59 protein-coding genes (1 of these 59 only partly in view) are annotated in these 57671 nt (G+C 43.3%); 2 read left to right on the forward strand and 57 right to left on the reverse strand.

The features are described 5' to 3' along the window. The 39 genes from fliF to HNR31_RS03945 form a co-directional block, all read right to left on the reverse strand. Positions 1-395, reverse strand: the 5' portion of a protein-coding gene (gene fliF, locus HNR31_RS03755) for a flagellar basal-body MS-ring/collar protein FliF (RefSeq protein WP_181554933.1). Its footprint begins 1198 nt before the window's first position; the window shows 395 of its 1593 coding nt (coding positions 1-395); its start codon is at positions 393-395; its stop codon lies off the left edge, out of view. A gap of 56 nt (positions 396-451) precedes the next feature. Next, complete coding sequence (fliE, locus tag HNR31_RS03760; RefSeq protein WP_228485689.1) at positions 452-703, reverse strand: flagellar hook-basal body complex protein FliE; 252 nt, start codon at positions 701-703, stop codon at positions 452-454. Positions 704-767: 64 nt separating this feature from the next. Continuing rightward, complete coding sequence (gene flgC, locus HNR31_RS03765; protein ID WP_181554935.1) at positions 768-1214, reverse strand: flagellar basal body rod protein FlgC; 447 nt, start codon at positions 1212-1214, stop codon at positions 768-770. Between the two features lie 3 nt (positions 1215-1217). Further along, on the reverse strand, positions 1218-1610 hold the full coding sequence (gene flgB / locus HNR31_RS03770; protein ID WP_181554936.1) for a flagellar basal body rod protein FlgB: 393 nt from the start codon (positions 1608-1610) through the stop codon (positions 1218-1220). A gap of 380 nt (positions 1611-1990) precedes the next feature. Next, positions 1991-2770 (reverse strand): GTP-sensing pleiotropic transcriptional regulator CodY, encoded by a 780-nt coding sequence (gene codY, locus HNR31_RS03775; protein WP_181554937.1) that lies wholly within the window; start codon positions 2768-2770, stop codon positions 1991-1993. 25 nt (positions 2771-2795) lie between these two features. Further along, entirely contained in the window at positions 2796-4193 is a 1398-nt protein-coding gene (gene hslU / locus HNR31_RS03780; protein WP_181554938.1) for an HslU--HslV peptidase ATPase subunit, read from the reverse strand. Between the two features lie 20 nt (positions 4194-4213). Next, on the reverse strand, positions 4214-4756 hold the full coding sequence (gene hslV / locus HNR31_RS03785) for an ATP-dependent protease subunit HslV (RefSeq protein WP_181554939.1): 543 nt from the start codon (positions 4754-4756) through the stop codon (positions 4214-4216). A 35-nt stretch (positions 4757-4791) separates the two neighbouring features. Further along, the gene (xerC, locus tag HNR31_RS03790; protein WP_181554940.1) at positions 4792-5694 is read right to left on the reverse strand and encodes a tyrosine recombinase XerC; all 903 of its coding nucleotides are present in this window, start codon (positions 5692-5694) and stop codon (positions 4792-4794) included. Positions 5695-5760: 66 nt separating this feature from the next. Continuing rightward, a complete protein-coding gene (gene trmFO / locus HNR31_RS03795) occupies positions 5761-7065 on the reverse strand; it encodes an FADH(2)-oxidizing methylenetetrahydrofolate--tRNA-(uracil(54)-C(5))-methyltransferase TrmFO (protein ID WP_181554941.1) in 1305 nt (434 codons plus the stop codon). A 60-nt stretch (positions 7066-7125) separates the two neighbouring features. Next, positions 7126-9201 (reverse strand): type I DNA topoisomerase, encoded by a 2076-nt coding sequence (gene topA, locus HNR31_RS03800; RefSeq protein WP_181554942.1) that lies wholly within the window; start codon positions 9199-9201, stop codon positions 7126-7128. 94 nt (positions 9202-9295) lie between these two features. Continuing rightward, entirely contained in the window at positions 9296-10186 is an 891-nt protein-coding gene (dprA, locus tag HNR31_RS03805; protein WP_181555237.1) for a DNA-processing protein DprA, read from the reverse strand. Between the two features lie 88 nt (positions 10187-10274). Beyond that, complete coding sequence (sucD, locus tag HNR31_RS03810) at positions 10275-11177, reverse strand: succinate--CoA ligase subunit alpha (protein ID WP_181554943.1); 903 nt, start codon at positions 11175-11177, stop codon at positions 10275-10277. 17 nt (positions 11178-11194) lie between these two features. Continuing rightward, complete coding sequence (sucC, locus tag HNR31_RS03815; RefSeq protein WP_181554944.1) at positions 11195-12355, reverse strand: ADP-forming succinate--CoA ligase subunit beta; 1161 nt, start codon at positions 12353-12355, stop codon at positions 11195-11197. A 149-nt stretch (positions 12356-12504) separates the two neighbouring features. After that, positions 12505-12780 (reverse strand): EscU/YscU/HrcU family type III secretion system export apparatus switch protein, encoded by a 276-nt coding sequence (locus HNR31_RS03820; RefSeq protein ID WP_181554945.1) that lies wholly within the window; start codon positions 12778-12780, stop codon positions 12505-12507. Then, positions 12777-14378, reverse strand: a complete 1602-nt coding sequence (locus HNR31_RS03825) for a hypothetical protein (RefSeq protein WP_181554946.1) — start codon at positions 14376-14378, stop codon at positions 12777-12779. The genes HNR31_RS03820 and HNR31_RS03825 overlap by 4 nt, the downstream gene beginning before the upstream one ends. Next, on the reverse strand, positions 14375-15163 hold the full coding sequence (locus HNR31_RS03830) for a ribonuclease HII (RefSeq protein WP_181554947.1): 789 nt from the start codon (positions 15161-15163) through the stop codon (positions 14375-14377). Before HNR31_RS03830 ends, HNR31_RS03825 begins: the two co-directional genes overlap by 4 nt. An 89-nt stretch (positions 15164-15252) precedes the next feature. After that, a complete protein-coding gene (gene ylqF / locus HNR31_RS03835) occupies positions 15253-16110 on the reverse strand; it encodes a ribosome biogenesis GTPase YlqF (RefSeq protein WP_181554948.1) in 858 nt (285 codons plus the stop codon). 18 nt (positions 16111-16128) lie between these two features. Next, positions 16129-16680: a signal peptidase I gene (gene lepB, locus HNR31_RS03840; protein WP_306465159.1), complete on the reverse strand. Its 552-nt coding sequence runs from the start codon at positions 16678-16680 to the stop codon at positions 16129-16131. Between the two features lie 98 nt (positions 16681-16778). Continuing rightward, complete coding sequence (gene rplS, locus HNR31_RS03845) at positions 16779-17126, reverse strand: 50S ribosomal protein L19 (RefSeq protein WP_181554949.1); 348 nt, start codon at positions 17124-17126, stop codon at positions 16779-16781. Positions 17127-17264: 138 nt separating this feature from the next. After that, a complete protein-coding gene (gene trmD, locus HNR31_RS03850) occupies positions 17265-17999 on the reverse strand; it encodes a tRNA (guanosine(37)-N1)-methyltransferase TrmD (protein WP_181554950.1) in 735 nt (244 codons plus the stop codon). Continuing rightward, positions 17999-18517 (reverse strand): ribosome maturation factor RimM, encoded by a 519-nt coding sequence (gene rimM / locus HNR31_RS03855; RefSeq protein ID WP_181554951.1) that lies wholly within the window; start codon positions 18515-18517, stop codon positions 17999-18001. The genes trmD and rimM overlap by 1 nt, the downstream gene beginning before the upstream one ends. Before the next feature lie 17 nt (positions 18518-18534). Beyond that, on the reverse strand, positions 18535-18921 hold the full coding sequence (locus HNR31_RS03860; RefSeq protein WP_181554952.1) for a YlqD family protein: 387 nt from the start codon (positions 18919-18921) through the stop codon (positions 18535-18537). A 49-nt stretch (positions 18922-18970) separates the two neighbouring features. Next, complete coding sequence (locus tag HNR31_RS03865; protein WP_181554953.1) at positions 18971-19216, reverse strand: KH domain-containing protein; 246 nt, start codon at positions 19214-19216, stop codon at positions 18971-18973. 14 nt (positions 19217-19230) lie between these two features. After that, a complete protein-coding gene (gene rpsP / locus HNR31_RS03870; RefSeq protein WP_181554954.1) occupies positions 19231-19503 on the reverse strand; it encodes a 30S ribosomal protein S16 in 273 nt (90 codons plus the stop codon). 93 nt (positions 19504-19596) lie between these two features. Beyond that, positions 19597-20937, reverse strand: a complete 1341-nt coding sequence (gene ffh, locus HNR31_RS03875; protein WP_181554955.1) for a signal recognition particle protein — start codon at positions 20935-20937, stop codon at positions 19597-19599. Between the two features lie 13 nt (positions 20938-20950). Then, positions 20951-21283, reverse strand: coding sequence for a putative DNA-binding protein (locus HNR31_RS03880; RefSeq protein ID WP_181554956.1), 333 nt, complete (start codon positions 21281-21283; stop codon positions 20951-20953). A gap of 128 nt (positions 21284-21411) precedes the next feature. Beyond that, positions 21412-22401 carry a signal recognition particle-docking protein FtsY gene (ftsY, locus tag HNR31_RS03885; RefSeq protein ID WP_181554957.1) on the reverse strand — a complete coding sequence of 330 codons (990 nt, stop codon included), beginning with the start codon at positions 22399-22401 and terminating at the stop codon, positions 21412-21414. A gap of 21 nt (positions 22402-22422) precedes the next feature. Next, positions 22423-25986, reverse strand: coding sequence for a chromosome segregation protein SMC (gene smc, locus HNR31_RS03890; RefSeq protein ID WP_181554958.1), 3564 nt, complete (start codon positions 25984-25986; stop codon positions 22423-22425). Between the two features lie 625 nt (positions 25987-26611). Beyond that, positions 26612-27355 (reverse strand): ribonuclease III, encoded by a 744-nt coding sequence (gene rnc, locus HNR31_RS03895; protein ID WP_181554959.1) that lies wholly within the window; start codon positions 27353-27355, stop codon positions 26612-26614. A 330-nt stretch (positions 27356-27685) separates the two neighbouring features. Continuing rightward, positions 27686-27919: an acyl carrier protein gene (locus HNR31_RS03900; protein WP_181554960.1), complete on the reverse strand. Its 234-nt coding sequence runs from the start codon at positions 27917-27919 to the stop codon at positions 27686-27688. A 78-nt stretch (positions 27920-27997) separates the two neighbouring features. After that, positions 27998-28738: a 3-oxoacyl-[acyl-carrier-protein] reductase gene (gene fabG, locus HNR31_RS03905; RefSeq protein ID WP_181554961.1), complete on the reverse strand. Its 741-nt coding sequence runs from the start codon at positions 28736-28738 to the stop codon at positions 27998-28000. Next, the gene (fabD, locus tag HNR31_RS03910) at positions 28738-29682 is read right to left on the reverse strand and encodes an ACP S-malonyltransferase (RefSeq protein ID WP_181554962.1); all 945 of its coding nucleotides are present in this window, start codon (positions 29680-29682) and stop codon (positions 28738-28740) included. The genes fabG and fabD overlap by 1 nt, the downstream gene beginning before the upstream one ends. A 13-nt stretch (positions 29683-29695) precedes the next feature. Next, entirely contained in the window at positions 29696-30685 is a 990-nt protein-coding gene (gene plsX / locus HNR31_RS03915; protein WP_181554963.1) for a phosphate acyltransferase PlsX, read from the reverse strand. After that, a complete protein-coding gene (gene fapR / locus HNR31_RS03920; RefSeq protein ID WP_181554964.1) occupies positions 30669-31265 on the reverse strand; it encodes a transcription factor FapR in 597 nt (198 codons plus the stop codon). The genes plsX and fapR overlap by 17 nt, the downstream gene beginning before the upstream one ends. Positions 31266-31364: 99 nt before the next feature. Continuing rightward, the gene (gene recG / locus HNR31_RS03925; RefSeq protein ID WP_181554965.1) at positions 31365-33413 is read right to left on the reverse strand and encodes an ATP-dependent DNA helicase RecG; all 2049 of its coding nucleotides are present in this window, start codon (positions 33411-33413) and stop codon (positions 31365-31367) included. Then, positions 33406-34293: an L-serine ammonia-lyase, iron-sulfur-dependent, subunit alpha gene (sdaAA, locus tag HNR31_RS03930; RefSeq protein ID WP_181554966.1), complete on the reverse strand. Its 888-nt coding sequence runs from the start codon at positions 34291-34293 to the stop codon at positions 33406-33408. Before sdaAA ends, recG begins: the two co-directional genes overlap by 8 nt. A gap of 47 nt (positions 34294-34340) precedes the next feature. Continuing rightward, positions 34341-35003 (reverse strand): L-serine ammonia-lyase, iron-sulfur-dependent subunit beta, encoded by a 663-nt coding sequence (gene sdaAB / locus HNR31_RS03935; RefSeq protein WP_181554967.1) that lies wholly within the window; start codon positions 35001-35003, stop codon positions 34341-34343. Positions 35004-35069: 66 nt separating this feature from the next. Further along, positions 35070-36746 carry a DAK2 domain-containing protein gene (locus HNR31_RS03940; protein WP_181554968.1) on the reverse strand — a complete coding sequence of 559 codons (1677 nt, stop codon included), beginning with the start codon at positions 36744-36746 and terminating at the stop codon, positions 35070-35072. Positions 36747-36763: 17 nt separating this feature from the next. Further along, on the reverse strand, positions 36764-37126 hold the full coding sequence (locus HNR31_RS03945; protein WP_181554969.1) for an Asp23/Gls24 family envelope stress response protein: 363 nt from the start codon (positions 37124-37126) through the stop codon (positions 36764-36766). Positions 37127-37375: 249 nt separating this feature from the next. Here HNR31_RS03945 and rpmB point away from each other — a divergent pair, with 249 nt between their 5' ends. Continuing rightward, on the forward strand, positions 37376-37561 hold the full coding sequence (gene rpmB / locus HNR31_RS03950; protein ID WP_181554970.1) for a 50S ribosomal protein L28: 186 nt from the start codon (positions 37376-37378) through the stop codon (positions 37559-37561). Positions 37562-37828: 267 nt separating this feature from the next. Here rpmB and spoVM read toward each other — a convergent pair whose 3' ends face one another. The 17 genes from spoVM to HNR31_RS04035 all read right to left on the reverse strand — a co-directional run bounded on the left by spoVM (position 37829) and on the right by HNR31_RS04035 (position 55573). Continuing rightward, the gene (gene spoVM / locus HNR31_RS03955; RefSeq protein ID WP_003394991.1) at positions 37829-37909 is read right to left on the reverse strand and encodes a stage V sporulation protein SpoVM; all 81 of its coding nucleotides are present in this window, start codon (positions 37907-37909) and stop codon (positions 37829-37831) included. A 79-nt stretch (positions 37910-37988) separates the two neighbouring features. After that, positions 37989-38636 carry a thiamine diphosphokinase gene (locus HNR31_RS03960; protein ID WP_181554971.1) on the reverse strand — a complete coding sequence of 216 codons (648 nt, stop codon included), beginning with the start codon at positions 38634-38636 and terminating at the stop codon, positions 37989-37991. A gap of 320 nt (positions 38637-38956) precedes the next feature. Next, a complete protein-coding gene (rpe, locus tag HNR31_RS03965) occupies positions 38957-39607 on the reverse strand; it encodes a ribulose-phosphate 3-epimerase (protein WP_181554972.1) in 651 nt (216 codons plus the stop codon). 2 nt (positions 39608-39609) lie between these two features. Further along, entirely contained in the window at positions 39610-40491 is an 882-nt protein-coding gene (gene rsgA, locus HNR31_RS03970) for a ribosome small subunit-dependent GTPase A (protein WP_181554973.1), read from the reverse strand. A 15-nt stretch (positions 40492-40506) separates the two neighbouring features. After that, positions 40507-42456, reverse strand: coding sequence for a Stk1 family PASTA domain-containing Ser/Thr kinase (gene pknB / locus HNR31_RS03975; RefSeq protein ID WP_181554974.1), 1950 nt, complete (start codon positions 42454-42456; stop codon positions 40507-40509). A 6-nt stretch (positions 42457-42462) separates the two neighbouring features. Beyond that, positions 42463-43212: a Stp1/IreP family PP2C-type Ser/Thr phosphatase gene (locus HNR31_RS03980; RefSeq protein ID WP_181554975.1), complete on the reverse strand. Its 750-nt coding sequence runs from the start codon at positions 43210-43212 to the stop codon at positions 42463-42465. Between the two features lie 4 nt (positions 43213-43216). Next, positions 43217-44215, reverse strand: coding sequence for a 23S rRNA (adenine(2503)-C(2))-methyltransferase RlmN (gene rlmN / locus HNR31_RS03985; protein WP_233414467.1), 999 nt, complete (start codon positions 44213-44215; stop codon positions 43217-43219). A gap of 101 nt (positions 44216-44316) precedes the next feature. Beyond that, positions 44317-45660 (reverse strand): 16S rRNA (cytosine(967)-C(5))-methyltransferase RsmB, encoded by a 1344-nt coding sequence (gene rsmB, locus HNR31_RS03990; protein ID WP_181554977.1) that lies wholly within the window; start codon positions 45658-45660, stop codon positions 44317-44319. Next, entirely contained in the window at positions 45650-46606 is a 957-nt protein-coding gene (gene fmt, locus HNR31_RS03995) for a methionyl-tRNA formyltransferase (protein WP_181554978.1), read from the reverse strand. Before fmt ends, rsmB begins: the two co-directional genes overlap by 11 nt. Positions 46607-46617: 11 nt before the next feature. Continuing rightward, positions 46618-47091, reverse strand: a complete 474-nt coding sequence (def, locus tag HNR31_RS04000; RefSeq protein WP_181554979.1) for a peptide deformylase — start codon at positions 47089-47091, stop codon at positions 46618-46620. A 15-nt stretch (positions 47092-47106) separates the two neighbouring features. Then, on the reverse strand, positions 47107-49521 hold the full coding sequence (gene priA / locus HNR31_RS04005) for a primosomal protein N' (protein ID WP_181554980.1): 2415 nt from the start codon (positions 49519-49521) through the stop codon (positions 47107-47109). Beyond that, positions 49518-50723: a bifunctional phosphopantothenoylcysteine decarboxylase/phosphopantothenate--cysteine ligase CoaBC gene (gene coaBC / locus HNR31_RS04010; RefSeq protein ID WP_181554981.1), complete on the reverse strand. Its 1206-nt coding sequence runs from the start codon at positions 50721-50723 to the stop codon at positions 49518-49520. Before coaBC ends, priA begins: the two co-directional genes overlap by 4 nt. Positions 50724-50786: 63 nt before the next feature. Then, a complete protein-coding gene (gene rpoZ / locus HNR31_RS04015; RefSeq protein ID WP_181554982.1) occupies positions 50787-50987 on the reverse strand; it encodes a DNA-directed RNA polymerase subunit omega in 201 nt (66 codons plus the stop codon). A 3-nt stretch (positions 50988-50990) separates the two neighbouring features. Beyond that, positions 50991-51605, reverse strand: a complete 615-nt coding sequence (gmk, locus tag HNR31_RS04020; protein WP_181554983.1) for a guanylate kinase — start codon at positions 51603-51605, stop codon at positions 50991-50993. Positions 51606-51618: 13 nt separating this feature from the next. Continuing rightward, the gene (gene remA, locus HNR31_RS04025) at positions 51619-51882 is read right to left on the reverse strand and encodes an extracellular matrix/biofilm regulator RemA (RefSeq protein ID WP_181554984.1); all 264 of its coding nucleotides are present in this window, start codon (positions 51880-51882) and stop codon (positions 51619-51621) included. Between the two features lie 54 nt (positions 51883-51936). Further along, positions 51937-52812 (reverse strand): YicC/YloC family endoribonuclease, encoded by an 876-nt coding sequence (locus HNR31_RS04030; protein ID WP_181554985.1) that lies wholly within the window; start codon positions 52810-52812, stop codon positions 51937-51939. Between the two features lie 88 nt (positions 52813-52900). Beyond that, on the reverse strand, positions 52901-55573 hold the full coding sequence (locus HNR31_RS04035; protein WP_181554986.1) for a cation-translocating P-type ATPase: 2673 nt from the start codon (positions 55571-55573) through the stop codon (positions 52901-52903). A gap of 106 nt (positions 55574-55679) precedes the next feature. Here HNR31_RS04035 and HNR31_RS04040 point away from each other — a divergent pair, with 106 nt between their 5' ends. After that, a complete protein-coding gene (locus tag HNR31_RS04040) occupies positions 55680-57392 on the forward strand; it encodes an Rqc2 family fibronectin-binding protein (protein ID WP_181554987.1) in 1713 nt (570 codons plus the stop codon). A gap of 40 nt (positions 57393-57432) precedes the next feature. Here the strand turns inward: HNR31_RS04040 and HNR31_RS19070 are convergent, their stop codons facing one another. Then, positions 57433-57561, reverse strand: coding sequence for a HAMP domain-containing protein (locus tag HNR31_RS19070; RefSeq protein ID WP_309505616.1), 129 nt, complete (start codon positions 57559-57561; stop codon positions 57433-57435). Positions 57562-57671 lie beyond the last annotated feature (110 nt).

Below are 57671 nucleotides of genomic sequence, written 5' to 3' on the forward strand. Positions count from 1 at the left end.
TTTACGACGTTAAACTCATTGTCCGTCATACCGAAACTAGCATTTTTCCCAAAAAAGGAATAATCAATGCTGCCGCTGTTCGGGATTCCTTCCGCTGCTAGTTCGACTTTTAATGTATCAGCCATTTTTTCCGGCACTTTAATCGTCGTACCGTTATCGGTAACCTGTGACTCGACACCGCGTTGGTCAAGCGTCGCTTTAATTTGCCCTGTTTCCTGCGGCGTTAAGTTGCTGTATAGCGGCACGAAGTTCGGTCTTGTTGCCCAAAATGACGTAACAGCAACAAGAAGAAGAAACAATAGAATACCGCCAATAGCAATTATTTTTTGCTTTTTTGTACGCCCTTTCCAGAAAGACGTAAATCGATGTATCCAGTCTTTTAATCTATCGTTCATAGTATTCCCCCGATTACTGCGAGATGAGCATGTTCATTAGTATGTATAAGTATGTATTAGACCTGCATTCTCATCATTTCTTGGTACGCTTCGATAACCTTATTGCGAACTTCTAATGCAAGCTGCAAAGAGATGCTCGCTTTTTGTGAAGCGATCATTACTTGATGTAAGTCGACATTTTCACCGTTGACAAGTTTTTGTGTTAATTCGTCCGATTTTACTTGTTCGTCGTTTACCTTATTGATCGCATCTTTTAAAAATTGGGAAAACGCCTTTTGCGCCTCTGATGATTTTGTGGTTGGAAGCATTTCCGTATTAGAAACTGCTGGAACCCATCCTTGGTTAACTCCTTGAATCATTACTCATTCTCCTTTATTTTCCGATTTCTAATGCTTTCATCAACATTCCTTTTGTCGCGTTAAAAACAGTCACATTCGCTTCATAAGACCGGGTCGCACTTATTAAATCGACCATTTCTTTCAACGGGTCAACGTTTGGTAGCTGCACATATCCGTCCCGGTTCGCATCCGGATGAGTTGGATCGTAAACGAGTTTAAAAGGTGTTTCATCCTCAACAATTTTTGTCACTTTGACACCGCTACCGACGGAAGAACGGCTGTTCATTGCCGCCTGCAAGTATGTAGAAAAACCTTCTTCTTTTGGTTCCATGACAACTAATTTCCGCCGGTACGGCTCCCATTGTCCATTGACGAACCGAGCCCGCGTCGTATCTACATTCGCCATGTTTGAGGAGATGACGTCCATGCGCAATCGCTGTGCCGTCAGTGCCGAAGCGGTCGCATTTAAGCCTTCAAACATCGATTACTTCCCTCCTTTAATAACAGTTTTTAACGTATTGAATTTTCCGTTCAACTGCTCAATTAATGCATTGTAATAAATTTGATTTTCTGCCAAATCCGACATTTCTTTATCAATATCGACATTATTTCCATTATGATTGTATACTACATCGTTTCTTGTCGCCACAAAAAAATTGCCAGTTGCATCATGCTGAAACTCAAAGTGTTTTGGGTTTGTACGCTTCGCTTTCAACGAAGTAAGCGCGCGATCCAGCTCCGTTTTAAACCGAACCTCCTTTGCTTTGTAATTCGGTGTGTCGACATTTGCGATATTATTCGCAATCACTTTTTCTCTCAACGACGCATAATCAAGTCCTTGTTCAAGCATCGTAATCGTCTTGGAAAATAATTTCAAACAAAATCCCCTCTTTTTTCCTATTTTTCGACAATAGCTCTATTTCCCATTTTATAAGAATGTAAAAACAATGTATAGCCGGAATATTGTACTATTTTTCCATACAAAAAATAACAAAAAAGTAAAGGTAATCGCTTAACATTGAGGGGCAACATTCTTTTGGCGTCACAGTAAGAGAATGTTTTCTGCAAAAAGTAAAGCAAGGAGATGTAGTTGTAGTCTATCCCCTTTCTTTCGCAAGAAAAGCATAAGCGCCCTTTCCGGATGAGACAGTATTTTTGTGATCTGGGAGAGCTAGCTAAATCTTTTAGCCGTCTAAAGTTCTTGCTTTCATAAAAATAAAAAAGAGCATTCATCGAACGGAATGCTCTTTTTTCATTTTAATGTGATTTTAATTTCTCAAGCTCTGTTAAAAACTTATCATTTAGCACTTTAATGTACGTTCCTTTCATACCAAGAGAACGCGATTCAATGACACCCGCACTTTCAAGTTTACGAAGGGCATTTACGATAACCGAACGTGTAATGCCAACGCGGTCAGCAATTTTACTTGCGACAAGTAATCCTTCCGTGCCGTCCAGCTCTTCAAAAATATGTTCAATAGCCTCAAGTTCACTGTATGATAGTGAGCTAATTGCCATTTGTACAACAGCTTTGCTTCTCGCTTCTTCTTCAATTTCTTCCGCTTTTTCACGCAAAATTTCCATGCCGACAACAGTAGCACCGTATTCCGCTAAAATTAAATCATCGTCGTTAAACTCACGATCGAGTCTCGATAAAATTAATGTTCCAAGCCGTTCGCCACCGCCGTTAATCGGCACGATTGTCGTTAACCCTGTTTTAAATAAATCGCGGTTTTCAACCGGGAACGCTGTATATTCACTATTAATATCAAGGTTAGGTGAAGTTTCAGTGATATTAAATAAGCTTTTCGTGTACTCCTCAGGAAATTGACGATCCTCTAACATTTTTTTCATTCGTTCATTTTCAATGGACTGCTTAATCGCAAAACCAAGCAATTTCCCGCGGCGACTGACAACAAACACATTCGCTTCAATCACTTGGCAAAGTGTTTCTGCCATTTCTTTAAAGTTAACTGGTTTTCCCGCTGCTTTTTGCAGCATCGCATTAATCGTTCTTGTTTTCTGCAATAAATTCATGATTTATCTCCTCCTATTCTCATCACTACAAAATAAATTCACTTAAATCTTTGTTTTTGACAATGCTGCCGAGCTTTTGTTCGACATATTGCGGTGTAATCACGACTTTTTCAAGCGTAATATCCGGGGCTTCAAATAGTAAATCTTCCAGTAATTTTTCCATGATCGTATGAAGGCGTCTCGCCCCGATATTATCCGTCGCTTGATTCACCTCAAAAGCCACTTCAGCAATCTTATGAATAGCATCGTCAGAAAATTCAAGATTTATACCTTCTGTAGCAAGAAGCGCTGTATATTGTTTAATGAGCGCATTATTAGGCTCCACTAGTATTCTTACGAAATCATCGACAGAAAGTTTCGCTAATTCGACACGAATCGGAAAACGCCCTTGCAACTCTGGGATTAAATCGGACGGTTTGGCTATGTGAAAGGCACCAGCAGCAATAAATAAAATATGATCTGTTTTGACAGGACCGTATTTGGTCATAACAGTCGATCCTTCCACAATCGGTAAAATATCGCGCTGTACTCCTTCACGGGACACGTCGGCGGAAGAAGCATTTTGCCCTCTTCGTGCGATTTTGTCAATTTCATCGATGAAAATGATTCCAGATTGTTCAGCAAGCCGTACTGCTTCTTGGGTTACTTCGTCCATGTCAATTAATTTTTGCGCTTCTTCGTTTGTTAGCACTTTGCGCGCTTCACTTACTTTCAGCTTGCGGTTTTTGCGCCGCTTCGGCATGAGGCTGCTTAATGCATCTTGCATGTTCATGCCCATCTGCTCGATGCCCGCCCCTTGCAAAAAGTCGAACAACGTTGCTTGCTGCTCTTCGACTTCAATCGTGACAAGCTCGTCTTCCAATTCTCCGTTTGCAAGTTGCAGCGCGACTTGTCTTCTTTTTTGTTCGATATACTGCTCATCTTGCGTATGTGCCGTATCTTGTTGTGCCGTTTGGCCGCCTCCGAATAATAGTTCGAGCGGATTTTTCATCGTTTGTTTTTGTTTCCCCGGCACCAAAAGTTCCACAAGCCGTTTGTTCGCTTGCTGTTCAGCGCGGTCTTTTACTTCATTCATTTTCCGTTCTTTCACTAACCGAACAGATGTTTCAACAAGGTCACGCACCATTGATTCAACGTCACGACCAACATAACCAACTTCGGTAAACTTCGTTGCTTCTACTTTAATAAATGGTGCCCCGACAAGTTTGGCCAACCTTCTTGCGATTTCTGTCTTCCCTACCCCTGTTGGACCGATCATTAAGATGTTTTTCGGCACAACTTCATCGCGCAATTTTTCATCAAGCAAGCTGCGGCGATAGCGGTTTCGCAAAGCGATTGCAACCGCTTTTTTCGCTTCTTTCTGACCGACGATAAATTGGTCAAGCTTCTCGACAATTTGCCGTGGTGTTAAGTTTTCGTTCATCTCTCTCCCTCCTCCCTTTCTTACAATTCCTCGACAATAATATGGTCGTTTGTATACACACAAATATTAGCAGCAATTTCTAAAGCCGCTTTAGCAATTTCTTTCGCTGATAGCTGTTCTCCTGCATATTGCTTCAGTGCACGTCCTGCCGCTAGCGCATAATTCCCGCCAGAACCAATTGCTAAAATGCCATCGTCCGGTTCAATTACTTCCCCTGTTCCCGATACTAACAATAAATGGCTTTCATCCATCACAATTAGCATCGCTTCCAACCGCCGCAACACTTTATCGCTGCGCCATTCCTTCGCCAGCTCGACCGCCGCACGCGGCAAGTTCCCGTTGAATTCTTCTAATTTCCCTTCAAACATCTCAAATAACGTAAACGCATCAGCAACAGATCCAGCAAAACCGGCTAATACTTTTCCCTGAAATAGCCTTCTTACTTTTTTTGCTGTATGCTTCATGACGACAGCATTTCCGAACGTGACTTGACCGTCACCAGCCATTGCGCATCTCCCGTTATGACGGATCGCAAAAATCGTCGTGGCATGGAACTGTTCCATTCGTTATCTTCCTCCTTCCCGACTAGCGGCAGTCATTATGCCCGCGGGTGTGTATGCAAATAAATATGGCGCAAGCGATCTTTTGTGACATGAGTATATACTTGTGTTGACGAAAGGTGCGCGTGTCCCAACAATTCTTGAACAGTACGCATATCTGCGCCTTCATTCAGCAAATGTGTAGCAAACGTATGCCTTAGGACGTGCGGGCTTATTTTTTGCATAATCGCCGCTTTCTTGACCATCTCGTTTAAAATATGACGTACCCCTCGAGGTGTTAATGGGTTCCCGCGAGCATTCACAAACAAATAGTTATGAGCGGTTTTCCCTTTTTGCAAAAGCTCACGCCGCCCGTTTTGAACGTATCGTTCTAACGCTTCTTTAGCAAAGCGTCCAAACGGAACATAGCGCTGTTTATTTCCTTTACCATGAATTAACATCGTTGAAACAGAAAAATCAATATCGGAAAGTTGAATGTGACAACATTCACTAACACGAATACCTGTGGCGTAAAGAAGCTCGATCAGCGCTTGGTTGCGTTGTCCGAGTGCTGTATTTACATCATTGACATGAAACAAGCTTTCTAATTCCTGCTCGTATAAAAAACTAGGAATTTTTTGTTCTTTTTTCGGTAACGCTGCCAACGCAAACGGATTTTCCGCCACTTTTTTTTCTCGCAATAAAAACTTATAAAAGCTTCGCAAGCTAGATATTTTACGCGAAATGGAGCGACTTGATTGTTGCTCATGATGTAGATTCGTCAAATAAAGACGGACATCGCTATACGTGACTTCCTCTAAACGCTCAATCGCCTGCTCGTTCATAAAGGCAAAAAATTGTTCAATATCGCGTTTGTAACACACAATAGTATATTCTGAATAATTTTTTTCAATTTGTAAATATTCTATGAACAAATTTAACGCAATTTTCAAATTTTCCATTCTCAACACCTCACAAGGGCTATTAAATATTAACATACATTTAACAGCCCTTGCAATGAATTTCTATCAATTTTTTACAAAATTCTGAATTGTGTCCAATGCTCGTTGTGCGTATCGTTCATTACGCTGCTTTTTATCTTTAATCGTCTCCTCAAGTGGCGCAAATAAGCCAAAATTCGCATTCATTGGCTGAAAATGATTCGGGTTGGCGGTCGTAATGTAATGCGCCATGCTACCAATGGCTGTTTCTGGTGGAAAGACAATCAACTCTTGTCCTAATACGAGCCGTGCCGCGTTGATGCCAGCCACTAATCCTGATGCCGCCGATTCTACATATCCTTCAACCCCAGTCATTTGCCCAGCAAAAAATAAATCATCTCGCTCTTTATATTGATACGTTGGCCGTAGCAATTTTGGAGAGTTAATAAAAGTATTGCGATGCATCACACCGTAGCGAACGATTTCCGCGTTTTCTAGTCCCGGAATGAGACGGATGACTTCTTTTTGCGGTCCCCATTTTAAATGAGTTTGAAATCCAACGATATTGTAAAGAGTGCCTGCTGCATCATCTTGGCGGAGCTGGACGACAGCAAACGGGCGCTTTCCTGTACGCGGGTCTTCAAGCCCCACCGGCTTCATCGGACCAAATAACAATGTCTTTTTCCCGCGCTTAGCCATTACTTCAATCGGCATGCACCCTTCAAAATAAATCTCTTTTTCAAACTCTTTCAATGGGACCGTTTCCGCGGAAATAAGGGCTTCGTAAAAGCGGTCAAACTCCTCTTCTGTCATCGGGCAGTTCAAATAGGCCGCTTCCCCTTTATCATAGCGTGATTTGATATACACTTTATCCATGTTAATGCTTTCTTTTTCCACAATCGGAGCAGCAGCATCGTAAAAGTATAAATACTCTTCACCTGTCAGTGCTTTCAATCGATCGGATAACGCTTTGGACGTTAATGGTCCCGTTGCGATAATCGTCGGCCCAGAAGGGATTTCCGTCACTTCTTCGTGAATCACTGTGACATTTGGATGGTTTTTTACTAAATCTGTGACCCGTGCTGCAAATTCATGGCGATCAACTGCAAGCGCGCCACCCGCAGGGACGGAACATTCATCCGCTGCTTTGATAATCACGGAGTTCAGGCGGCGCATTTCTTCCTTTAATACGCCAACAGCGTTCGTTAATGAATTAGCACGCAATGAATTGCTACAAACAAGCTCAGCAAATTTATCGGTATGATGGGCAGGAGTTTGCTTCATGGGACGCATTTCATAAAGTCGTACGTTGACGTTGCGACTAGCGAGCTGCCATGCGGCTTCACTTCCCGCTAGACCTGCGCCAATGACGTTGACAGTTGGTTGATTCATTGTTTTTCCTCCTTGCTATCTCGTATAAAAGCGGTGAGGATTAGCATCCCTCACCGTTTTCTATGATTGTGGCTTCTCTTCATAATCACACTCGATACATTGCACTTGCATACCCTTTTTTAATTTTTTCTCGACTAACAAGCTTCCGCATTTCGGACAAGGACGTGCAAGCGGTTTATCCCACGACACGAAGTCACAGTCTGGGAAGCGGTCGCACCCGTAAAATACTCGCTTTTTCTTGCTGCTTCGTTCCACAATGTTTCCTTTATGGCATTTCGGGCATTTTACCCCGATTTCTTTTACGATCGGTTTTGTATGACGGCATTCCGGAAAATTAGAGCAAGCGACAAACTTGCCAAACCGTCCCATTTTATACACCATTGGGCTACCACATACTTCGCACTCCATTCCGGCAGGCTCATCTTTAATCTCGACTTCTTTCATTTCCTTTTCCGCAATTTGTAAGCGTTTTTCAAATTCACGATAAAACTCATCGACGACTTTTACCCACTCAATTTTACCTTCTTCGATTTCATCTAAGCTCTTTTCCATTTTCGCCGTAAATTCAACATCTAAAATTTCCGGGAAAAACTCTAATATGAGCTCTAAGACAATTTCCCCCAATTCAGTCGGTACAAAGCGCTTATTTTCAAGAACCACATAGTTTCGTTTTTGAATCGTATCAAGCGTTGGTGCATAGGTCGATGGACGACCGATTCCAAGCTCTTCTAGCGTTTTCACTAATCGAGCTTCCGTATAACGAGGAGGCGGCTGCGTAAAATGCTGCCTCTGTTCGATATCTTTACTAATAACCGTTTCTCCCTCTTGCAAGTCCGGGAGCAACCGGTCTTGTTCATCTGTTTGGTCGTCAGTTCCTTCTACATATACTTTCATAAATCCCGGAAATTTAACTTTTGAGCCACTCGCCCGAAACAATACCCCTTCATTTTCGACTTCTACGCTCATCGTGTCAAGAAGCGCTGGAGCCATTTGGCTTGCAACAAATCGCTCCCAAATGAGCTTATACAAGCGAAATTGGTCCCGACTTAAATACGGTTTGACCGAATTCGGATCGCGAAACGTCGACGTCGGTCGAATCGCTTCATGAGCGTCTTGAGCGTTCGCGCTTTTCTTTTCTTTCCGCTTTTCTTGCGCGACAAATTCTTTCCCGAATGTCGCTTCAATATACGAAAGCGCCTCTTGCTGTGCCGTTTCTGACACCCGTGTAGAGTCGGTACGCATATATGTAATTAAACCGACTGTTCCTTCGCTGCCAAGGTCAATCCCTTCGTATAGTTGCTGAGCAAGCATCATCGTCTTCTTTGTACGAAAATTAAGCTTACGGGCTGCTTCTTGCTGGAGCGAAGACGTCGTAAACGGCGGCACTGGATTTCGTTTCCGTTCCTTTTTCGTTACCGATTTGACAGTGAAACGATTTCCATTGATGCGCTGTAAAATTTTCTTGACTTCCTCCTCATTTTTTAAGTCAAGCTTTTGTCCATCCACTCCGTAAAATAAAGCGGTAAACGTTTCATTTCCTTTGACGAATTCCGCTTGAATCGTCCAATATTCCTCAGGCTGAAATTCTTTAATTTCTTTCTCACGGTCAATGATCAGGCGCAAAGCGACAGACTGCACGCGACCGGCGCTTAATCCCTTTTTTACTTTCTTCCAAAGAAGCGGGCTAATATTGTAGCCTACGAGTCTGTCAAGCACACGGCGCGCTTGCTGAGCATCAACTAAATGCATATTAATGGCGCGCGGATGCTGGAACGATTCCTTAATGGCATCTTTCGTAATCTCGTTAAATACAACACGGCAATCGGAATGAATATCAAGCTCCAGCATATGTGCTAAGTGCCAAGCGATCGCTTCTCCTTCGCGGTCCGGGTCGGCAGCTAGAAACACTTTTTTTGCTTTTTTTGCCGCTGTTTTTAACTCTTTAATAACCGGCCCTTTGCCGCGAATCGTAATATATTTTGGTTCGTAGTCATTATTTATATCAACGCCCATCTGGCTTTTTGGCAAATCGCGAACATGTCCCATTGACGCTTTCACTTTATATTTTTTTCCTAAATATCGTTCAATCGTTTTTGCTTTCGCTGGTGATTCAACGATGACTAGATAGTCTGACATAACTTTTCCTCCCTTAAGAGGTAAATTTAAAATCTTCATTATTATTAATGATTCTTATGACATTTGTCAAACAAGATATGAATATTTCTCTTTTTTATTTCGGAAAAAGGTAGAAAAACTCTTCGATAATGTCTGCCGCAGAACGAACTAATTTTGCCCCTTGCTGGATCAAGAAGTTCGTTCCTTTCGATTGCTCTATCAAAATAGAACCAGGAACAGCAAACACTTCTCTGCCCTGTTCTAACGCTAGTGCAGCAGTAATTAATGAACCGCTTCTTTCCTTTGCTTGAATGACAACAGTTCCAAGCGATAAACCGCTAATAATGCGATTTCGCAATGGAAAGTGCCATTTTTGTGGCTTTGTATGCGGAGGATATTCAGAAAGGATCAGATGATCTCGCATGAGCTGTTCCGCTAACTTTCGATTTTGTTGCGGATATATATGCTGAAATCCTCCAGCAGTCACAGCAATCGTTTTTCCGCCACATTCGATCGTCATTTCGTGCGCTGCAGCGTCAATTCCTACGGCAAGGCCGCTGACAATGAGCCACCCGTTAGAAATAAGCGGTGGCAGTAACAGGCGTAATGATTCAATTCCTTCACTCGTCGGCTTTCTCGTCCCGACGATGCTGATCATTTTGAAACTTGAGAGCCATTCGATATTCCCTCTTGCATACAACACCCATGGTGGTTCAAAAATATGTTTCAAAAGCGGTGGATAGCAGCGATCGAAAATGGTGATCGCATGAATATTTTTGTCCCTATATGTTTTTATCATACTTTGAATGGCAAGGGAATGTAAATCTTGGAAAAGAAGAGAACATTGTTCGGGGGAAATCGACAACAGCTGAGTAAAATCGGAATATGAGAAGGAAAAAATCGAGGAAAGCGACGGATCGACTTCAAGGAAACGAGCAATCGTTTTCCAGTTGACGCCGCGACAATGATGAAGATGAATCAGGCGTTCTCGAACAGATGAATACATCAAATCTTCCTTTCTCCATGTCGAATTTTAGATAAAATTTTTCAAAGAAAACTGTCCCGCACGGAGCGCCAATGCGGGACGATGATGATTAATGCGTTTTACATTTTTCGTAAAGCCCTTGTTCTTTGAGGACAGAAATTAATGTTTCGCCGATAACAGCAGGAGTTTCTGCTACTTTAATGCCGCATTCATTCATTTTCTTAATTTTTTCTGCCGCCGTTCCTTTGCCGCCAGAGATGATTGCACCGGCATGTCCCATTCTCTTACCCGGAGGTGCAGTTTGACCACCGATAAAGCCGACAACTGGTTTTTTCATGTTTGCTTTTACCCATTCGGCTGCTTCTTCTTCCGCCGTACCGCCGATTTCTCCAATCATGATTACTGCATATGTCTCTTCATCTTCGTTAAATGCTTTTAAAACATCAATAAAGTTCGTACCGTTGACAGGGTCCCCGCCGATACCGACCGCTGTAGATTGACCAATTCCGGCTTGTGTTAATTGATGGACCGCTTCGTATGTTAACGTGCCGGAGCGAGAAACGATACCGACATGACCTTTTTTATGAATGTAACCAGGCATGATACCGATTTTGCATTCTTCTGGTGTAATCACACCTGGGCAGTTTGGACCGATGAGACGCGTTTTTTTGCCTTCCATATAACGTTTCACTTTGACCATGTCAAGGACTGGAATGCCTTCGGTAATGCAAACAACGAGATCTAATTCAGCATCAACCGCTTCCATAATCGCATCTGCGGCAAATGGGGCTGGGACGTAAATAACAGACGCGTTCGCTCCTGTCGCCTTCACCGCTTCTTCAACCGTGTTAAATACAGGAACACCTTCAATTTCCGTCCCGCCTTTACCAGGTGAGGTTCCGCCTACAATTTTTGTACCGTATTCAAGCATTTGCTTCGTATGGAATAATCCTTGTGAACCTGTAATTCCTTGAACGATGACTTTTGTATCTTTGTTAATAAAAACGCTCACAGTTCTCCCTCGCCTTCTTAACGTACTAGCTCGACAATTTTTTGTGCACCGTCCGCCATTGACTCAGCAGCGGTAATATTTAATCCAGACTTTTCTAAAATCTTTTTACCTAATTCGACGTTCGTTCCTTCTAAACGAACAACAAGCGGAAGCTCTAAGCCGACTTGTTTTGTCGCTTCTACAATTCCGTTCGCAATGACATCACATTTCATAATGCCGCCGAAAATATTGACGAAAATGCCTTTTACTTTCGCATCGGAAAGAATGATTTTAAACGCTTCCGTGACTTTTTCCGCGGTCGCGCTGCCGCCGACATCTAAGAAGTTGGCTGGTTCGCCGCCGTAGTATTTGATAATGTCCATCGTTGCCATCGCAAGACCAGCACCGTTGACCATGCAGCCGATATTGCCGTCAAGCGCGATATAGTTCAAATCGTATTTCGACGCTTCAATTTCTTTTGGATCTTCTTCATCTAAGTCGCGATATTCAAGCAATTCTTTATGGCGATATAAAGCGTTAGAGTCGAAGTTTAATTTTGCATCAAGCGCCATCACTTTGCCGTCGCCAGTGACAACAAGCGGGTTAATTTCCGCGATGGAGCAGTCTTTTTCGACAAATACTTGATAAAGTCCCAACATAAATTTCACGGCTTGGTTGACAAGCTCTTTTGGAATATTGATGTTAAACGCTAAACGGCGCGCTTGAAACACTTGCAACCCAACAGCCGGATCGATATATTCTTTAAAAATTTTCTCTGGTGTTTTAGCTGCGACTTCTTCGATTTCTGTACCGCCCTCTTCAGACCCCATTAACACAACGCGAGAAGTGGCACGGTCAACGACTAAACCGATATAATATTCTTTTTGAATATTGCATCCTTCTTCAATGAGGAGGCGCTTTACTTCTTTTCCTTCAGGACCTGTTTGGTGAGTAACAAGTTTTTTGCCTAATAGCTCGCTTGCATATGTACGAACTTCATCCAAGCTTTTCGCTACTTTTACCCCTCCGGCTTTTCCGCGTCCGCCAGCATGAATTTGCGCTTTGACGACACACACTTGGCTTCCTAACTCTTTCGCTGCTTCGACTGCTTCCTCAACTGTAAAAGCTACGCGACCGTTCGGCACGCTAACCCCATAGCTTCTGAGGATTTCCTTGCCTTGATACTCATGAATATTCATGCGTCAACCTCCTATGTATAAAAATAAAAAATACTAGCGCTTTCATTGTATAATGATACTTTCCATATTGTCTACCGTTTCGACATAAAACAAAAAAATCCTCCTTAATAGAGAGGATTTTGTCAAACTTGGCATAACAACGCAAATTGCTACGTTGTTTCCGTAAGCCGCCGTTCGATTCGATACACAAATGCAAATAGTTCAGCAACAATTTGATACAGCTCTTCTGGAATCGCTTCGTTGATTTCAAGTTCGCTTAATAGCTGTACAAGCGATGGATCTTCTTGAATGGGAATGCCATTCTCTTTAGCAATAGCAATCAAATTTTCGGCGACGTATCCTTGACCTTTCGCAACGACAACAGGCGCGGTATGCTCACTAGGATGATACGTCAGCGCAACTGCTTTTTTCTCCTCTTTTTTCATATTCGATAATCCACCCCTGAATATTGCTCTTGTAAAAGTGGCGGTGCGGCTATCTTCTCTTGCTTCGACGAGACGACTTTTATCGTAGATAACCTATACCCATATGCTTCGATTCTTTCTTTTAACGTCGGCTGCATTGCCGCAACGAGTGTTTCTAAATGCGGTGTCTCGTTGATGAGAGAAATATGAACAATACGGTTTTGAATGTTTACATCAATCACCGTTTCTTTTAATCTCTCTAGCTGTAGATAAAAAAGGATGCGACAATAGTTTGGATCAATTTGACCATTTTTTTGCTTTTTTCCTTGCCAATGAACGGTCACGTCAGTTAGTCCATTGCCAAAACGGAACGGGATTTGTATAAAAAGATGTTGAATCGGTCCTTGCATTTGAGCGAGCAATTGTTGTCCAGTTATGCGATGAGTAAGCGTTTCGATCATGTTTTTGAGACTGGGCTCAGAAACTTCTTGCGCGGCTTTCAAAAGAAGTGGCTTTAATGCCACAAATTCAAACATTTGGATTGTTTTTGCCTTGATGGCATTTTGAACATCCGCTTCATATTGAAGTCCAAGCAGCTGAACAAATTGTTTGATCGTCTTCGCAATAGCTGAAGAAGACATATCGTTAGCTGAAGCGGCAAATATCGTTTTCAGAAACTGTTGCTCACTTTCAGGTAGTTTCTCGTTCATATAAGCCGTATAAAGCGAATAGAATTGTTTGATAATCTGTGGCTCTTGCTCTTGAAACCGAGCAAGCAATGTCCCGATTTGCTGCTTCACTGCTTCCTCGTTCCCTGTCTTGATTTCATCACGAAGGCGCCAGCGCTCTGGTTCTCGTTCAATTTGATTTTCATCTAGTGACAGTCCTAGTTTTTGCAATAAACCTTGTGCCTGTGGCTCGTGGTGTGCCCACTTTTCTAGCAGCAAGGCAATGGTTTGATAGACATTCACTTCCCCTGTGGTAAGCGGCTGCAATTGATGAAGCAATGACTGTACGGTTTCGGTTTGTTGTTGTGGCGGAAGGGACATAAGTGCGTTCTGCAAGTCTAGTAATTGCTTAGATAAAGGAAGCGGGTGCTGTGCAGCCTTCATCGCTAAAAAGATTTCTTTCGTAAACGGCAAACGATGCGTGTACATGTAACGAATTGCTTGCAGGCCCGCTTCTGTGTCCTTTGTTTCAGAAAGCCACTTTGCTGCTTGAAAAACGTCTTCTTTGACGATGGGGAGCTGTTCTTGTAATAAAAAGCGGAGAAGCGGCTGGGCATTGCGAGGAAGCTCCCATTGTCGGGCAAGCTGTTGTGCGGCTTCATCGGCAGTTTGTTGGCTGTTTTCCATTTCTGTATTGAGTTGTTCGACCAGCTTTAAATAGAACGTTTCATCAGAGATAGAAACTTGAAACCAATAATGGCTGCCGACCTGTAGCGGCACTTGCAACTGAGCAATGAGCGTTTCCCCGCCTACTTGTACGAGCGCTGTTTGATTCGGCTGTATGCTTTCTATTTTTCCATATAGGATTTGTCCGTTACGAAATGGAAGATGGCTGACTTGTTCAGAAACAGAGCGATGAAACGAGCCATTTATATGACGAATAAAAGTCATATTTCTCCCTCTCTCTTCTGTTGTAACACTTCTTTAACAGGGGCAAACGAGCGGCGATGTTCGTTTGTAATTCCATATGTACGAATCGCTTGTAAATGGTATTCCGTTCCATACCCCATATGTTTTTCAAATCCATATTGCGGGTATTGCATGCCTAATCGTTTCATAAAACGATCTCGTGTCACTTTGGCAATAATCGAGCTTGCTGCAATCGAGACGCTGTTCGCATCTCCTTTAATAAGGCTTTGTTGAGGAATATCAATCGGCAATTTCATCGCGTCAATTAATACATAGTCAGGCTGAGGCGTAAGCTGTTGAATCGCCCGAATCATTGCTATTTTCGTCGCTTCGTAAATGTTTACTTCGTCAATCTCAGCAGCTGTAGCAACCCCGATTCCAATGGAAACCGCGCATGATTGAATAGTGTCAAACAGCCTTTCGCGCTTTGCTTCCGATAATTTTTTTGAATCATTTAAGCCTGGTATATACACGTCTTTCGGTAAAATCACAGCAGCGGCTACTACCGGACCAGCCAACGGGCCACGCCCTACCTCATCGACGCCGGCAATGTAATGAACACCATTGTTATATAATTGCTGCTCATGACGTGACATCTGGTCCCATTGCTGCTTTGCTTGTGCAGCACTTTCTTTTTGTTTATACCAACAAGCGATTAATTTTTGGACGCTTTTTCGTTCGTCGTGGCATAATTCTTGAAATAGCGGATGATGCTCATCTGTCAACGTCTGTAATAGCGACTCAATTTCTTTTATGGTACGTTTCATTGAATGAATCGTTCCTTTCCTTATCTACTGTTTATATCGACATATTGAAGAAAAAATAAAGCCCGTATAAGGAAACGGGCTTTATCCTATCACTCTGGTTTTTCAAAGCTGAGTCGTCCGAGTTTTTCCGTACGAATTTCTCTGAGAACAAGCTCAGCGACTTTATCATAGTCAATGGCACCGCCGCTCATAAGGCAACCACGGCGTCTACCTATTTCATCAAACAGCTTGACGATATCTTCAGGAATGCCGTCAAGCGAATACCGCTCTTTTAGCCGTTCAGGATAATGTTGTTTTAAAAAGTTTAACGCATACACAGCGACATCTTGCAAATTTAAAATCGTATCTTTAATCGCTCCCGTTGTCGCCAACTTGAGGCCGACTTCTTCATCTTCAAATTTCGGCCATAAAATTCCCGGAGTATCGAGAAGTTCCATTTCTTTGCCAACTTTAATCCATTGTTGTGCTTTTGTCACTCCAGGCTTGTCTCCTGTTTTGGCGATATGCTTGCCCGCAAGGCGATTAATTAATGTCGACTTTCCAACATTTGGAATACCAACAATGAGAGCGCGCATCGGGCGAGGGTTTTTAATTCCTTTCGCTGCCATTTTGGCAAACTTATCTTTTAACATCTCTTTGGCTGCTGTAACGATTTGCTTGACGCCCGTTCCCGCTTGTGAATCGATAGCTAACGCGCGCAAGTGTTGCTCTTCAAAAAAAGAAATCCATTGTTTTGTAATTGCCTCATCAGCCATATCGGCTTTATTTAGCAACACGATGCGCGGTTTATTCGCAAGGATTTCGTCAATCATCGGATTTCTCGATGAAAGAGGGATGCGCGCATCCAACAGTTCAAACACAATATCGATAAGCTTTAATTTTTCCTGTACTTCCCGTTTTGCTTTGGCCATATGGCCTGGAAACCATTGAATTGTCATTGCTGCCACCTACATTCATGAACATGTTTATTTAATAATGCGAGCATCAGAAAGCGGCCAGTACACAACATTTGCCTTTCCAACGACTTTGTCCATAGGGATAAAGCCGATATGGCGGCTATCTTTGCTAAAGCGGCGATTATCTCCCATGACAAAGAGATAGCCTTTAGGTACTGTTTTTCGTCCGGTGAGTTCTTCCAATGTAAACGGTTCAGTTAACGGACCATCAATGACCTGTTTTTTGTATTCATCTAAATACGGCTCTTCATACGGTTTGCCGTTAATGTACAGTGTGTCATTTTTATATTCGATATGATCACCAGGCAATCCAATAACTCGCTTAATATAATCTTTTCCTTCTTCGGCATGAAACACAATGATGTCAAAGCGCTGCGGAGCACCGATTTTATAAGAAAGCTTATTGACAATCATGCGATCATGGTTATGAAGAGTTGGCATCATCGACAATCCATCAACAATAATTGGAGCAAAAATAAAGTAACGGATGCCGCCTGCCAATAAAACGGCAATAACAATCGCTTTTACCCATTCCCATGTTTCATTTTTTTTCTTCATCATTGTTCTCCCACCTAATCTCTTTTTACCACTATTATGACATAAAATGAATGATTTGAGATGAGAAAAAAGGAGCTTGGTGATCAAGCTCCTTTTGCTGATTAACGAATGATTTCTTTAATACGTGCAGCTTTACCGCGAAGTTGACGTAAGTAGTAAAGTTTCGCACGACGTACTTTACCGCGGCGAACAACTTCTAACTTCGCAATTTTCGGTGTATGCACTGGGAATGTGCGCTCTACACCTACACCGTAAGAAACCTTGCGAACGGTAAATGTTTCGCTGATTCCAGCGCCGCGACGCTTAATGACAACACCTTCAAACACTTGAATGCGCTCACGGTTTCCTTCGATAACTTTTACGTGAACACGTACAGTGTCGCCAGGACGAAACTCTGGTAAGTCTGTTCGCAATTGTTCTTTCGTGATTTCTTGAATTAAATGATGCATCATATTCCACTCCTTCCAACAGATGTTCATGACAATGCTTTCTTCATCATTGCAGCGGAACACCGTTTTCCCAACTTAAGTACACGACTTAAGTCACACAAAAACTATACTAGCATAAACCTGTATCGTATGCAATAGTTACCGTTGTTCTTTTTTGAATTCTTCGAGCCATTGCTTCTGTTTCTCTGTCAACTCACAGTTTTCAAGAAGGTCAGGTCTCCGTAAAAACGTTCGCCGCAACGATTGTTTTGCACGCCATTCTTCAATGAGGCGATGATTTCCCGATAAAAGAACTTCCGGTACCTTCATGCCGCGAAAATCTGCAGGCCGCGTGTAATGAGGATGCTCAAGCAAACCGGAGCTGTATGAATCATGTAGTGGAGAAGCTTCATTGCCAAGCACGCCCGGCAACAGGCGAACAACACTGTCGACTATGACCATCGCTCCTAATTCTCCGCCTGTCAACACATAATCGCCGATGGAAATTTCATCGGTTACTAAATGTTCGCGAATGCGTTCATCATATCCTTCGTAATGTCCGCAAATGAGAACTAAGTGTTCCTCTTTGGCGAGCTCTTCCGCTTTTTTTTGCGTGTAACGCTCACCTTGAGGACAAAGCAAAATGATCCGAGGACGCTCGGAATGTTTCGTGACTTGAGCGACAGCATCAAAAATCGGCTGCGGCTTTAACACCATGCCTGCTCCGCCGCCGTACGGATAATCATCGACCGTTTTGTGTTTATTGTCAGCGAAATCGCGAAAATTGATAACGTTAATTGAAACGGCTTGTTTTTCTTGCGCTTTTTTTAGAATGGATTCATTGAACACACCTGTGAACATGTTAGGGAATAATGTCAATATATCAATTCTCATTATTCAAGCAGCCCTTCCATCGGACGAATCGTAATTGTTTTTTCTTTGACGTTCACATCAATAACGACATCGGCAATGTATGGAATGAGAATTTCTTTTCCATTGTTTCCTTTGACAACCCATACATCGTTTGCGCCAGGTGTTAAGATTTCCTTCACAGTTCCAATCGTTTCTCCGCCTTCAGTGACGACTGTACAGCCGATGATTTGGTGGAAATAATATTCCCCTTCTTCTAGCTCACCAAGCTGGCTTTCCGGCACTTTCAAAAGCGCCCCTTTGAATTTTTCGACAAGGTTAATATTGTCGTATCCTTCAAAGGCTAGCAAGTCAAAGGATTTATGAACACGATGGCTTTTTACTGTCACTTCGATTGGTTGAGGTGCATTTTCCATAAAAATATAGAGTGTATTCCCTTTTTTATACCGCTCCTCGGCAAAGTCGGTTCGTGAAATAACGCGCACTTCTCCGCGAATGCCGTGCGTATTAACAATTTTTCCAACATTAAACCATTTTTCCATCCGTTCTTCACCCCTTCTTAGCGAATTTCTTTGACGATTCCATCTTCGATAATAATCGCACGCTTTGCTGTGATGTCTTCCCAACGGTCACCTACGTTCACTTCGATCAACGCTTGTACGTCTCGTTCTTTCAATTCGCTGCCTAACGGTAGGATATGTAATTGTTCCAATTGAAAATCAAGAAGTTTGATTTTCTCAAGTCTTGCGTCAATTTCTTTTGCAAAATACTGTTTAAGAAGGTTCGGTGAATGTTTGCTTGTTTTTTCAAGCCGCTTTTGTTCAAAACGGAGTTGATCACATTCTCGTTGAAGTTGTTGTTTTCTGGCCATGAACGTTTCCTGCAATACCTGTTTGCTTTTTTCCGTTACGATTTGTTTTACTTCAACGGTTTGAATAATTTTCATATCGCCACTCCTCATGGAACCGATATATAAAAAAGGGGAGGATTTGTCCTCACCCTTTATCTTTTACGTGCACGATAACACGTTTTGGTTGTTGTGATGCGGCAGCATGCACAACGGTCCGAATGGCGTGAATCGTGCGGCCTTGCTTTCCGATAACCTTCCCTACGTCTTCGTCGTGTACCGATAATACGTAGGTGATTGTATGTTCATCCAACGTTTCTGTCACGACAACCTCTTCCGGATGATCCACAAGCGATTGTACGATCGTCTCAACTAACTCTTTTAACTCTTTCATTTACATCACAAGCATTATTTGCCGTATTTTAAGTTATGGAATTTCTCTAAAATGCCTTGTTTTGAGAATAAGCTACGAACAGTATCAGACGGTTTTGCACCATTTTGCAACCATTTTAATGCTAATTCTTCATTAATTTTAATTTCTGCTGGCTCTGTAAGCGGATTGTACGTACCGATAGTTTCAATGAAACGACCATCACGTGGAGAACGAGAATCTGCTACAACGATACGATAGAAAGGTGATTTTTTCGCACCCATACGTTTTAAACGAATTTTTACTGCCATTTTTTTCAGCACCTCCGTAAATATTTCACACAAGATAGTATATTAGCAATAATCCACTAGTTTGTAAAGTGTTTTTTCTTAACACATTATTGCCTACATAAACGGGAATCTAAACCCTTTTTTCTTTCCTTTGGTCATCGTTGTCATCATTTTCATCATTTTTTTCATTTCGTCAAATTGCTTTAATAAGCGATTGACTTCCTGAACAGACGTACCGCTCCCTTTCGCAATTCGCTTTTTGCGACTAGCGTTAATAATTTCAGGATTCATCTTTTCTTCTTTCGTCATCGAGCGAATAATCGCTTCTACATGACTAATTTGTTTTTCGTCGATTTGGATGTTGTTTAAGCCTTTCATTTTATTGGCCCCAGGGAGCATCTTCAAAATTTCATCAAGCGGTCCCATTTTTCGGACTTGACCGAGCTGTTCCAAGAAATCATCAAGGGTAAACGACATCGTACGCATTTTTTGTTCAAGCTCTTTCGCTTTTTCTTCATCAACGGCGGCTTGTGCTTTTTCAATGAGCGTAAGCACATCCCCCATTCCTAAAATGCGTGATGCCATTCGCTCAGGATGGAACGGTTCGAGCGCGTCTAATTTTTCACCCATACCGACAAATTTAATCGGCGTATTAGTGACCGCTTTAATCGATAATGCTGCTCCGCCGCGCGTATCGCCGTCTAATTTCGTTAAAATGATCCCGGTCAAACCGAGTTGTTCATTAAAACTTTGGGCGACATTAACCGCGTCTTGACCGGTCATCGCATCGACGACAAGGAAAATTTCATCTGGCTTGGTGACTTCTTTGATTTGCTTGAGCTCATCCATTAACGCTTCATCAATATGGAGACGCCCCGCTGTATCAATGAGTACGTAGTCATGATGCTCTTCCTTCGCCTTCGCAATCGCTTGCTTGGCAATTTCCACTGGGCTTACTTGATCGCCCAATGAAAATACCGGCATATTCAGCTGCTTTCCGAGCGTCTCGAGCTGCTGAATTGCTGCTGGACGATAAATATCAGCGGCAACTAAAAGCGGTTTTCGATTGTACTTTTTGCGCAATAAGTTGGCTAATTTGCCTGTTGTCGTCGTTTTTCCGGCACCTTGCAGACCGACCATCATAATGACGGTTGGCGGACGGGTAGCCACAGCAATTTTACTTTGTTCTCCGCCCATGAGTGCCGTTAATTCTTCTTTGACGACTTTAATGACTTGCTGGCCCGGTGTTAAGCTTTTTAACACTTCTTGACCGACAGCCCGTTCGCTTACACGCTTGACAAAGTCTTTGACGACTTTAAAATTCACATCCGCTTCTAATAATGCGAGCCGCACTTCGCGCATCATGTCTTTGACATCGGCTTCCGTCACTTTGCCTTTGCCGCGAATTTTGTTCATGACGCTTTGCAGACGGTCGGCTAATCCTTCAAACGCCATCGATTCCCGCCTCCTATTCCAATTTCTCTAACGCCTCAATCGTTTCGAGTAACTCCTGATCATTGGCGTATTTTTTTAAAGCGAGCTCTTTTAGCCGCTTAATGAATTGCTGTCTCTTTTGAAATTTTTGAAACAATAGCAGCTTTTCTTCATACTCCTCAAGCATTGCTTCCGTTCGTTTTATATTATCATAGACGGCTTGACGACTGACTTCATATTCTTCTGCAATTTCACCGAGGGAGTAATCGTCTAAATAATAGAGCGACATATAGCTTCGCTGTTTTGGCGTTAACAACGATTGATAAAAGTCGTACAAATAGTTCATTCTCGTTGTTTTTTCAAGCATAAAACTCCCTCCTTGCTTGTTAAGTGAAATGCCTTTACACAAGGATTAGTGTACTGCTTTTAGATAATTATGTCAAGTTTTTTTCTTTACAAAAAAATCGGGTAGTGCTTCTCTACCCGATTTTTTTGTTATGGTTGTGGTTCTTCTAGCAAGTCGGCAAACAACCCATACACATATTGTTCAGGGTCAAATTCTTGCAAGTCATCCATTTTTTCACCAAGGCCAACCAATTTTACCGGAATGTTCAGCTCGTTGCGAATCGCAAGGACGATGCCCCCTTTTGCGGTGCCATCGAGCTTCGTTAGGACGATGCCGGTGACGTTCGTAGCTTCTTTAAAAATTTTCACTTGGCTCATCGCATTCTGGCCTGTCGTCGCATCTAAGACGAGCAATACTTCATGCGGCGCACTAGGGATTTCACGTTCGATGACGCGCTTCACTTTTTCTAGCTCTTTCATCAAGTTAACTTTATTTTGTAAACGGCCCGCTGTATCGCATAATAGAACGTCCACATGGCGCGCTTTCGCTGCTTGAATCGCGTCGTACATGACCGCTGCTGGGTCGGAGCCAGCAGATTGTTTAATGACTTCTGCCCCGACGCGTTCTCCCCATACTTCTAGCTGTTCAATGGCGCCAGCACGGAATGTATCTCCCGCAGCAAGCATCACTGTTTTTCCTTCTGATTTAAGCTTGTGGGCTAGCTTTCCAATGGTCGTCGTTTTGCCAACTCCATTGACGCCAACAAATAGAATGACCGTTAACCCGTTTTCTTGAATATTTAATGTCGCTAAATTGTCATCGTCACCGCGGTAAATATCGACAAGCTTCTCAGAAATCACCGCTTGCATTTCTTTCGGATCTTGAATATTGCGGCGCTTCACTTCCATTTTCAGCTCGTCAATGAGTTCCATTACCGTCGTTACACCAACATCGGCAGCGATTAAAATTTCTTCCAGCTCTTCAAAAAACTCTTCGTCGACTTTTCGGTAACGGGCAATTAAATCGTTGACCCGCCCGGCAAATGAATCGCGCGTTTTTGAAAGGCCTTGCTTAAACTTTTCCGTTACCGAATCCGCTTGTTTTGTGATTTTCTCTTTTAATTTTTTAAAAAAGCTCATATTCATGCCATCCTTTCCAAATTAAGACTTTACAAGTTGCTTGGAATCTTCTAAACGAACGGACACTAGCTTCGACACACCTGACTCTTGCATCGTTACACCATAGAGCACGTCAGCTTCTTCCATCGTTCCCTTGCGGTGAGTGATGACAATAAATTGAGTTTGATCACTGAACCTCTTTAAGTATTGGGCATAGCGGTAAACGTTTGCTTCATCCAGCGCCGCTTCGACTTCATCCAATACGCAAAATGGCACCGGACGCACTTTTAAAATCGAAAACAGCAACGCAATCGCTGTTAAGGCTCGTTCACCGCCGGAAAGCAAGCTTAAGTTTTGCAGCTTTTTCCCCGGAGGCTGAGCAACGATCTCAATGCCGGTTTCGAGTAAATCGTTCGGGTCCGTCAGCTGCAAATCAGCACGTCCCCCGCCAAACAGCTGTTGAAATACTTCGCCAAAATGGGAACGAATTTGTTGAAACGTCGAAAGGAAGCGTTTTTTCATTTCTTGATCCATCTCATCGATGACTTGGTGTAATGTCTCTTTTGCTTGCTGTAAGTCGCTTTTTTGTTCCGTTAAAAATTGATAGCGTTCCGACACGCGTTCGTATTCATCAATTGCTCCCAAGTTGACAGTTCCTAATTCGTCAATCGCCCGCTTAATGAGCTTTACTTTTTTGCGCGCTTCGTTCACGTCCATTGTCAGCGGATATTTTTCTTTTGCTGCTTCAAACGTTAACATATACTCTTCGCGAAGGCGGGAAAGCAAGTTTTCCAACTCCACATCGAGGCGATTGAGCTTTACTTCTTCGTCTTTGACGATATCGACCAATTGTTTGTACTGCCGTTTTTTCTCTTTCAATTCGCGCTCAAGGTGTTCTAGTTTTGCCTGATATTCTAATCGTTGCTCGCGGCGGCTTGCAATGAGTTCAATTGTTTCGTTTTTGTCTTGCAATTTTTTTTGCCGTAATTGCTCAAGCTGCTCCTCGCCGGAATCGTTTGAGTTCATTTCCTCGATAAGAGCAGATAAGTCTTCTTTTGCTGTTTGAAGCTGTTTTTCCGTTTCTGACTGTTCAAGCGAAAGCCGCTCGATTTTCTCTTCGACGTTTTTCAGTAGCTGCTGCTTTTGGGCTAGGGCAATTTTCTGCTCTGTAATGACTGCTTGTAACGCTTCTTTAGAGCTTTGTTCATCTTGTTTTTGAACTGTTAATGTTTGAATGTGGTCATCAATTTCTTTCAGCTTGTTCTCCAGATCATGCAATTGCTGCTCGATGACGGTCAGCTTTTCCCTGATTTCTTTTGCCTCTTGTTCATCATGCGCTTTTTCATGGTCATAAAGCGCTAGACGTTCGTTCATATTTTTTTCTTGCAATTCCACTTCGCGTAATTCGCTTTTTACTTCTTGAAGAGCAAGTCGCCATTGTTCGGCTTGTTGCCGAAGCTCAGACAGTGCTTTTTCTTCTTGCTGGATGTCTTTCTTTTTCGTTTGGACATATCTCTCAAGCTGCTCAGTTTTTTGTTCCATTTCTTGCAGTTTCGACGCTATTGTTTCCAGCTCACGGTTTCGGCTTAGAAGCGAGTTCGCTTTTTTCGCCACTCCCCCGCCCGTCATCGCACCGCCAGGATTGACGACATCGCCTTCGAGCGTCACAAGACGGTAGCGATAATGTAACAAGCGGGCCAGTTCATTCGCCCCTTTTAAATCCGTTGTCACAATGACGTTGCCGAGTAAGTTGGATATGACTGCTCGATAGACAGGATCATATGCAATCAACTCGCTCGCGACACCGACAAATGCCGGATGATTTTGAATAAGGGAACGTTGTTCTGCGGTCACCGATTTTGGTTGCATGACGTTCATTGGCAAAAATGTCGCCCGCCCATAGGCGTGCTTTTTTAAATAGTGAATGGCCGCACGCGCCACTTCTTCATTTGCCACGACGATGTGCTGCATCGCACCGCCTAACGCAATTTCTAGAGCTGTCTCGTATTGGCTTGGCACTTGAATTAATTCGACAACCGCACCGTGAATGCCTGGAAACTGCTCACGCGCTTTTAAAATTTCTTTTACACCTTGGAAAAATCCAGCGTAATCTTGCTGCATCTCTTCAAGCATTTCTTTGCGCGATTTTGTTTGCTGTAAATATTGGTACGCTTGATACAGCATTGCTTCCTTCTTTTCGAGCTCCGCCTTTGTATTAGCTAAATGAGCCGTTTTTTCTTGTAATAACGTTTCATGCTCCTGCAGCGTTTGCTCGATTTGCTTGCGCTTGCCATCTAGCTTCGTGTATTGCTCCTGCATGCGCTCCCGATCTTCCAAATATTTTCGATTTGCCTCGGCCAGTGTCGCTTGCTTTGCCTGCAATTTTTCCAACAAGGCACGTAAATGAGAGCGCTCATTTTTGAGCGAGGCTTGCTCATGGACTAGTTCAATATAATCACTTTTTAATTGTTCGATTTTTTCTTCAACATTGATGTCATAAGATGAAAGAGACGTTTGCTTTTCTTTTAGCTCCGCTTGTATAGAATCGATTTCCTTCTTTATATGGGCAAGCTGCTCTTTTTCTTGCTCGAACATCTGTAATAATCGCTCTTTTTTTTCCGAAAGAGAAGCGATTGTTTCTTCGAGCTGTTTTTTATATTGGGCAGCATTTTTCTTTCTTTCTTTTAGTACTTCTTTTCTGCCTTCGAGTTTTTCTAATTCTTCACTAGCCACAAGCAACACTTGTTGTAATCCATCAATGGATTCATCCAGCGCTGTAATTTGATCGCGAAGTTGTTCAATGTGCGCCTCTTCCTTTTGCAATGTCGTCGACAGCTCCATCTCTTTCTTGTGGTGCTCGGTTAGCTGTTCATGTAGAGCTGTCCATTGCTTATGCAATTCCTCAATTTCATAGACAGTAAGCGCAACTTCAAACGTTTCTAGTTCGTCGCGTTTTTCTAAATAGTCTTTCGCAATGGAAGCTTGCATTTTTAATGGCTCTAATTGCTGCTCTAACTCGTGCAAAATATCGCTCACACGATTCAAGTTTTCTTGTGTCTCCGCAAGCTTATTCTCCGCCTTTTTCTTGCGGATTTTATATTTTAACACCCCGGCAGCCTCTTCAAAAATCGTGCGCCGCTCTTCCGGTTTGCTGCTTAATATTTCCTCGACGCGTCCTTGACCAATGATCGAAAATGCTTCTTTTCCTAATCCAGAGTCCATAAATAAATCAATGATATCTTTTAGACGACAAGGCTGTTGATTAATAAAGAATTCGCTTTCTCCGGAACGATAGACGCGCCTTGTAATGCTTACTTCCTGATAGTCAAGAGGCAAAAATTGATCTTCATTATCAAGGGTTAACGTGACTTCAGCGATATTTAATGGTTTGCGCGAATCGCTCCCCGCAAAAATAATATCCTCCATTTTTGCTCCACGGAGTGATTTTGCTGACTGTTCTCCTAACACCCAGCGAATCGCATCGGTAATATTGCTTTTTCCGCTTCCATTTGGACCGACGACTGCTGTCACTCCGGGAACAAATTCGATCGACACGCGATCGGCAAACGATTTAAATCCGATAATATCTAACCGTTTGAGGAACATTCGTACTCCGCCTCACTATCTTTCATCATATAAAATCTTCCTTATTGTAACATAACTGCATGCGCAAACATAGAGTAGGAAAGAAGGGCTGACTATGTTTCGGTGAGCCAGCCCTTTCCTTCTTGGAATATGAGAATTTTGAAAAGACAAGATGATGCCTACGACGGCTAGTTCTCTTGCGCCCAATCCCCTCTTTCAAAGGACATTCGGGCTTCGAAGGCTGAACGCAGCACTTCCGCTTTTCTTGATTGTCTAGCTTGAGTGATCGCCCTATCCCGATGCATCGCGGATAGGTAAACCGCTTATTTTCTATCATAATCAGAATTGATATCTTACTTCCTTTTTTGGTCTAGCTCGGCTCACAACGTGTCTACTGCTTGAATCAACTTTTTCGTTGACATGCACCGAGTCATCACAAGCCCAGCGTTTGAAAAATAACCTTCTTCCGTCGTTTTGTCTAGCTCTCTTGGGCCAAATAACCTTCCCCTCAAAGTATAAGTATATTGTAAGCACTTCTACGGACGAAGAACATTGGACGTCGCGGAGCTCTAGAATAGCGACATTTCGCCGTTTGCCTACAGAACGCGAGCCGTTTTTAGGCGAAATTAAGGCGCTAGCGCTTTTCTTATTCTTCCATCAACGATTTTAACTTTTGCAATGCCATTTGCGCAGCTTGTTGTTCTGCTTCTTTTTTCGATTTACCGACACCAATCCCAAGCTCTTTCCCGTTTAACGAAACACAGGAAACAAATTCCTTATTGTGAGCAGGACCTTTTTCTTGCAAAATTTTGTATTCGATGACACCGCTGCCATCGCGCTGGACAAGCTCCTGTAGCTGACTTTTATAATCCATCACATGAGAAAAAGCACCTTCATTAATTTTTGGAAAAATCGTTTGTTCCAAAAACCGAATGACCGCATCCATTCCTTGATCTAGATAAAGAGCACCGATAAACGCTTCGAACACATCTGCTAAAAGTGCGGGTCTTGTCCGCCCACCCGTCAATTCTTCCCCTTTTCCGAGCAAAACAAGCTCACCAAAAGACAAGGCATTCGCAAATTTCACAAGGGACGGTTCACAGACAATCGCAGCTCGCAGTTTCGTTAATTCTCCTTCACTCATATGGGGAAATTTTTTGAAAAGATATTGCGAAATGGTTAACTCTAATACGGCATCTCCTAAAAATTCAAGACGCTCATTATCTTCATGCGGTCGTTTGCGATGCTCATTCACATACGATGAATGGGTAAACGCTTGGACGAGGAGCTTTTCATTTGTAAAAAATATGCCAATGTTTTCTTGCAACTGCTTAAATTGGGACCGTCTTTTTTCGCTTATTCGCTGTTCTTTGTCTCTCTGTCTCGACATAAATAAGAACCTCCGACTTCGTTCCATCTTAAAAATAATCCTGCACTCAATGGAAAACGACCGCTACAAACAGAAAAAGCGATGCGTCTATCATTCATTATGTCCGTTTACTCGTTCCTTACTCTATCAGAATCCTATTGAATCTCTTACGTTTTATTTACAATCAGGAACTTTCTTGCTATATAAGTCCAAATTGAAAAACCGACATAAGTTCGGTGGAAAAACAATCGAAATAATTTGTATATGTTGGAAAATGAATCTGCATTTATTATATAATAAAAAGCATAGAAAGCCCCGTTTTGATAACGGGACTTTTCTATCTATAGATCTTTACATACGGCTTTTTATGTAGTTCACAGCATCTCCTACTGTGACAATTTTTTCAGCTTCTTCATCGGAAATTTCCATATTAAACTCGTCTTCCAATTCCATTACGAGTTCCACTACATCTAATGAATCGGCTCCTAAATCATCTTTGAAAGAAGCTTCAAGTGTCACTTGAGATTCTTCAACACCTAAACGGTCAACGATGATTTTCGTTACGCGCTCTAACACGTCTGTCATCGTATTCACCTCCTCTCATGATTATAGTAAATTTCATGACAAAATACTAGCGAATGATAGAAATTTTTCAAGGTGCAGTTACATGACCATTCCGCCGTCAACGTGGAGGGTCTGCCCTGTCATGTAGTTGGCTGCATCAGATACTAGGAAAGCGACTACTTTCGCAATATCTTCTGGTTCACCAAAGCGAGCAAGCGGAATTTGTTTAAGCATTTCTGTGCGAATGTCTTCGCTGAGACGATCCGTCATATCGGTTGTAATAAATCCAGGTGCAATGGCATTGACGGTAATATTGCGGCTCGCTAGCTCTTTTGCAGCCGTTTTCGTTAACCCGATGACACCTGCTTTGGCTGCGACATAGTTCGCCTGTCCAGCATTTCCAATTACTCCAACGACCGAAGCAACATTGACGATACGTCCGTACCGCTGCTTCATCATTGGTCGCGTCACAGCTTTCGTACAGTTGAATACCCCTTTTAAGTTAGTGTTAATCACTTCATCCCATTCTTCTTCTTTCATACGCATCAATAAATTATCGCGTGTCACACCGGCATTGTTCACTAAAATATCAAGACGTTCAAAGCGGTCAAGCACTTCTTTTACCATTCGGTCAACCGCCTCGGCGTTCGATACGTCCGCTTGAATCGCGAACGCTTCACCACCCATGTTCACAATTTCTGCAACAACTTCATTCGCCTTTGCTTCACTACCCGCGTAGTTTACCGCTACTTTCGCTCCTTGGTGCGCTAACTCTAAGGCAATAGCGCGGCCAATTCCTCGCGATGCCCCTGTGACAAGGGCTACTTTTCCTTCTAGCATCATGATTCCTCCTTCAACGCCTGAACAGTCGCTTCTAATGAAGAGAAATCGTTCACGGCGTAAACATGAACATCCCGATTGATTTTTTTGACAAGTCCTGATAACACTTTCCCCGGCCCGATTTCGATAAATGTGTCAACACCTAATTCTATCATTTTTTCAACAGACTGTTCCCAGCGAACAGGAGAGTAAAGCTGTTCGATTAATAATTGTTGAATTACTTCCTTTTTAACCATCGGTTCTGCAGTTACATTCGCGATCACCGGAATCGTCGCATCAGCAATCGCGATTGTGCCCAATACATCTTGTAATTTTCCAGCAGCTGGCTTCATGAGCGAAGAATGGAACGGACCGCTTACCTCAAGTGGAATGACGCGCTTAGCACCATTTTCTTTTGCAAGCTGTGACGCTTTTTCCACTCCTTCTTTCGAGCCGGAAATGACAATTTGCCCCGGGCAGTTTAAGTTGGCCAGCTGAACAGGAGTTCCTTGCTGAGATACTTCGTTCGTAATCGCTTCTAATTTTTCTGCGTCCATTCCTAACACAGCTGCCATCGTTCCTTCGCCTGCCGGTACCGCTTCTTCCATAAACTCTCCACGCTTTCGCACCGCGTATACCGCATCACGAAATGAAAGCGCTCCTGCCGCCACAAGGGCTGTATACTCTCCTAAACTATGCCCAGCGACATAATCCGCAACAATCCCAGCTTCCTTTACTTTTTCAAGCAACGCGATGCTCGTAGTAAGCAAAGCCGGTTGCGCATTGTACGTCAATGTCAGTGTCTGCTGTGGACCTTCGAAAATGAGCGAAGAAAGCGAAAAGCCAAGCCGCTCGTCTGCCTCTTGAAAAATTGCGGCTACTTTTTCATCTTTTTCCGCCAATTCTTTTCCCATTCCAACCGTTTGTGAACCTTGGCCCGGAAAAATAAATGCGATTTTCCCCATAGTTTCTCCTTTCTTACGACCGAATTTTTTCAAGCTCCTGTTTCAGAGTCCCTACCATATCGCTCATGACCATTTCCCGTGTTTGACGCACAGCATGGAAAATAGCATTCGCATCGGAAGAACCGTGCGCTTTCACAACGGGCGCGTTCAATCCAAATAACGCAGCCCCGCCGTATTCGGAGTAATCCATTTTCTTTTTTAACTCAAGTAATTTGGGCTTTAATACAGCTGCAGCAAGCTTGCTTGTGAAATTGCTCGTTAACGCCGTTTTTAACATCGAAAATACAGAAATGGCCGTTCCTTCAATCGTTTTTAAAGCGACGTTTCCTGTAAAGCCGTCCGCCACTACAACGTCAGCGACACCTTGCAGTAAATCGCGGGCTTCCACGTTTCCAATAAAATGAAGATTTGTCTCTTGAAGAAGCTGAAATGCCCGCTTCGTTAAATCGTTGCCCTTTTGGTCTTCCGTTCCGACATTTAACAAACCGATGCGGGGCTTTTTGATTCCTCTTACATGCTCAGCGTATGTCGCGCCCATGAATGCGTATTGCAGTAAATGTTCTGGACGGGCATCGACATTTGCTCCGACATCTAAAAATACAAATCCTTTTCCATCGGTCGTCGGTAGTGTCGGTGCTAATGCTGGGCGATCAATTCCCTCCATTCGCCCGACAATAAACAGACCTGCAGCCATGAGTGCCCCGGTATTTCCTGCCGATATGCACGCATCAGCACAGCCTTGCTTTACCTCCTCAGCCATAAGGACCATCGATGACTGCTTTTTTCTTCTTACTGCTCGCACCGGTTCATCAGTCGCTTCAATGACTTCCTCAGTATGAATGATGGTAATGCGCTCATCGGATGAAAGGTAAGAGCGAATTTTTTTCTCATCTCCGAAAAGCGTAATTTCTATATCCGGAAAGTGTTGAATCGCCTTTACAGCTCCAAGAACGATTTCTTTCGGGGCGTGGTCGCCGCCCATCGCATCAATCGCTATTTTCATCTTTTACTCCATCCTTTTTCCCGATGTTAGATCGATACATTTCAAATTCCCCTGAAAAAACAAGCTCTTGTCCAACATAGCTATTGACTTCAACAAGCGTTCTTCCGTTTTCGTTCACTCCGATGACTCTGGCTTTTGCAATGACTCGTTCGTTTTCCTTCACCTGCCGTGTAAAGCGGATGTTCGCCTTCGCCGTCAATGCCAATTCATCGTTAATGACGGCGACCGCTAACGAGTTGGCTTGGGCAAATAAATGATGTCCCCGCGCAATGCGATTTCGCTTAAACACATGCTCTTTTTTGACATCAAAAATCGAAATCGCACTGTGGTCAAGCTCAATATCAATAATTTCACCGATGACTTCTTCAATCGGAAGAGATTTAACTTTGTCAGCTAATGATTGCTGGGCGACATGTTTAATTCGCTCGCGCAGTTCTGGAATCGACAATTCTAAACGGTCCAGACGAATTGTTTGAATGCTAACCGAAAATTTTTCTGCTAACTCTTCATCCGTAATAAATGGATTTTCTTCAATCGTCTCTTGCAAGAGCCGTTGCCGTTCTCGTTTGCTTCTTCGCATTATTCATACACCGTCCACTTTTATGACTAGGTACTAACAGTAGTATATAATCAAAAAAAACAGATTGCAAGACTAAAAACGAGTTTGCAATCTGTTTTATTAATCGAGTTTTTCACCGTGTAACACACCGGATTCTTGCAAATAGAGGCGTAACGCTTCATAGGAAGAATCGTTCCAAAACGCGTGGGAATAAATCAATTTCGCTGCATCGCTGCGGGCCACTTCGAGAATGCGATAATCATGCACAACATCGCCTAGCTTAAATTCAGGCATCCCGCTTTGCTTCGTGCCAAAGAAATCGCCGGGACCGCGCAACTCTAAATCTTTCTCTGATAGTACAAAACCATCAGTTGTTTCCGTCATAATGCGCATTCGTTCTTTTCCCGCTTCCGATTTCGGGTCCGCTACTAAAATACAATAGGATTGTTCATCACCGCGTCCGACCCGTCCTCTTAGCTGATGGAGTTGTGCCAATCCGAACCGCTCAGCATCATAAATGACCATCACTGTCGCATTCGGCACGTTTACCCCGACTTCGACAACGGTCGTCGATACTAAAATTTGCACGTGATTTTGACTGAATGCTTTCATGACTTCGTCTTTTTCCTCTGAGGAAAGGCGTCCATGCATAAGTCCAATTTGATATTTTCCCCGGTAATAATGAGTCAACATGCTATGAACATCAATCGCGTTTTGGACATCCAATTTTTCCGATTCTTCAATGAGCGGACAAATAACATATGCTTGTCTTCCTTTTTGAACCTCTTTTTCAATAAAATCGAGAACGCGTTCGAGCATATGATGCTTGACCCAATACGTTTGAACTTTCTTTCGCCCTGCTGGCATTTCATCGATGATCGACACATCCATTTCGCCGAACGCTGTAATCGCGAGCGTTCGCGGAATCGGAGTCGCCGTCATAAATAATACGTCTGGAGATTCTCCTTTTTCACGCAAAATGCGGCGCTGTTCAACACCGAATCGGTGCTGTTCATCGGTAATGACTAATCCGAGTTGATGAAAGTTTACTTCATCTTGAATAAGGGCATGGGTTCCGATGATGATGTCGATGTCACCAGAAGCTAGTTTTTCTAATACTTCTTTTCGTTTTTTTCCTTTGATCGAGCTTGTCAAAAGAGCAATCGATACGTCTGCCGGCGCTAATAACGCCTGTAGCGACTGCGCATGTTGTTCTGCCAAAATCTCTGTCGGCACCATCAGTGCCCCTTGGTAACCAGACAGCACAGTCGCATATAAAGCAATTGCTGCCACAACCGTCTTTCCGGAGCCCACATCTCCTTGCAGAAGCCGATTCATTCGATAAGGAGACTGCATATCTTTGATGATCTCCTGAACCACTCGTTTTTGTGCCCCTGTCAACGGAAAAGGCAACTGTTGAATGAACTCCTGTAATTGCTCCATGGAAAAGGTGTGAGCAATGCCTTTTGAATGCTCGCGTTGAACTTTACGCAAAGCATGAATTTTTAGTTGAAACAATAAAAACTCTTCGTAAACAAGCCGGCGTCTCGCTTGCTTTAGTTCTTCGTGAGAACGCGGAAAATGAATCGCACGAATCGCTTCTTTTTTGGATACGAGACGATAGGCATTTCTCACCGTTTCTGGGAGCGGATCAAGAATGGCTTCACCGAATTGCTCAAGCGCTAATTTTATGAACCGCCGCATCCCTTTTACCGTCAATGCGCCCCGGATCGAATAGACTGGCTCTAGGTCGCGCTTTTCCGGCAATGCTCCAAGCTTGAGTTCACTCGCTGTAATCGTCTGGCGATGTTGATTCCACTTTCCGGTAACGGTGACCGTTTCGTTAATGGACAGTTTCCCTTTTAAATACGGTCGGTTAAAGCAAACGACAGTAATTAAATAGCGTCCCACAAGCAAACGAAACGTTAAGCGCGATTTTTTACGAGTATAATACGTAAGAGAAGGTTCACTATGAACCTTCCCTTCGACAGTCACCTTTTCATCGTGTTTCACATCAGCTAAATCTCGCAGCTCATAATCCTCGTAACGGTAAGGAAAATGCATGAGCAAATCTTCAATCGTTTTAATTCCCATTTCTTGTAATGCTTCGCTTGTTTCTTCCCCAATTCCTTTGATTTGCGTCACTGGCTGTTGTAATACGTTATCCACGGCTATTAGCTGATACGCCGAAAATTTTGGCCGCTAATGCGCGACCAGTCGGCGTTGCTGCTAACCCTCCTTGTGCAGTTTCTTTCAAAGCGGTTGGCATCGCCTCACCGATGCGATACATCGCTTCAATTACTTCATCGCAAGGAATGCGACTTTTAATGCCGGCAAGCGCCATATCCGCCGCCACCATCGCATTTGCGGCCCCCATTGCATTTCGTTTTACACACGGGACTTCTACTAATCCTGCGACAGGATCACATACTAATCCTAACATATTTTTTAAAGCAATGGCCATTGCTTCAGCTGCCTGGCTCGGCGTTCCCCCTGCCATTTCCACTAAAGCGGCCGCTGCCATTCCTGCCGCAGAACCCACTTCTGCTTGACAGCCCCCGGCAGCCCCAGAAATCGAAGCGTTATTAGCAACAACAAATCCAAACGCACCGGCAGTAAATAAAAACTCGATCATCTGTTCACGCGTCGGATGTAATTTTTCTTTAACAGCAAATAGCGTTCCCGGTACGACTCCAGCAGATCCCGCTGTTGGCGTTGCACAAATCGTTCCCATCGCGGCATTTACTTCATTGGTAGCAACTGCTTTACTGACCGCGTCTAAAATCGTTTCGCCGGATAAAAATCGTCCTTGGCGAATATATGCTTGCAGCAAAACAGCATCACCACCCGTTAAGCCCGAATGGGAAGAGACACCTGCTAATCCTTTCTCTACAGCCTGTTCCATGACTTGCAAATTTTTCTCCATTTGCGCAAAAATTTCGTCTCTACTTCTCCCTGTTACTTCCATTTCTTGTTGAATCATCACTTCAGCAATTTTGATTTGCTGGCTTTCCGCCAATTGCACGAGTTCAGCGACATTGCGAAACATCGTGATGCCTCCTTCCACGCTGCATTTTTGTAAACGCTTTCCTTTTCTTAATCAACAATTTTAGTCACTTGAATGATATGCGGCAATGCTGTTAATTCGTCAATGATAGACTGGTCAATCGCTTGGTCAACTTCGATCGTCATTAACGCTTCCTTTCCTTTTTCTTTCCGCGATACTTCCATATGTCCGATATTAATCGCGTATTTGGCTAAGACGTTCGCTACGGACGCAATCGTTCCGTATCGGTCATTGTGCACGATGAGCAATGCTGGATGGTGACCCGATAATCTGAGTTCAAATCCGTTTAATTCTGTAATTTCAATTTTCCCTCCTCCGATAGAAATGCCGACAAGCTCAAGCTCTCCTTTTTCGTCTCCGATGCGAATTCTCGCTGTATTTGGATGATTGGGAACAGCATCTTCTTCATAAAACATGACGTCAATGCCTTCTTGTTTGGCGATTTCCATCGAGAAAGGAATGCGCTCATCGAATGTATCAAAATCTAATAATCCTCCGACAATAGCGACATCCGTTCCATGACCTTTATACGTTTGCGCAAAAGAGCCATAAAGAGAAATATGGGCCCATTTTGGTTTTCTGCCAAATAAGCTGCGAGCCACTCTGCCGATTCGTGCGGCTCCCGCTGTATGCGAGCTTGAAGGACCAATCATAATCGGCCCGATAATGTCAAACACGCTTTTATATTTCATGCTTTTTCTCTCCCTTTGCTTCCAATAAAATAGAAGGGGAATTCCCCCTTCTACTATTCTAACATATTATTCAACAGAAAAGATAAATGGATATAACGGTTGTCCCCCGTTGTGCACTTCCACTTCAACATCTGGATATGTCTCTTCAACATAGGTAATAATCGCTTCTACTTCTTCTTCCGTTGCTTCTTCACCATATAAAATTGTGACAATTTCGCTATCTTCATCAATCAACGCATTGATTAGTTGTTTTGTGACGGACAGCTTATCTTTTTCTGACACAACGATTTTTCCATCAGAAATCCCCATGTAATCATCTTTTTCAATCGTTACTCCATCAATCGTTGTATCGCGCACCGCAAATGTGACTTGTCCCGTTTTGACTTGAGATAATGCCGCCGTCATCGCCTTTTCATTTTGCTCGGCAGAAAGGGTCGGATTAAACGCTAAAATGGCAGCCATTCCTTGAGGAACAGTCTTGGATGGAATCACAATTACTTCGTTGTCCACCACGGATGCTGCCTGTTGAGCGGCCATAATAATGTTTTTATTGTTTGGCAAAACAAAAACAGTTTCAGCATTGACGCTTTCAATCGCTTTGACGATATCTTCCGTACTCGGATTCATCGTTTGACCGCCTTCAATGACCGCATGGGCACCGATGCTTTTGAATAAATTCCTAATTCCGTCTCCCATCGAGATCGTAACGATGCCGTATTGTTCCTTTTGCTTCACCGCCGGCGCTGGCTGCATAGATTTGTGTCCTTCATTAACGATGTTGGCATGCTGCTCGCGCATGTTTTCAATTTTAATATTTAATAAGCTCCCGTAGCGCTGTCCGTATGTTAGCACTTCCCCTGGCTGCTCGGAGTGAATATGAACTTTCACTAGCTCGTCATCAGCAATGACCAATAACGAATCGCCAAATCGGCTTAAGTCTTGGCGAAATGCATCCTCAGAAAACGGATGCTGGCGCAGCTTCTCTTCTTCAAATCGAACCATAAACTCCGTACAGTAGCCAAATTCAATATCTTCCGTATGCATATGACTTTGAGCACTTTTATGATGCTCGGCATTGATCAATTCTTGCATAGAAACCGCCGCTGTCTTTAGATCGTCAACAGCTTCCCCTTTCAATTCCGCTAAAAATCCCTCATATACGTACACAAGACCCTGACCGCCGCTATCGACAACACCCACTTCTTTTAACACGGGAAGCAATTCCGGAGTACGCTGTAACGAGGCTTTCGCTTCTTTCACCACTTCTTCCATGACAATAGCAATATCAGGCTCTTTTTTCGCGACAACAGCAGCGCGTTTCGCTGCGTCTTTGGCCACTGTCAAAATCGTTCCTTCGACTGGTTTCATAACAGCTTTATATGCTGTCACCACACCCGCTTCTAACGCAGCTGCAAATTCAATACTATTAATTTCCTTTTTTGTTTCGATCGCCTTAGCAAAGCCGCGAAATAATTGCGATAAAATAACGCCAGAGTTTCCACGCGCTCCCATGAGCAAGCCTTTCGCTAAGGCACTGCCCACTTTTCCAATATGGTCAGAAGGGTTATTTTTGACTTCCTTCGCTCCAGAAGTCATTGATAAGTTCATATTTGTCCCCGTATCTCCATCCGGGACTGGAAAGACGTTTAGCGCATCTACCGCTTTTGCATTGTTGGCTAGATGCTGTGCTCCTTTTAGTACCATTTCAGCGAAACGTCTTCCGTCTAAAGTTTTGATTGTCACAGAACACTTCCTCCTTACTACGGGTTCGTAACTCGAACCCCTTGAACATAGATGTTAATTGATTGCACAGAAAGTCCTAATATTTGGTCGAGCGTGTACTTTACTTTTGTTTGTACATTATGGGCGACTTCGGAAATTTTTGTTCCATAGCTAACGATAATGTACATATCGATATGTACTTCTCCGTTTTCTTCGCGAACAATAACACCCTTTGAAAAGTTTTCTCTTCGTAAAATTTCCGAAATCCCATCTTTAATTTGGCTTTTCGAAGCCATTCCAACAATTCCGTAGCAATCCACAGCAGCACCGCCAGCGATCGTCGCAATCACGTCGTTAGAAATTTCGATTCGTCCGTACTTTGTTTGTAACTCGATGGACATCAGTCGTTCCCCCTTTGGAATTGTTCACACAGCTACAGCCATTGTACTATAACGACTAACTTTTTAAAAGTCCTCCCATCACCTACTAGTATTATTTAGCCGAAATCTAAAACATATGTCAAGGTGATTTTCTTGAAAGCTGCTCACTGACATATTGCAATCTGCTACTTTGTATGATAAATTATAGTAGTGTTTTTCGCACGCCAAGTCGATAACGCTAATTTGTTTGACAAGTAAGGAGGGAAAAACATGGCAAAATGCTTTGTAACAGGTAAGAAAAAATCTTTCGGCAACTCACGTTCACATGCAATGAACGCCAATAAGCGTACATGGAAAGCCAACCTTCAAAAAGTACGCATTTTAGTAGATGGAAAACCAAAACGTGTATGGGTTTCTGCTCGTGCACTTAAATCCGGTAAAGTAGAACGCGTATAATAAAAAAGCGGAGGCGGCCCAAATTCGCATAAAACTGCCTACGTCCTGTTGGAAAAGCGGTGAAATGTCGCCATTTTGGCTCCGCGATGGGCAAATCCTCTTCTCTTTTGAGGCGACAAGAACCTCAAGAGAGAAGATTAAGGTAATTTGATCCCTAGCTGCTTAGGAAGCGAGCTGGTTGGTCGCCGAGCTAGACAAAATGAAAAGCGCAAGCGAACTCCATTCTATGTTCGCAAATAAAAAAGCACCAATTTCTTGGTGCTTTTTTCATCCTTTTTTAAAAGAGTTTAACATAGCGCGCACAATTCCGCCAAGAAATTTTGGCAACTTAATTGTATAAAACTTCATTTCAATTCCCTCCTCAGCTATCGTGACGAGCTTTACCTCATTTTCCTTATAAGTATATTCCATTGACGAGAAATAGTACCTAGAAGCACCCGCCTAAATCTTTGCTTCTTATCATCATTAATATGCCTTCCGAAAATGAAAAAGTACCAGAAGATCGGATGAGTTCATTACTAATACATAGTGTGGAACCAATAGAAATATGACAGTTTGTTAATGGATATTTAAATCCTCTTAACGTAATTCCTTTCACTTCATGCGAAATGGGAATGAAGGAAATATAACGATGATGATCATGCAAGACCGGATATGTTCCGGGAGTATGGACGGTGATCGTGTTTTGTCTATCAATGATTTCAATTGGCTTATCGATATACTTCACTAGGAGTTGTACATTGCCGAATAAATGATCGAGTCGGCCGCCTGTTGCCCCAAAGACACGAATTTTTATTGCATTTTGCTCGGACGCCCAGTCAAGAGCAATTTCCATATCGGTTTTATCTTTTTCGGATGGCCATATTTCCATGTCATCTAAAACGGTCTGTACCCATTTCAGTTCTTTTGCATCCATGGAATCAAAATCACCAAATGCTTTTACAGGCTGAATTCCCATTTGTAACAGGCGAAGAGCGCCTCGATCAACTCCCACCCATTTTACATTGTCACCATTATAATGATGAAGCGGAGGAAGAAATTCACTCGGCCCGCCTCCGACAATATGAATGATCATCTCTTTCTCTCTCCCTTGCTACTCTATTCAAAACAATTCCAGTTCCCGAATTTGCTTAAAAACTGCTCACGTCCTGTGGTCAAACGACAAACTGTCATCATCCCAGTTCCCGCGATGGGCAAATGGCAAATATTCTTCACCTGCGAGATAGCTTGTCCTCCCTCAGGAGTGTTTGAACTGATTACATCACCTTTCAGATCATGAGTTTTTATCGATGCCAATTCAATAAGCAAACAGACTGGACGCTTCAGATAATGTTTGTTTCACATTTATGCTTTCTTATCTTTGAACAAAAACGGAAGGCTTTATCCACCTTCCGTTCATGTTGTACCGCGAATCGCGCGAATAGCCGCAGCACGGTCGCGTTCATTATAAATGGCCGAACCGGCAACAAGCACGTTCGCACCTGCTTCGATACAGAGACGGGCCGTTTCTACATTTACCCCTCCATCTACCTCAATTTCGATGTCTAACCCTCGCTCTTGTGCCAGCTCCGCAACGCGTTTAATTTTTGGCAACACAGAAGGGATGAATTTCTGCCCGCCAAAGCCTGGGTTGACCGTCATTAATAATACTAAATCGACATCATCAATAATGTGCTCAATCATCGCCACAGGTGTATGCGGATTTAAAACGACACCCGCCTTGACCCCGCATTCTTTAATCAGGTGAATAGTGCGATGTAAGTGCGGGCATGCTTCAACATGGACAGATAAATAATCAGCGCCCGCTTTCGCAAATGTTGGAATGTACCGATCAGGTTGTTCAATCATTAAATGGACATCGAGCGGTAATTGTGTAATTGGACGAATCGCTTCAACAATAAGCGGACCAATCGTAATGTTCGGAACAAAATGCCCGTCCATCACGTCAACATGAATATAATCCGCTCCACCTTGTTCCACATCGCGAATTTCCTCACCGAGTCGTGCAAAATTGGCGGATAAAATCGAAGGAGCAATTTTTACCATGTTTAATACCTCGGCTTTCTTTCTTTAATTTCTTCCATAAAGCTGACATAATGATCATAACGATAAGCAGGAATCTCCCCTGCTTCTAACGCTTTCCTAACAGCGCATTTTGGCTCGGCAATATGCGTGCATCCACGAAATTTACATTCGTGACTGCGCTCACGAAATTCAGGAAAACAAAGCGGCAATTGTTCTTCCTCGATATCATGAAACTCTAGTGCACTAAATCCTGGTGTATCAGCAACTAAGCCGCCGCCTACCTCCATCAGTTCGACATGGCGAGTTGTATGCTTACCACGCCCTAAATGGGTGGAAATATCATTCGTTTTTAACTGAAGATCCGGTCGAAGTGCGTTTAAAAGCGATGATTTTCCGACCCCCGATTGCCCGGCAAAAACAGAAATCCGTCCTTCTAGATAAGGAAGTAACTTCTCGATTCCTGACTTTGTTACTGTGGATGTTTCGATGACATCATAACCAATTTGTCGGTAATCGTTTATATACGTTTCAATTGTTGATCTTATCTCGTCATCGAGCAAATCCATTTTGTTCACAACAATAATCGGTTGAATGTCTTTTGCCTCAATCAGAACAAGAAAGCGGTCAAGAAGGACTGGGCTAAAATCTGGCTCTACCGCAGAAAAAACAAGAATTGCTTGATCGACATTGGCAATCGGCGGGCGAATAAGCTCATTTTTCCGTTCGCAAACTTCCATAATATATCCGTCCGTTTTACTGTTTGCTTGAAAAACAACATGATCACCGACAAGAGGAGTAATTTTATGTTTTCGAAATACTCCCCTGCCTCGGCATTGAATGATTTCTCCATCACTTAATACATAATAAAATCCGCTTAATGCTTTAATAATTTTTCCTTCTGCCATAGCTTCACCCCTTATTTACGAATTTGGATACGGAACAGTCCCTTCTTGTTTGACAACATTGTTCACAATGACGCGATAATATCCATTTCCTTTGTACGGAATATTAAATTCCACCGTTTCTTTCACTGGCGCAGTGAGACGATACGTTTTATACGGTTTAGTCATATCGTGATTAGCATCTTGAATATAGAGTTGTGCGTCAACAATTCCGCCTTCCTGCTCCGGTTCATATGGGATGTCGATTTCTTTTACGACCATTTTGTTCGGAAGTAGCTCTTTTCCACGTGAAATGACGACGGTAATAGTCGCTCCTTTTTCTAATTCGGTATTTGCTCTCGGCGTTTGCGACATGACAATTCCTTCCGGCACTTTATCGGAATATTCATGTTTGACAATAACATATAACTGTTGTTCTTGAACATAATCGCGCACACTTTTTTCCGTATAGCCGGTTAAATCTTTTAAAATAATTTTTTGAGGTCCGATGCTAACGGTAAACGTCACTTCCGTTTCGTCCGGAACGACTTTCTCGCCCGGAGAAGGAAATTGTTCAATAATGGTACCGGCTGGTTCGTCACTATAACGCTCGTTTCGCTTAACAAGCAAAAATTTTTCATTTTTTAATTGCTCTTCCACATCATCAATATTTTCACCTATGAAATTTCCAAACTCGACTTTCTTTTTTCCAATACTTTTATAAATCGTAATCGCTGTTCCTTCTTTTACCGTCTTCCCAGCCTCTGGCTTTGTACGAACAACTTTTCCCTCAGTGATCTCATTGTCTTCCATATCTACCGTATTCTTAATTTCAAATCCTAACGAAGATAACTTCTCTACTGCCTCATCATAGTCTTTGTTCGTGACATCAGGCACGGTGACATCATTTGGAAAGAAAAGAGCCGGTACCCACGTTACTACACTCACCCCGACAGCAACAAGAAAAAGTAAAGCGGCAATGATCCAAGCGATCCACTTCCGCTTCTTTTTTGGCGTTTGAACGGACGAACCGTCTGTTTTCTCTCCGTTTTCGTCACGCACAATCGTTGATTGCTCGTCAGGGATCATGTCTCCTTCCTTAATAATCGGAATCGCTTTTGTCGGTTCATCATCATCAGGGATAGTAAATTTTTTTTCATTCAATCGATCAGGATTGAGCGCCGTGCGAATATCTTCATTCATCTCTCTTACGGATTGATAACGATAAAATGGATCTTTCGCTGTCGCCTTTAAAATGATATTTTCCACACTTTGTGGAATGTTCGGATTCCATGCTTTCGGAGAAGGAGTTTCCGCTTGTAAATGTTTTAGCACAATCGAAACAGCTGATTCGCCAGAAAATGGGAGACGCCCCGTCAACAGTTCGAACATGACAATTCCTAATGAATAAATATCCGATTTCGCCGTGGTGATCCCGCCGCGCGCTTGCTCTGGAGATAAATAATGAATCGAACCAAGTACCGAATTTGTCTGCGTAATCGTTGTCGAGCTTAACGCCACCGCTATGCCAAAATCGGTAACTTTGACGTTCCCGTGCTCGTCGATTAAAATATTTTGCGGCTTAATATCGCGGTGAATGACACCGTTTTCGTGCGCATGCGCAATCGCTGATGTCAGCTGTTCCATAATATCGATCGCCTTTGGAACACTCAGCGGCGCATGCTGTTGGATATATTGTTTTAATGTATAACCACGCACATACTCCATGACAATATAATAAATTCCTTCATCTTCACCGACATCATAAATGCTTACGATGTTTTCATGGTTTAAGCTTGTGGCCGCTTGCGCTTCGCGGTGAAATCGTTTAATAAATTGCTCATCACTAGAAAAATCAAAGCGTAACACTTTGATGGCGACATCACGTTCCAAAATCATATCTCTCGCCAAATAGACGTTCGCCATTCCTCCGCCGCCGATTAAACTCATGATTTTATAGCGACCGCTTAGTCGTTTGCCAATGAGCACGTCTGATCACCCACTTTCACGTTCCGCTGAAAATTCGACAATCGCTAACGTAATGTTGTCTTCACCACCATGCTCATTTGCCAGATCGATCAATTTTTGTGCCTTTTGTTCCAGTGACTCAGACGATGTTAAAATATGTACCATCGCTTGTTCCGGCACTTTATTCGATAAGCCGTCCGAGCATAACAGCAATACATCGTGCTCCTCCACGCTAATCGTTTTGACATCGAGCTTTACCTCTTTTTCCGTCCCAAGTGCTCGCAGCAACACATTTTTGCGCGGATGGTGCTCTGCATCTTCTTTAGAGATTTGTCCTGTTTTTACTAATTCATTGACGAGAGAGTGGTCTTCAGTAATTTGTTGAAAACCATTTTGATTAAGGAGATAACAACGGCTATCTCCGATATGACCAATTGTCGCAAAGTGGTCAGTGCAAATGGCACTGACAATCGTTGTCCCCATTCCTTGGCATTCCTCATGTTGTAAAGAATGATGAAGCAAAATGCGATTAATGTTGGCAACATGATCTTTGAGCCATTGTTCCGCAATATCAGGGGAAGAGATGTTTTCGGTCTCTTCCCATTCATTTTTTAAATACGTAATCGTCATTTCACTCGCCACATCACCAGCGCGATGTCCGCCCATTCCATCAGCAACAACCGCCAAATAATGTCCATCTTTGTTTTGAAAAATCCCGCCGCAATCTTCGTTGTGAGGTCGAATTTTACCAACGTCGGTTTGGAAAACGACTTTCATTATTTCACCTCGTCTCTTCTTTTCGCTCCTTCGCGCGAAGCTGCCCGCATGCTGCATCAATGTCGTGTCCTTGTTCGCGGCGAATCGTAACATTAATCCCATGCTTTTTTAACGCGCGCTCAAACGCAAAAATTTGCTCGCGCGGTGTTCGCACATAATTTCGTTCCGGTACGTAGTTGACTGGAATTAAGTTTACGTGGCATTTTAATCCTTTAATAAGTTCCGCCAATTGTTCGGCGTGTTCAATTTGATCGTTCACCCCGCCGAATAAACCGTATTCAAACGTCACGCGGCGACCGGTTTTTTCGATGTAATAACGCACTGCTTCCATTAATTTTGGCAGCGGATACGCCTTATTAATCGGCATGAGCTTCGTCCGCAATTCCGTCGTTGGTGCATGTAAAGAAATAGCAAAATTAATTTGCATTCCTTCATCGGCAAATTGATAAATTTTTGGAATGATGCCGCTTGTCGATACAGTAATATGGCGTGCACCAATGTTGAGCCCTTTTTTGTGATTGACAATTTTTAAAAACTTGATGAGTTCATCGTAATTATCGAATGGCTCGCCAATTCCCATGACGACAATGCTGCTTACCCGTTCTCCTTGTTCGTCAAGAGCTTTTTGCACTTTGACGACTTGAGCGGCAATTTCCCCTGCTTCTAAATGACGCTTCAAACCGCCAAGGGTGGAAGCGCAAAACGTACACCCGATGCGACAGCCAACTTGGGTCGTTACGCAAATCGAGTTCCCGTAATCATGTCTCATTAAGACCGTTTCGATCGAGTAGCCATCATGAAGCTCAAATAAAAACTTCATCGTGCCGTCTTGCGATGTTTGTTGAACAAGTGTTTTTAATGTTGTGATGACAAAATGGTCATCGAGTTTTTCGCGCAATGCTTTTGGGAGATTCGTCATATCAGAAAAGGAGCTTACCCGCTTTTGGTACAGCCACTCATATACTTGTGTAGCGCGGAATGGCTTTTCTCCTTGTTCAACCATCCACGCCTGCAATTCTTCCAACGTCAGCGAATAAATGGATGGATTGCGAGTAGCTGTTTCTCGTTTGTTTCGTGTGATGATGTCTGTTTTTTCCAATGAAGTTACACCTTCTTTCGTAATGATGCGATAAAAAATCCGTCTGAGCCGAAGTAATGAGGAAGTAAATGCAGTTGCCCATCGTGAACATATGGCTGCACTTTTTTCGGCAATCGCTCTTTCAATGTTTCATCGAGGATAAATTCAGGATGTTGTTGTAAAAATTGTCTGATCACCGCTCCGTTTTCTTCCTCATCAACCGTGCATGTGCTATACACAAGTGTGCCGCCTTTTTTCAGCAATGGGGCCACCGCACGTAAAATTTCGAACTGTAATGTCGCTAACGCTGGAATATCCGCTTCTGTTTTAGCGTATTTAATATCCGGTTTGCGCCGAACGACGCCAAATCCTGAGCATGGCGCATCAACTAAAATTTTATCAAACGTTTCTTCCGCAAAATAATCGGCAACGCGGCGGCTATCCAGCACATGTGTGACGATATTCGTGAGCTGAAGGCGTTTGGCTTGCTCCTCAATTAATTTAACTTTATGTTCATGAATGTCTAATGACACGACTCGTCCGGTATTGTTCATCAGTTCGGCAATATGGGTCGATTTTCCACCCGGTGCCGCGCAGCTATCAAGAACTTGTTCATGTTCATGAACGCCAAGCGCTCTGGCAACAAGCATTGAGCTTTCATCTTGAATGGTGATAAGCCCTTTTTGAAACACTTGGGTATGCGCCAAATTCCCTTTTTTTGCTTGAATCGCTTCTTCGACGATTTCTCCGCGCGCGACTTCGACACCTTCTTGTTCAAGCGTATGAATCACTTGTTCCACTGTCGTTCGCACTGTATTGACCCGCGCTGTTTGCTTCGGCGCATGCAAGTTCGTTTCACACATTTTCTTCGTTTCTTCGATGCCGTATTGGTTGACCCAACGCTTGACGAGCCAATATGGATGGCTTGTCGCCACCGCTAATCGTTCAATGTCATCGACAATCGTGTCTAACGAAGGGACGCCCTCGCGTTGAATGGCGCGAAGCACACCGTTGACCATTGAAGCAATTCCCTGATGACCACGCTTTTTCGCAATCTCGACGGCTTCAAAAATAGCGGCGCGATCAGGAATGCGATCAAGATAGATCATTTGATACAGTGACAGACGAAGCAACACCTTTACCCATGTTTGCAGTTTACGCGCTTTTTTTATAAATGGCCGCAGATAATAATCAAGCGTGTCGCGCCGTTGGATCGTTCCATAGACGATTTCCGTCAACAAACCAACGTCTTTTTTCGGAAGTCGATACGTTTGAATCATGTTATTTAACAATAAATTGCTGTAGGCCTCTTTTTCTTCCACCGCTAAAAGCGTCTCTAATGCTACTTCTCGTACGTTTTTAGTTCTCATTTTCGTCTCCTAGCTTCATTCCAATTGTGACATGAGCACCCGCACCACGCAAAAATTGTGCGGCATTCATTCGTTTTTTGCCTGCTGGTTGCAGTTCAGTAATTTTAATCGCCGTTTCATTTCCGGTTGCGACGACAATACCATCATTAACGATTTCGATAATCGTTCCCGGAGCAGCTTTTTTCACCGCAGGAACTTTTTCTCCCCACCAAATTTTCCATACTTGTCTTTCAAACGTTGTATAGGCAACCGGCCAAGGATTTAACCCGCGAATATGGTTATAAATGTCCTCACCGGTCTTTGTCCAATCAATTTTTTCTTGTTCTCGCTTGATATTGTAGGCAAACGTTGCCTCTTCTTCGTTTTGCTTGACCGGTGTCAGCTTTCCGGCAAGCAAAAGCGGAATCGTCTCTGATAACAGTTTTGCCCCAGCAGCGCTTAATTTATCATGAAGCGTGCCGACCGTATCTGTTTCCGTAATCGGTACCTCTATTTGTGTTAAAATGTCTCCTGCATCAAGCTTTTCAACCATGTACATAATGGTAATCCCTGTTTTTGTTTTTCCTTGTAAAATCGCATAGTGAATCGGAGCACCGCCGCGCAATTCAGGCAATAAAGAGGCATGAACATTAATGCAGCCATATTTAGGAGCCTCGAGCAATTCCTTCGGCAAAATTTGTCCAAAGGCCGCAGTGACAATTAAATCTGGTTGCAGCGCCAGCACTTGTTCATATTGCTCTTTTTCACGGATTTTTGTCGGCTGCAATACAGGAATTCCATGTTTTTCCGCTTCCACTTTTACCGGCGGCAGAGTTAACTCCTTTTTTCTTCCTTTTGGCTTATCCGGCTGTGTCACAACGCCGACCACTTCATAGCCATCTTCAATAAGTTTCCTTAACACCGGGACCGCAAAATCCGGTGTGCCCATAAACACGATTCTTGTCATTTGTACATCATCTACCCTTCTAATTCTTCCCGTTCATAATAGCGAATGACTTTTGATGTAAACAATACTCCGTGCAAATGATCGATTTCATGTTGTAATGCACGCGCTAAAAAGCCGGTCGCTTCGAGCGTATACGTACGGCCGCGCCGATCTTGCGCCCGCACTTTAACATAATCGGCACGTTTTACTTCACCAAATAACCCCGGAAAGCTTAAACATCCTTCCGGTCCAATTTGTTCCCCGCGCGCTTCAAGAATCACGGGATTTATGAGCTCAATACGCCCATGCTCATCGCCGACATCCACGATAGCAATTTGTTTGGCGATGCCTACTTGCGGTGCTGCTAAGCCGACACCGTCCGCATCTAACATCGTATCGTACATGTCATTAAGCAGCTTCACAAGACGTCGGTCAAATTCTGTTACTATTTCGCAAACCGTTTCTAAAATTTCAGCTGGATATGTTACGATTTCCAGTTTAGCCAAATCAATTCCTCCCATTTACATCATCATATATGGATTCGTATCAACGGTGATAAACAATTCTCCTTGGGAGATTTCTTGCTGGTAGCGGTCAACAACTGTTTTTAACACACGGGTAAAGTTTGGTTCCCGCTTGTATTTTATCATGCATTGATAGCGATATCTATCATGGAGACGAGCAATCGGCGAAGCAACAGGCCCAAGAATGATCGCTTCTTTTGATAAATGGGCGCGCAAATACGCAGCAATTTTTTCCGTCACGGCAACCGCCTTCGTGATTTCGGAATGGGAAACAGTGATTAATGTTAAGTAATAGAACGGCGGATAACCATGTAGTTTGCGAATTGCCATTTCTTTTTGATAAAACATGTCATAATCATGCTTCGCTGCCAGCTCAATGCTGTAATGCTCCGGAGTGTACGTTTGAATGACAACTTCTCCCGGCAGCTTATGCCGCCCTGCGCGCCCGCTCACTTGCGTCAATAGCTGGAACGTTTTTTCCGAAGAGCGAAAATCAGGAAGGTGTAACATCGTATCTGCCGCTAATACGCCGACAAGAGTGACCTTTGGAAAATCTAGCCCTTTGGCAATCATTTGAGTTCCCAATAATATATCTGCCTTCCCTTCACCAAACGCTTCCAGCAGCCGCTCATGGGCTCCTTTTCGGCTCGTCGTATCAACGTCCATGCGGATGACCCGCGCTTCAGGAAGCAGTTTGTTCAGCTCTTCTTCCACTTTTTGTGTGCCCGTGCCGAAAAAACGAATATGTTCGCTCGCGCACGAAGGGCAACGATACGTAAGCGGTTCCTCATGCCCGCAGTAATGGCATTTTAATCGCTGCTGTACGCGGTGATAAGTGAGCGAAATGTCACAATGCGGACAGCGAATGACATGCCCGCAATCGCGGCACATGACAAACGTCGAGTAACCGCGCCGATTTAAAAATAATACCGATTGTTCGCCTTTGGTAAGGCGATCTTGCAGTTTTTCAAATAAAATGCGCGAAAACATTGAACGGTTACCGCTCCGCAGTTCCTCGCGCATGTCGACGATGTTGACCGTCGGCAAACCGTTTTCGCTCATTCTCTTTTTCAATGTCAACAGTTGATAGATTCCTTTTTTCGCTCGAGCAAATGACTCAAGTGAAGGAGTGGCGCTGCCAAGGACAACCGGACATTGATGAAAACGGGCGCGGTAAATCGCGACGTCGCGGGCATGATAACGCGGATTTTCCTCTTGCTTGTAACTAGCTTCATGTTCCTCGTCAATAATAATCATGCCAAGATTTTCGAAGGGAGCAAAAATCGCCGAACGCGCGCCGACGACAAGTTTGACCTCCTTGCGATGAATTTTTCGCCATTCATCGTATTTCTCTCCGACAGATAGACCGCTATGAAGAACCGCCACTTGCGAGCCGAACCGCCCTTTAAACCGCTCAACCATTTGCGGCGTCAATGAAATTTCCGGCACAAGCACAATCGCTTCTTTCCCTTGGCGCAACACTTCCTCAATTGCCTGCATATATATTTCCGTTTTCCCGCTTCCGGTCACACCGTATAGCAAAAATACTTCATGTTTGCTCGCCCGCACGCTTTCTACAATTGGAGCGAGCGCCTGTTTTTGTTCATCGGTGAGCGGAAGCGGTTCTGTCTTTACAAACTCGCGATGCTCATAAGGATCGCGATAGATTTCCACTTCGCGCTCACTAAGAATTCCTTTTTGGATGAGCGCTTTAACGGAAGCATGAGAAGCGCCGCTTTGTTCTAATAATTCTTTTAGTGGCATACCATCCTTCGCTGAAAGAAGAAGCGTTAATAGCTGTTTTTGCTTTATCGCGTTGGCTGGAAGCGCCTCGATCGCTTCATGAATCTGCTCTTTTGAAACTGCTATATCAATGTATTTGATGGTTTTTTTCGCGGCTTTTTCTTTGACGCGATACACAACCTCTAAATAGCCCTTCTGAATTTCTTTTTGCAAAAGCGGAACAACGTTTGTATGTTCTACGTCTTTCCAAGAAATGACGGAACGATCGGCAAAGAGCGACTGAATCGTTTCATGCAAACAGGCGCGATCCTCTTCGTGAACGAGATGGATTTCTTTTTCGTACTTCGCTTTCATCGCCGCCGGCAACATCGCTTGATAGGCAGAAATTGCAAAACAAAGCGTCGTTTCCGTTAAATACTGTCCTAAACCTAGCAACTCTTCGTTCAATACTGGAGTGACATCCAGTATCGCTTCAATCGGTTTTAACGTTTTTACCTCGGAATGTGACTTAATGTTAACGACAAAACCTTGCAATAGTCGCGCGCCGAACGGAACCGTCACACGCATACCAACCTGTAATACATCTTCCCATTTTTCCGGTATTACATAATCAAATGGTCGGTCCGTTTGCCGCGCTGGAACATCGACAATTACCGCTGCTATTTTCATTGAATCGCCTCGATATATTGATGGATTTCTTTTAAAATCTCTTCCGCTACTTTCTTTTTCGGTAAAAGCGGAAGCGATGTAACAGACCCGTCTCGTTTGAAAATCGTTACAATATTTGTATTGCCGGCAAATCCAGCTCCCTCTTCGCTAACGTTATTAGCGACAATCATATCTAAATGTTTGCTTTCTAATTTCTCTCGGGCATACTCTTCGACGTGCTCTGTTTCTGCTGCAAAGCCAACTAATAGTTGCTTCGTTTTTTGTTCCCCAAGCACTTTTAAAATATCGATCGTCCGCTCCATTTCAATGACGTAATCTCCCGGCTGCTTTTTTATTTTTTGTGTAAATACGTGTTTCGGACGATAATCAGCAACAGCAGCTGATTTAATGACAATATCGACCGTCGGAAATACTTTCATGACTTCTTCGTACATTTCCTGTGCTGATTCCACACGAATCGTTTTCACATTAGGGGGAGACGGTAAACAGGTTGGCCCGGAAATGAGGGTGACTTCCGCACCAAACTCCGCTGCCGCTTCGGCAATCGCATACCCCATTTTCCCGGTCGAACGATTCGTAAAAAAGCGAACCGGATCTAACTTTTCCCGCGTCGGTCCTGCGGTGACAAGCACCTTTTTTCCTTGTAACAACGGCGTAGCAGAAGAAAAATATTCTTCGATACATTCTATGATTTTTTCCGGCTCTTCTAACCGTCCTTTTCCTACATATCCGCATGCTAAGTATCCTTCTGACGGCTCAATAAACCGGTAGCCGAAACGAAACAACTTTTCAATATTTTCCTTCACAACTGGATGTTCGTACATATGGACATTCATGGCCGGCGCAATCCACACAGGTGCTTTTGTTGCCAGCAATGTTGTCGTAATCATGTTATCAGCAATGCCATGGGCTAGCTTCCCAATCGTATTGGCCGTCGCCGGAGCAACAATGACAAGATCCGCCCAATCGGCTGCATCAATATGGGCAATAACTGCCGGATTCTTTTCTTCGAATGTATCAACATATACTTCGTTTCGTGATAACGCTTGAAAGGTTAATGGGGTGACAAATTGACATGCTGCTTCGCTCATCATCACTTTGACATTGGCTCCCCGCTGCTTTAATTGGCTTGTTAACGCCGCTGCCTTATAGGCGGCAATTCCACCTGTCACACATAATAAAATATTTTTTCCATTTATCATTTCACACAGCTCCCCTATGGTCTGTCACTATTGTAAAAAAATAACAACCTAACGGTTAGGTTGTTATTTTTCTTCTTCTGCTAATTCGATATGACCTGCGGCAATTTCCTCTAACGCTTTTCCAACAAATTTTTTTGATACAGGATTTTCAATCGTCAAATCTTCCTTTTCTTGCAATTGACGTGCCCGTTTAGCAGCAACAGTCACAAGCGTGTATTTCGAATCCAATTTTTCCATTAGTAAATCGATGGAAGGATACAGCATACTTCATTCAACCTCCAGCATTTTTTTATAACGTTGCGCGACGCGTTCGCGCTTGCAATGCTCCGCAGTGACAATCGCTTTAATGCGCTCACACGCCAATTCAACTTTGTCATTTTCAACAACATAGTCGTACGCATCCATCATTTCGAGCTCTTCTCTTGCCGCTTTCATTCGGTTGTTAATTAACTCTTCTGACTCAGTTCCCCTTGTGACAATCCGTTTTTTCAACTCGCTTAAGCTCGGTGGCGCAAGAAAAATAAACAGTCCTTCTGGAAACGCTTTGCGCACTTGTAAGGCGCCTTGCACTTCGATTTCTAAGAATACGTCTTTTCCTTCTTGAAGCGTTTTTTCGACGTAATCAATCGGCGTACCATAATAGTTGCCGACATATTCAGCCCATTCGAGCAATTTATTTTCACGAATCATTTGTTCAAATTCTTCGCGTGTTTTAAAGAAATAGTCGACACCATCGACTTCGCCTTCGCGCGGTTTTCTTGTTGTCACAGAAATCGAGTAATGTAAGTTAATATCTGGCTGCGAAAATAATGCTTTCCGCACCGTTCCTTTTCCAACACCAGATGGTCCCGATAAAACAATTAATAATCCTCTTTCACACATAAACGTCTAAACCCTACCCTTCCTCCGATAAATCATCACGTTCATATAGACGGTGTGCGACCGTTTCCGGCTGCACGGAAGACAATATAACATGATCGCTATCCATTATAATGACCGCACGCGTTCTTCTTCCATGGGTCGCATCGACTAGTTTTCCGCTCTCTCTTGCGTCTTGAATAATTCGTTTAATCGGAGCGGAATCAGGATTGACAATCGAGATAATACGGGCGGCTGAAACCATATTTCCATAGCCGATATTCACTAATTTAATACCCATGAAAGAAATCCTCCTACCATAAAATTGTTGCCGCAACTTGACGGTTATAAACAGTTACTCTATATTTTGCACTTGCTCTTTTACTTTTTCAAGTGCGCTTTTCATCTCTACCACTTGTGCAGCGATGCGGCTATCGTTCGCTTTCGAACCGATCGTATTGATCTCGCGATTTAGCTCTTGCACTAAAAAGTCAAGCTTGCGTCCAATCGGTTCGGTCTTATGTAATGTGTCCACAAACTGCTCCAAATGACTATCAATTCGTTTTAATTCTTCATTAATATCCGCTTTTTCCGCGAAAATAGCCACTTCCGTCAAAATGCGTGTCTCATCAACCGCCCCTTGCACAAGTTCATCGATTCGCTTCATTAGCCGCTCGCGATATTGTTCTGTCACTTCAGGAGCCCACGTACGAATATTGCGCACACATTGTGTCATCATCGCAAGCTGCTCATGAATATCATTCAATAGCGCTTGTCCTTCCTGACGGCGCATCTCTGTTAACTGTTGAGCCGCTTCTTCAGCAGCTGCAATGACCAATTGTTCAATCTCTTCATTTCCCGTCTCTTCTTCAATCACTTCGGTCGCTCCTTCAAGCTGGAACAGTTGCCCAAGCGTAATACGATCTTGCAGAGAAAAACGCTCATTCGCTTCCTGCAAGCGCTCATAGTATTCATCAATTAATTGCCAATCAACTTGTAATTTTCTTTTTATTAATCCTTCTCCTTCGACATTGACAAAAACTTCGACTCTGCCTCTTTTCACGTACTGTAAAATCACTTTTTTTATTTTATCCTCAAAGACGAGCCATTGTCTAGGGATCCGAACAGAAATTTCGCAAAAACGATGATTGACCGATTTCATTTCTACCGTTACATTCATATGTTCATTCGCTTTTTTGCTTCGTCCAAAGCCTGTCATGCTGTAAACCATATTATCACACCCAATTATATTAACATCCAAAAAGAAAAGGTCATAGAGTGGTCCTCTATCACCTTGATTATTATATCATATTTTTTCATCATTTTCTTGTAAAAAACGAACCGGCAAATAAAAATGTCGGTAATGCCGCTAATCCCACGATTAATACCCAATCAAGCAGGATAATCGGAACCGTATGGAAAATCCCTTGTAGCGGCGGATAATAAATAACGACAAGTAGCAACAAGACGGATAGTAACACAGCTCCAACGAGATACAGATTGCCAAAAGGATTACGGTCAAAAATCGAACGTTCACAGCGGCAATCAAAAACATGAATTAATTGAGCCATCACTAACGTCGCGAACGCAACCGTTTGAGCATATACAAGATTATTTTCGCCTCGCTCATAAACAGTCATAAACGCCGCGAGCGTCACGATTCCAATGATGAACCCACGGCTCACAATTTTCCAACCAAGCCCGCGGGCAAATACTCCTTCCTTCGGATGGCGGGGCTTCCGTTTCATCACATTTTCTTCCGCTTGATCAAGCCCTAACGCCATCGCTGGAAGCCCATCAGTGACAAGGTTGACCCATAAAATTTGAATCGGCACAAGAGGTAACGGCAATGCGAGAAGCATCGCAAACAACATCACTAAAATTTCCCCGACGTTGGAAGCAAGCAAGTAACGAATAAATTTGCGAATGTTTTCGTAAATGTTTCTTCCTTCTTGAATCGCGGCTTGAATGGTGGCAAAGTTGTCGTCTAACAGTATAAGCGAGGCCGCTTCTTTGGCAACATCAGTACCCGACTGCCCCATCGCGACTCCAATATCTGCCGCCTTAATCGCCGGCGCGTCGTTCACGCCATCACCGGTCATCGCCACGATATGTCCCCTTCTTTGGAACGCTTTGACAATTTTCAATTTATGTTCCGGCGATACGCGAGCAAACACATAAATATCATCAACGACTTGCTCTAACTCATCAATGGAAAGCCGCGCCAAGGTTTGACCGTCCATCACTTTTCCGCTGTTCGGCAAAACCCCTAATTGCCGTGCAATCGCCTTGGCGGTTAACACATGGTCACCGGTAACCATCACCGTTTTAATTCCCGCTTCTTTACATTGTTGTACCGCTTTTTTGACTTCGGGACGCGGCGGGTCGATCATCCCTTGAATGCCCAAGAAAATTAATTCCTTTTCCGCTTCTTTTTCCGATGCAATTCGTTCATGGGCTCGCAATGGACGATAAGCAATCGCAATGGTGCGAAGCGCTTGATTCGCCATTGTGTGAATGACGTCTTGTACCGTTTTTCTCCAAGCCATTGTCATCATTTGCTCTCGACCGTTCCACCATATATGCCCGCTCACTTGCAACAACACATCAGGAGCGCCTTTTGTCACAATAAACCGTCTGCCCGCTCCGTCTTTAACGATGACGGTCATCATTTTTCGCTCGGAATCAAATGGGAATTCCTGTTCAATGATAAATTCGCTCTCTACTCTCTCTTTTGTCAGCCCTGCTTTCATCGCCGCAACAAGCAGCGCGCCTTCCGTTGGATCCCCCTCAATGTAACGACGCTTCCCCTTTTCCTTTATTTGTGAATTGTTACAAACTGCCCCAAATGTTAGCAACTGCTGTAATGAGGTTTCTTTTTTGGTATCAATAGTGCGGCCGTTTTCATAAAACTGTCCTGCCAGTTCAAGCCCCGTCCCGCTGACCGTCCAGTTTCTTCCGCTCGCCCATATGTGCGTGACGGTCATCATATTTTCTGTCATCGTACCCGTTTTATCGGAACAAATGACAGATGCACACCCTAGCGTTTCGACCGCTGGTAATTTACGAACGATCGCGTTTTTCTTAATCATTCGCTGTACACCCAGCGCGAGAGCAATCGTCACAATTGCCGGTAATCCTTCTGGAATCGCCGCGACCGCTAATGAAACGCCAGCTAAAAACATTTCATAAATATCGTGCCCTTGAATGACACCAATTCCTACAACAAGAACGGTCAAAAGCAGCGCAACAACAATTAAAATCTTACCTAATTGCTCTAGTTTCCGTTGCAGCGGAGTCATAACCGTATCCGCTTCTTGGAGAAGGTTCGCAATTTGTCCCATCGCTGTTTTCATTCCCGTCGCGATAACAATGCCGACGCCACTTCCCCTTGTCACTAATGTCCCCATAAACGCCATATTATGTAAATCACCGATAGCTGCATGCTCATTCGCAAGCGGAACGGCTGATTTGGCCGTCGGAACTGATTCTCCTGTTAATGCCGATTCCTCAATTTCTAATCCTTTTGCATCGATTAAGCGAACGTCCGCGCCGATGCGGTCACCGCTCGAAAATTTCACAACATCCCCGACGACAAGCTCTTGCGAACGGACCTTTACCCACTCTCCATCACGCAATACCATCGCCTGCGGTGCCGATAATTGTTTGAGCGCCTCTAGCGATTTCTCAGCACGTCGCTCTTGGAAAAAACCTAAAAATGCGTTCATAATGACAATGACAATAATGGCAATTGCATCGACATACTCACCAAGCAGCCCAGAAATCACCGTGGCAATCAATAACACAAGCACCATAAAATCTTTAAACTGACCTAAAAATAATCGAAGCGCAGACTGCTTTTTCGCCTCTTTTAACTCATTATAGCCAAACCGTTTTAGTCTCTTTTTCGCTTCATCGGTCGTTAAACCTTTGGCGATATTCGTATTCGTTTCCTTTGCTACATCATTTGATGTAAGCATATGCCATTGCATTCACTTCATCCCTCCCTCTTCGCTTTTCTATGAAAGCTTATTCAGACATGTCCAAAAAAATGATATGATATTCAATGAAACAAAAAGATAAGGAAAGGTGTTTTCCATGTCATTTGACGGAGTGTTTACCTATGCTATGACAAAAGAACTAAAAGAAGCGCTAGAAGGAGGGCGCATTACAAAAATTCATCAACCGTTTAAACATGAGCTCATATTGCAAATTCGCTCGCATGGGCAAAACCATAAATTGCTGTTATCGGCGCATCCAAGCTATGCGCGCGTTCATCTTACGAAAGAAACGTATGACAATCCAGCCGAACCGCCGATGTTTTGCATGCTTCTTCGCAAACATTTAGAAGGAAGCATCATTGAATCCATTCATCAAGTTGATTTTGACCGCATTATTATTATCGAAGCCAAAGGGCGAAATGAAATCGGCGATGTGCACACAAAGCAACTTATTATCGAAATTATGGGACGGCACAGCAATGTCATTTTAGTCGAAAAAGAAACGAATACAATTATTGACAGCATGAAACATCTCTCTCCTGCCGTCAACCGTTATCGAACCGTCTTGCCGGGACATCCGTACGTCGCACCACCGACTCACGGAAAAATCAATCCGTTAGAAGCAACGGAAGAGATGATCATCAAAAAATTAGATTTTCACGCTGGAAAATTAGCAGAACAACTCGTGGCGACGTTTGCCGGCATTTCCCCCCTCCTTGCAAAAGAAGCAGTATTTCGCGCGGGACTGGCGAACCGAACGACACTACCAAAAAGCTTTGTCGCGTTAATGGAAGACGTGCGGATGAATCGGTTTGCTCCATGCATTTACACGAATCACGAAAAAGAATGGTTTTACGTGCTGCCGCTTACGCACATAAAGGGAGAAACGAAACGATTTGGCACGCTCAGCGACATGCTCGACCGCTTTTATTTTGGAAAAGCAGAACGTAATCGCGTCAAACAGCAAGCACATGACCTAGAGCGGTTCGTCATCAACGAAAAAGCGAAAAACGAAAAAAAGTTAAACAAGTTGGAACAAACATTGCAAGAGGCAAAAAATGCAGAGCAATATCGGCTTTACGGGGAATTATTGACAGCGAACTTATATGCAATGAAGCGCGGCCTGCAAGAAATCGAAGTCATCAACTATTATGACGAACAAGGTCGTACAATCACGATTCCGCTTGATCCGCAAAAGTCGCCGTCTGACAATGCCCAACATTACTTTCAAAAATATCAAAAAGCGAAAAATTCGCTTCATATTGTGCAAGAGCAAATTGAGCGCACAAAGCAAGAGATTGATTATTTTGAAACGCTTCTCCAACAACTCGAATCCGCTGCTCCGAAAGATATTGAGGAAATTCGCGAGGAGTTAATCGAACAAGGATATTTGCGGGCACGGCCGACAAAACACATGAAAAAACAAAAACAAAGAAAAATTGAACTTGAACGCTATGTTTCAAGCGATGGAACAGAAATTCTTGTCGGCAAAAACAATAAGCAAAACGACTATTTAACAACAAAGCTAGCACATAAAGATGACATCTGGCTGCACACGAAAGACATCCCGGGTTCGCACGTCGTCATTCGCAGCAAAAACCCGTCGGAACAAACGATTATCGAAGCCGCCCACCTTGCTGCCTACTTTAGTAAAGCGCGACAGTCCAGCTCCGTTCCTGTTGACTACACGCGCATCCGCTACGTCAAAAAACCGAGCGGCGCCAAACCGGGCTATGTCATTTACGAAAACCAACAAACAATCTATGTCACACCGGATGAAGATTTGGTGATTAAGATGAAAAAACAATAATACAACAATACCTCCCCATTCCTTTTTGGGAGGTATTGTTCTATACAAATGATACTTGTTCTATCTCTTGTATTGGAGATTTAGGTAAATCAATGTTTAACATTCCCTTTGATATACGTTTGGTTGCTTCAGCTAACTTTTTTAGTGGATGAAGTAACGCCTTGTTTATAAACCAAGTACAAAAATAACGAGAAAGTTAACCAAACTAGCAAAGAGGTTTTCGTGTAGAAAATAATAAACACGATTCTTTACATGAAGCTGGCTTATCAGTGTCTGACC

This window comes from Thermaerobacillus caldiproteolyticus (assembly GCF_013761245.1).
GTDB lineage: Bacteria > Bacillota > Bacilli > Bacillales > Anoxybacillaceae > Thermaerobacillus > Thermaerobacillus caldiproteolyticus.

Bases quoted from the DNA above. Each gene is read 5' to 3' on its own strand.
- HNR31_RS03865 (WP_181554953.1), bottom strand. From the start codon at position 19,216: ATGAAAGAGTTAAAAGAGTTAGTTGAGACGATCGTACAATCGCTTGTG.
- HNR31_RS04030 (WP_181554985.1), bottom strand. From the start codon at position 52,812: ATGGTTTACAGCATGACAGGCTTTGGACGAAGCAAAAAAGCGAATGAA.
- smc (WP_181554958.1), bottom strand. From the start codon at position 25,986: ATGTTCCTCAAACGGTTAGATATTATCGGATTTAAATCGTTTGCCGAT.
- HNR31_RS03830 (WP_181554947.1), bottom strand. From the start codon at position 15,163: ATGAAACGTACCATAAAAGAAATTGAGTCGCTATTACAGACGTTGACA.
- ftsY (WP_181554957.1), bottom strand. From the start codon at position 22,401: ATGAGCTTTTTTAAAAAATTAAAAGAGAAAATCACAAAACAAGCGGAT.
- HNR31_RS03960 (WP_181554971.1), bottom strand. From the start codon at position 38,636: ATGATCATTCATATTGTCGGAGGCGGGCCGAGTGAATTTCTTCCTCCG.
- HNR31_RS03825 (WP_181554946.1), bottom strand. From the start codon at position 14,378: ATGACTTTTATTCGTCATATAAATGGCTCGTTTCATCGCTCTGTTTCT.
- rsmB (WP_181554977.1), bottom strand. From the start codon at position 45,660: ATGAGAACTAAAAACGTACGAGAAGTAGCATTAGAGACGCTTTTAGCG.
- rpmB (WP_181554970.1), top strand. From the start codon at position 37,376: ATGGCAAAATGCTTTGTAACAGGTAAGAAAAAATCTTTCGGCAACTCA.
- priA (WP_181554980.1), bottom strand. From the start codon at position 49,521: ATGAAAATAGCAGCGGTAATTGTCGATGTTCCAGCGCGGCAAACGGAC.
- rplS (WP_181554949.1), bottom strand. From the start codon at position 17,126: ATGCATCATTTAATTCAAGAAATCACGAAAGAACAATTGCGAACAGAC.
- sdaAA (WP_181554966.1), bottom strand. From the start codon at position 34,293: ATGTTTCGCAATGTCGCTGAACTCGTGCAATTGGCGGAAAGCCAGCAA.
- dprA (WP_181555237.1), bottom strand. From the start codon at position 10,186: ATGTATTCATCTGTTCGAGAACGCCTGATTCATCTTCATCATTGTCGC.
- HNR31_RS04035 (WP_181554986.1), bottom strand. From the start codon at position 55,573: ATGCAATGGCATATGCTTACATCAAATGATGTAGCAAAGGAAACGAAT.
- codY (WP_181554937.1), bottom strand. From the start codon at position 2,770: ATGAATTTATTGCAGAAAACAAGAACGATTAATGCGATGCTGCAAAAA.
- trmFO (WP_181554941.1), bottom strand. From the start codon at position 7,065: ATGAATCAACCAACTGTCAACGTCATTGGCGCAGGTCTAGCGGGAAGT.
- remA (WP_181554984.1), bottom strand. From the start codon at position 51,882: ATGGGTATTAAATTAGTGAATATCGGCTATGGAAATATGGTTTCAGCC.
- hslV (WP_181554939.1), bottom strand. From the start codon at position 4,756: ATGGAACAGTTCCATGCCACGACGATTTTTGCGATCCGTCATAACGGG.
- HNR31_RS04040 (WP_181554987.1), top strand. From the start codon at position 55,680: ATGTCATTTGACGGAGTGTTTACCTATGCTATGACAAAAGAACTAAAA.
- rimM (WP_181554951.1), bottom strand. From the start codon at position 18,517: ATGGAAAAATGGTTTAATGTTGGAAAAATTGTTAATACGCACGGCATT.
- plsX (WP_181554963.1), bottom strand. From the start codon at position 30,685: ATGAAAATAGCGATTGATGCGATGGGCGGCGACCACGCCCCGAAAGAA.
- coaBC (WP_181554981.1), bottom strand. From the start codon at position 50,723: ATGATAAATGGAAAAAATATTTTATTATGTGTGACAGGTGGAATTGCC.
- HNR31_RS03980 (WP_181554975.1), bottom strand. From the start codon at position 43,212: ATGAAAGTCGTTTTCCAAACCGACGTTGGTAAAATTCGACCTCACAAC.
- ffh (WP_181554955.1), bottom strand. From the start codon at position 20,937: ATGGCGTTTGAAGGATTAGCCGACCGTCTGCAAAGCGTCATGAACAAA.
- fabD (WP_181554962.1), bottom strand. From the start codon at position 29,682: ATGGGGAAAATCGCATTTATTTTTCCGGGCCAAGGTTCACAAACGGTT.
- flgC (WP_181554935.1), bottom strand. From the start codon at position 1,214: ATGTTTGAAGGCTTAAATGCGACCGCTTCGGCACTGACGGCACAGCGA.
- fapR (WP_181554964.1), bottom strand. From the start codon at position 31,265: ATGCGAAGAAGCAAACGAGAACGGCAACGGCTCTTGCAAGAGACGATT.
- sdaAB (WP_181554967.1), bottom strand. From the start codon at position 35,003: ATGAAATATAAAAGCGTGTTTGACATTATCGGGCCGATTATGATTGGT.
- xerC (WP_181554940.1), bottom strand. From the start codon at position 5,694: ATGGAAAATTTGAAAATTGCGTTAAATTTGTTCATAGAATATTTACAA.
- fliE (WP_228485689.1), bottom strand. From the start codon at position 703: ATGCTTCCAACCACAAAATCATCAGAGGCGCAAAAGGCGTTTTCCCAA.
- rlmN (WP_233414467.1), bottom strand. From the start codon at position 44,215: ATGGTTGAACAAGGAGAAAAGCCATTCCGCGCTACACAAGTATATGAG.
- rnc (WP_181554959.1), bottom strand. From the start codon at position 27,355: ATGTCGAGACAGAGAGACAAAGAACAGCGAATAAGCGAAAAAAGACGG.
- hslU (WP_181554938.1), bottom strand. From the start codon at position 4,193: ATGAACGAAAACTTAACACCACGGCAAATTGTCGAGAAGCTTGACCAA.
- rpsP (WP_181554954.1), bottom strand. From the start codon at position 19,503: ATGGCAGTAAAAATTCGTTTAAAACGTATGGGTGCGAAAAAATCACCT.
- HNR31_RS03860 (WP_181554952.1), bottom strand. From the start codon at position 18,921: ATGAAAATTATTCAAACCGTTGAAGTAAAACAAATCGTAACGGAAAAA.
- spoVM (WP_003394991.1), bottom strand. From the start codon at position 37,909: ATGAAGTTTTATACAATTAAGTTGCCAAAATTTCTTGGCGGAATTGTG.
- lepB (WP_306465159.1), bottom strand. From the start codon at position 16,680: ATGATGAAGAAAAAAAATGAAACATGGGAATGGGTAAAAGCGATTGTT.
- fmt (WP_181554978.1), bottom strand. From the start codon at position 46,606: ATGACAAGAATCGTGTTTATGGGCACACCGGATTTTGCGGTCCCGGTG.
- HNR31_RS03945 (WP_181554969.1), bottom strand. From the start codon at position 37,126: ATGTCCATCGAGTTACAAACAAAGTACGGACGAATCGAAATTTCTAAC.
- HNR31_RS03880 (WP_181554956.1), bottom strand. From the start codon at position 21,283: ATGCTTGAAAAAACAACGAGAATGAACTATTTGTACGACTTTTATCAA.
- HNR31_RS03900 (WP_181554960.1), bottom strand. From the start codon at position 27,919: ATGACAGACGTGTTAGAGCGCGTAACGAAAATCATCGTTGACCGTTTA.
- trmD (WP_181554950.1), bottom strand. From the start codon at position 17,999: ATGAGAATTGATATATTGACATTATTCCCTAACATGTTCACAGGTGTG.
- rsgA (WP_181554973.1), bottom strand. From the start codon at position 40,491: ATGGCAGAAGGAAAAATTATTAAAGCATTAAGCGGATTTTATTATGTA.
- topA (WP_181554942.1), bottom strand. From the start codon at position 9,201: ATGTCAGACTATCTAGTCATCGTTGAATCACCAGCGAAAGCAAAAACG.
- sucC (WP_181554944.1), bottom strand. From the start codon at position 12,355: ATGAATATTCATGAGTATCAAGGCAAGGAAATCCTCAGAAGCTATGGG.
- rpe (WP_181554972.1), bottom strand. From the start codon at position 39,607: ATGGTAAAAATTGCTCCTTCGATTTTATCCGCCAATTTTGCACGACTC.
- rpoZ (WP_181554982.1), bottom strand. From the start codon at position 50,987: ATGCTGTATCCTTCCATCGATTTACTAATGGAAAAATTGGATTCGAAA.
- HNR31_RS03820 (WP_181554945.1), bottom strand. From the start codon at position 12,780: ATGAAAAAAGAGGAGAAAAAAGCAGTTGCGCTGACGTATCATCCTAGT.
- fabG (WP_181554961.1), bottom strand. From the start codon at position 28,738: ATGCTAGAAGGAAAAGTAGCCCTTGTCACAGGGGCATCGCGAGGAATT.
- gmk (WP_181554983.1), bottom strand. From the start codon at position 51,605: ATGTGTGAAAGAGGATTATTAATTGTTTTATCGGGACCATCTGGTGTT.